General features: G+C 72.8%; 51 protein-coding genes, 1 pseudogene and 1 riboswitch (2 of these 53 only partly in view). Of the genes and pseudogenes, 37 read left to right on the forward strand and 15 right to left on the reverse strand.

The features are described from left to right. Together ACZ3KP_RS24295 and ACZ3KP_RS24300 are read right to left on the reverse strand one after the other, a co-directional pair. A protein-coding gene (locus tag ACZ3KP_RS24295) for a hypothetical protein (protein ID WP_358981714.1) crosses the window boundary here: on the reverse strand, positions 1 to 55 show its start. Its footprint begins 170 nt before the window's first position; the window shows 55 of its 225 coding nt (coding positions 1-55); its start codon is at positions 53 to 55; its stop codon lies off the left edge, out of view. Further along, positions 42 to 1,472, reverse strand: a complete 1,431-nt coding sequence (locus tag ACZ3KP_RS24300; protein ID WP_467501694.1) for a PspC domain-containing protein — start codon at positions 1,470 to 1,472, stop codon at positions 42 to 44. The genes ACZ3KP_RS24295 and ACZ3KP_RS24300 overlap by 14 nt, the downstream gene beginning before the upstream one ends. A 230-nt stretch (positions 1,473 to 1,702) precedes the next feature. Between ACZ3KP_RS24300 and ACZ3KP_RS24305 the strand changes: the two genes are divergently transcribed. From ACZ3KP_RS24305 to ACZ3KP_RS24320, 4 genes are read left to right on the forward strand one after another with little or no spacing between them, the layout of a single operon-like run. Further along, the gene (locus ACZ3KP_RS24305; RefSeq protein ID WP_467501695.1) at positions 1,703 to 2,995 is read left to right on the forward strand and encodes an ATP-binding protein; all 1,293 of its coding nucleotides are present in this window, start codon (positions 1,703 to 1,705) and stop codon (positions 2,993 to 2,995) included. After that, positions 2,992 to 3,705: a LuxR C-terminal-related transcriptional regulator gene (locus ACZ3KP_RS24310; protein WP_467501696.1), complete on the forward strand. Its 714-nt coding sequence runs from the start codon at positions 2,992 to 2,994 to the stop codon at positions 3,703 to 3,705. The genes ACZ3KP_RS24305 and ACZ3KP_RS24310 overlap by 4 nt, the downstream gene beginning before the upstream one ends. 27 nt (positions 3,706 to 3,732) lie before the next feature. Further along, positions 3,733 to 3,906: a Scr1 family TA system antitoxin-like transcriptional regulator gene (locus tag ACZ3KP_RS24315; RefSeq protein WP_467501697.1), complete on the forward strand. Its 174-nt coding sequence runs from the start codon at positions 3,733 to 3,735 to the stop codon at positions 3,904 to 3,906. Next, positions 3,903 to 4,103: a DUF397 domain-containing protein gene (locus ACZ3KP_RS24320; RefSeq protein WP_467501698.1), complete on the forward strand. Its 201-nt coding sequence runs from the start codon at positions 3,903 to 3,905 to the stop codon at positions 4,101 to 4,103. The genes ACZ3KP_RS24315 and ACZ3KP_RS24320 overlap by 4 nt, the downstream gene beginning before the upstream one ends. Before the next feature lie 15 nt (positions 4,104 to 4,118). On the opposite strand, the gene ACZ3KP_RS24325 is transcribed toward ACZ3KP_RS24320, so the two are convergent. Next, positions 4,119 to 5,195, reverse strand: coding sequence for a C40 family peptidase (locus tag ACZ3KP_RS24325; RefSeq protein WP_467501699.1), 1,077 nt, complete (start codon positions 5,193 to 5,195; stop codon positions 4,119 to 4,121). A 424-nt stretch (positions 5,196 to 5,619) separates the two neighbouring features. Here ACZ3KP_RS24325 and ACZ3KP_RS24330 point away from each other — a divergent pair, with 424 nt between their 5' ends. Continuing rightward, positions 5,620 to 5,973, forward strand: coding sequence for a hypothetical protein (locus tag ACZ3KP_RS24330; protein WP_467501700.1), 354 nt, complete (start codon positions 5,620 to 5,622; stop codon positions 5,971 to 5,973). A 16-nt stretch (positions 5,974 to 5,989) separates the two neighbouring features. Here the strand turns inward: ACZ3KP_RS24330 and ACZ3KP_RS24335 are convergent, their stop codons facing one another. Then, positions 5,990 to 6,154 (reverse strand): hypothetical protein, encoded by a 165-nt coding sequence (locus ACZ3KP_RS24335; RefSeq protein WP_467501701.1) that lies wholly within the window; start codon positions 6,152 to 6,154, stop codon positions 5,990 to 5,992. Between the two features lie 93 nt (positions 6,155 to 6,247). Further along, positions 6,248 to 7,420: a C40 family peptidase gene (locus ACZ3KP_RS24340; RefSeq protein WP_467501702.1), complete on the reverse strand. Its 1,173-nt coding sequence runs from the start codon at positions 7,418 to 7,420 to the stop codon at positions 6,248 to 6,250. An 8-nt stretch (positions 7,421 to 7,428) separates the two neighbouring features. Beyond that, positions 7,429 to 7,601, reverse strand: a riboswitch (cyclic di-AMP (ydaO/yuaA leader). Positions 7,602 to 7,866: 265 nt separating this feature from the next. On the opposite strand from ACZ3KP_RS24340, the gene pcrA reads away from it, so the two are divergent. Next, positions 7,867 to 10,353, forward strand: coding sequence for a DNA helicase PcrA (gene pcrA, locus ACZ3KP_RS24345; RefSeq protein ID WP_467501703.1), 2,487 nt, complete (start codon positions 7,867 to 7,869; stop codon positions 10,351 to 10,353). A 74-nt stretch (positions 10,354 to 10,427) separates the two neighbouring features. Here the strand turns inward: pcrA and ACZ3KP_RS24350 are convergent, their stop codons facing one another. Next, positions 10,428 to 11,816 carry a M23 family metallopeptidase gene (locus tag ACZ3KP_RS24350; RefSeq protein ID WP_467501704.1) on the reverse strand — a complete coding sequence of 463 codons (1,389 nt, stop codon included), beginning with the start codon at positions 11,814 to 11,816 and terminating at the stop codon, positions 10,428 to 10,430. Positions 11,817 to 12,002: 186 nt separating this feature from the next. Beyond that, positions 12,003 to 12,929, reverse strand: coding sequence for an esterase/lipase family protein (locus tag ACZ3KP_RS24355; protein ID WP_467501705.1), 927 nt, complete (start codon positions 12,927 to 12,929; stop codon positions 12,003 to 12,005). 246 nt (positions 12,930 to 13,175) lie between these two features. Here ACZ3KP_RS24355 and ACZ3KP_RS24360 point away from each other — a divergent pair, with 246 nt between their 5' ends. Next, positions 13,176 to 13,592, forward strand: a complete 417-nt coding sequence (locus ACZ3KP_RS24360; RefSeq protein ID WP_132893081.1) for a cobalamin B12-binding domain-containing protein — start codon at positions 13,176 to 13,178, stop codon at positions 13,590 to 13,592. 92 nt (positions 13,593 to 13,684) lie between these two features. Here the strand turns inward: ACZ3KP_RS24360 and ACZ3KP_RS24365 are convergent, their stop codons facing one another. Both ACZ3KP_RS24365 and ACZ3KP_RS24370 read right to left on the reverse strand, forming a co-directional pair. Next, complete coding sequence (locus tag ACZ3KP_RS24365) at positions 13,685 to 15,301, reverse strand: DUF5691 domain-containing protein (protein WP_467501706.1); 1,617 nt, start codon at positions 15,299 to 15,301, stop codon at positions 13,685 to 13,687. A gap of 50 nt (positions 15,302 to 15,351) precedes the next feature. Then, positions 15,352 to 16,707 carry an SWIM zinc finger family protein gene (locus ACZ3KP_RS24370; RefSeq protein WP_467501707.1) on the reverse strand — a complete coding sequence of 452 codons (1,356 nt, stop codon included), beginning with the start codon at positions 16,705 to 16,707 and terminating at the stop codon, positions 15,352 to 15,354. A gap of 132 nt (positions 16,708 to 16,839) precedes the next feature. On the opposite strand from ACZ3KP_RS24370, the gene ACZ3KP_RS24375 reads away from it, so the two are divergent. From ACZ3KP_RS24375 to sucD, 7 genes are all read left to right on the forward strand, one after another. Next, complete coding sequence (locus tag ACZ3KP_RS24375) at positions 16,840 to 17,958, forward strand: ATP-binding protein (RefSeq protein ID WP_358981696.1); 1,119 nt, start codon at positions 16,840 to 16,842, stop codon at positions 17,956 to 17,958. After that, positions 17,955 to 20,408, forward strand: coding sequence for a DUF5682 family protein (locus ACZ3KP_RS24380; protein ID WP_467501708.1), 2,454 nt, complete (start codon positions 17,955 to 17,957; stop codon positions 20,406 to 20,408). Before ACZ3KP_RS24375 ends, ACZ3KP_RS24380 begins: the two co-directional genes overlap by 4 nt. After that, positions 20,405 to 21,619 carry a VWA domain-containing protein gene (locus ACZ3KP_RS24385; RefSeq protein WP_467501709.1) on the forward strand — a complete coding sequence of 405 codons (1,215 nt, stop codon included), beginning with the start codon at positions 20,405 to 20,407 and terminating at the stop codon, positions 21,617 to 21,619. Before ACZ3KP_RS24380 ends, ACZ3KP_RS24385 begins: the two co-directional genes overlap by 4 nt. Before the next feature lie 236 nt (positions 21,620 to 21,855). Beyond that, positions 21,856 to 22,716, forward strand: a complete 861-nt coding sequence (locus tag ACZ3KP_RS24390; RefSeq protein WP_467501710.1) for a hypothetical protein — start codon at positions 21,856 to 21,858, stop codon at positions 22,714 to 22,716. A 224-nt stretch (positions 22,717 to 22,940) separates the two neighbouring features. Beyond that, positions 22,941 to 23,528: a hypothetical protein gene (locus ACZ3KP_RS24395; RefSeq protein ID WP_467501711.1), complete on the forward strand. Its 588-nt coding sequence runs from the start codon at positions 22,941 to 22,943 to the stop codon at positions 23,526 to 23,528. A gap of 419 nt (positions 23,529 to 23,947) precedes the next feature. Beyond that, positions 23,948 to 25,129: an ADP-forming succinate--CoA ligase subunit beta gene (sucC, locus tag ACZ3KP_RS24400; RefSeq protein ID WP_358981691.1), complete on the forward strand. Its 1,182-nt coding sequence runs from the start codon at positions 23,948 to 23,950 to the stop codon at positions 25,127 to 25,129. A 27-nt stretch (positions 25,130 to 25,156) separates the two neighbouring features. Further along, positions 25,157 to 26,041, forward strand: a complete 885-nt coding sequence (gene sucD / locus ACZ3KP_RS24405) for a succinate--CoA ligase subunit alpha (protein ID WP_046733150.1) — start codon at positions 25,157 to 25,159, stop codon at positions 26,039 to 26,041. 153 nt (positions 26,042 to 26,194) lie between these two features. On the opposite strand, the gene ACZ3KP_RS24410 is transcribed toward sucD, so the two are convergent. Next, positions 26,195 to 27,040, reverse strand: a complete 846-nt coding sequence (locus ACZ3KP_RS24410; protein WP_467501712.1) for an RNA polymerase sigma factor — start codon at positions 27,038 to 27,040, stop codon at positions 26,195 to 26,197. A gap of 101 nt (positions 27,041 to 27,141) precedes the next feature. Between ACZ3KP_RS24410 and ACZ3KP_RS24415 the strand changes: the two genes are divergently transcribed. Continuing rightward, complete coding sequence (locus ACZ3KP_RS24415) at positions 27,142 to 28,680, forward strand: cell division protein PerM (RefSeq protein ID WP_467501713.1); 1,539 nt, start codon at positions 27,142 to 27,144, stop codon at positions 28,678 to 28,680. A gap of 34 nt (positions 28,681 to 28,714) precedes the next feature. Here ACZ3KP_RS24415 and ACZ3KP_RS24420 read toward each other — a convergent pair whose 3' ends face one another. Next, positions 28,715 to 29,470, reverse strand: a complete 756-nt coding sequence (locus tag ACZ3KP_RS24420) for a hypothetical protein (RefSeq protein ID WP_467501714.1) — start codon at positions 29,468 to 29,470, stop codon at positions 28,715 to 28,717. A 361-nt stretch (positions 29,471 to 29,831) separates the two neighbouring features. On the opposite strand from ACZ3KP_RS24420, the gene purN reads away from it, so the two are divergent. Next, positions 29,832 to 30,461, forward strand: coding sequence for a phosphoribosylglycinamide formyltransferase (purN, locus tag ACZ3KP_RS24425; RefSeq protein WP_358981687.1), 630 nt, complete (start codon positions 29,832 to 29,834; stop codon positions 30,459 to 30,461). Next, on the forward strand, positions 30,458 to 32,041 hold the full coding sequence (purH, locus tag ACZ3KP_RS24430; protein WP_467501715.1) for a bifunctional phosphoribosylaminoimidazolecarboxamide formyltransferase/IMP cyclohydrolase: 1,584 nt from the start codon (positions 30,458 to 30,460) through the stop codon (positions 32,039 to 32,041). The genes purN and purH overlap by 4 nt, the downstream gene beginning before the upstream one ends. A gap of 76 nt (positions 32,042 to 32,117) precedes the next feature. On the opposite strand, the gene ACZ3KP_RS24435 is transcribed toward purH, so the two are convergent. Continuing rightward, on the reverse strand, positions 32,118 to 32,717 hold the full coding sequence (locus ACZ3KP_RS24435; protein WP_358981685.1) for an RDD family protein: 600 nt from the start codon (positions 32,715 to 32,717) through the stop codon (positions 32,118 to 32,120). Between the two features lie 230 nt (positions 32,718 to 32,947). On the opposite strand from ACZ3KP_RS24435, the gene ACZ3KP_RS24440 reads away from it, so the two are divergent. The 7 genes from ACZ3KP_RS24440 (at position 32,948) to ACZ3KP_RS24470 (ending at position 39,420) form a co-directional block, all read left to right on the forward strand. Then, positions 32,948 to 33,802 carry a bifunctional methylenetetrahydrofolate dehydrogenase/methenyltetrahydrofolate cyclohydrolase gene (locus tag ACZ3KP_RS24440; RefSeq protein ID WP_467501716.1) on the forward strand — a complete coding sequence of 285 codons (855 nt, stop codon included), beginning with the start codon at positions 32,948 to 32,950 and terminating at the stop codon, positions 33,800 to 33,802. Next, the gene (locus tag ACZ3KP_RS24445) at positions 33,792 to 34,262 is read left to right on the forward strand and encodes a DUF3017 domain-containing protein (protein WP_467501717.1); all 471 of its coding nucleotides are present in this window, start codon (positions 33,792 to 33,794) and stop codon (positions 34,260 to 34,262) included. The genes ACZ3KP_RS24440 and ACZ3KP_RS24445 overlap by 11 nt, the downstream gene beginning before the upstream one ends. A 185-nt stretch (positions 34,263 to 34,447) precedes the next feature. Next, entirely contained in the window at positions 34,448 to 35,611 is a 1,164-nt protein-coding gene (locus ACZ3KP_RS24450; RefSeq protein WP_467501718.1) for a sensor histidine kinase, read from the forward strand. Next, a complete protein-coding gene (locus ACZ3KP_RS24455; RefSeq protein WP_467501719.1) occupies positions 35,608 to 36,285 on the forward strand; it encodes a response regulator in 678 nt (225 codons plus the stop codon). The genes ACZ3KP_RS24450 and ACZ3KP_RS24455 overlap by 4 nt, the downstream gene beginning before the upstream one ends. A gap of 152 nt (positions 36,286 to 36,437) precedes the next feature. Next, a complete protein-coding gene (locus tag ACZ3KP_RS24460; RefSeq protein WP_467501720.1) occupies positions 36,438 to 36,899 on the forward strand; it encodes a helix-turn-helix domain-containing protein in 462 nt (153 codons plus the stop codon). A gap of 181 nt (positions 36,900 to 37,080) precedes the next feature. Then, a complete protein-coding gene (locus ACZ3KP_RS24465) occupies positions 37,081 to 38,130 on the forward strand; it encodes a helix-turn-helix domain-containing protein (RefSeq protein WP_467501721.1) in 1,050 nt (349 codons plus the stop codon). A 300-nt stretch (positions 38,131 to 38,430) separates the two neighbouring features. Continuing rightward, positions 38,431 to 39,420 carry a malate dehydrogenase gene (locus ACZ3KP_RS24470; RefSeq protein WP_132892922.1) on the forward strand — a complete coding sequence of 330 codons (990 nt, stop codon included), beginning with the start codon at positions 38,431 to 38,433 and terminating at the stop codon, positions 39,418 to 39,420. 102 nt (positions 39,421 to 39,522) lie between these two features. On the opposite strand, the gene ACZ3KP_RS24475 is transcribed toward ACZ3KP_RS24470, so the two are convergent. Then, positions 39,523 to 40,209 (reverse strand): siderophore-interacting protein, encoded by a 687-nt coding sequence (locus ACZ3KP_RS24475; RefSeq protein WP_467501722.1) that lies wholly within the window; start codon positions 40,207 to 40,209, stop codon positions 39,523 to 39,525. Continuing rightward, positions 40,194 to 40,541: pseudogene (locus ACZ3KP_RS24480) on the reverse strand (MFS transporter); the annotation flags it as partial. The gene ACZ3KP_RS24475 and the pseudogene ACZ3KP_RS24480, both read right to left, overlap by 16 nt. Positions 40,542 to 40,570: 29 nt before the next feature. Here ACZ3KP_RS24480 and ACZ3KP_RS24485 point away from each other — a divergent pair. The 3 genes from ACZ3KP_RS24485 (at position 40,571) to ACZ3KP_RS24495 (ending at position 43,699) form a co-directional block, all read left to right on the forward strand. After that, positions 40,571 to 41,482, forward strand: a complete 912-nt coding sequence (locus ACZ3KP_RS24485; RefSeq protein ID WP_467501748.1) for a LysR family transcriptional regulator — start codon at positions 40,571 to 40,573, stop codon at positions 41,480 to 41,482. Positions 41,483 to 41,592: 110 nt separating this feature from the next. Next, the gene (locus tag ACZ3KP_RS24490; RefSeq protein WP_467501723.1) at positions 41,593 to 43,359 is read left to right on the forward strand and encodes a hypothetical protein; all 1,767 of its coding nucleotides are present in this window, start codon (positions 41,593 to 41,595) and stop codon (positions 43,357 to 43,359) included. Further along, positions 43,349 to 43,699, forward strand: a complete 351-nt coding sequence (locus ACZ3KP_RS24495; protein ID WP_467501724.1) for a hypothetical protein — start codon at positions 43,349 to 43,351, stop codon at positions 43,697 to 43,699. Before ACZ3KP_RS24490 ends, ACZ3KP_RS24495 begins: the two co-directional genes overlap by 11 nt. Before the next feature lie 30 nt (positions 43,700 to 43,729). Here the strand turns inward: ACZ3KP_RS24495 and ACZ3KP_RS24500 are convergent, their stop codons facing one another. Further along, entirely contained in the window at positions 43,730 to 43,882 is a 153-nt protein-coding gene (locus tag ACZ3KP_RS24500) for a hypothetical protein (RefSeq protein ID WP_467501725.1), read from the reverse strand. Between the two features lie 394 nt (positions 43,883 to 44,276). Between ACZ3KP_RS24500 and ACZ3KP_RS24505 the strand changes: the two genes are divergently transcribed. The 10 genes from ACZ3KP_RS24505 to ACZ3KP_RS24550 all read left to right on the forward strand — a co-directional run. Further along, a complete protein-coding gene (locus ACZ3KP_RS24505) occupies positions 44,277 to 44,948 on the forward strand; it encodes a hypothetical protein (protein ID WP_467501726.1) in 672 nt (223 codons plus the stop codon). Between the two features lie 160 nt (positions 44,949 to 45,108). Beyond that, positions 45,109 to 45,270, forward strand: a complete 162-nt coding sequence (locus ACZ3KP_RS24510) for a hypothetical protein (RefSeq protein ID WP_165939531.1) — start codon at positions 45,109 to 45,111, stop codon at positions 45,268 to 45,270. Positions 45,271 to 45,293: 23 nt separating this feature from the next. Beyond that, positions 45,294 to 46,013, forward strand: coding sequence for a DUF2637 domain-containing protein (locus ACZ3KP_RS24515; protein ID WP_467501727.1), 720 nt, complete (start codon positions 45,294 to 45,296; stop codon positions 46,011 to 46,013). Between the two features lie 176 nt (positions 46,014 to 46,189). Then, complete coding sequence (locus ACZ3KP_RS24520) at positions 46,190 to 47,701, forward strand: aldehyde dehydrogenase family protein (protein ID WP_467501728.1); 1,512 nt, start codon at positions 46,190 to 46,192, stop codon at positions 47,699 to 47,701. A gap of 68 nt (positions 47,702 to 47,769) precedes the next feature. Beyond that, entirely contained in the window at positions 47,770 to 49,299 is a 1,530-nt protein-coding gene (locus ACZ3KP_RS24525; protein WP_467501729.1) for a GMC family oxidoreductase, read from the forward strand. Next, positions 49,299 to 50,519 (forward strand): quaternary amine ABC transporter ATP-binding protein, encoded by a 1,221-nt coding sequence (locus tag ACZ3KP_RS24530; protein ID WP_467501730.1) that lies wholly within the window; start codon positions 49,299 to 49,301, stop codon positions 50,517 to 50,519. Before ACZ3KP_RS24525 ends, ACZ3KP_RS24530 begins: the two co-directional genes overlap by 1 nt. Continuing rightward, positions 50,519 to 52,453 carry an ABC transporter permease gene (locus ACZ3KP_RS24535; protein ID WP_467501731.1) on the forward strand — a complete coding sequence of 645 codons (1,935 nt, stop codon included), beginning with the start codon at positions 50,519 to 50,521 and terminating at the stop codon, positions 52,451 to 52,453. Before ACZ3KP_RS24530 ends, ACZ3KP_RS24535 begins: the two co-directional genes overlap by 1 nt. A gap of 2 nt (positions 52,454 to 52,455) precedes the next feature. Further along, complete coding sequence (locus ACZ3KP_RS24540; RefSeq protein WP_467501732.1) at positions 52,456 to 53,406, forward strand: ABC transporter substrate-binding protein; 951 nt, start codon at positions 52,456 to 52,458, stop codon at positions 53,404 to 53,406. 104 nt (positions 53,407 to 53,510) lie between these two features. Next, positions 53,511 to 54,377: a tyrosinase family protein gene (locus ACZ3KP_RS24545; RefSeq protein ID WP_467501733.1), complete on the forward strand. Its 867-nt coding sequence runs from the start codon at positions 53,511 to 53,513 to the stop codon at positions 54,375 to 54,377. A 122-nt stretch (positions 54,378 to 54,499) separates the two neighbouring features. Then, positions 54,500 to 55,854: the 5' portion of a condensation domain-containing protein gene (locus ACZ3KP_RS24550; RefSeq protein WP_467501734.1), read on the forward strand. Its footprint extends 58 nt past the window's final position; 1,355 of the gene's 1,413 nt are visible here — the first part of the coding sequence; its start codon is at positions 54,500 to 54,502; its stop codon lies beyond the right edge, outside the window.

A 55,854-nucleotide genomic window follows, 5' to 3' on the forward strand; every position in this document is an offset into this window, starting at 1 on the left:
CCGTCAGGAAGACACCGACGATCAGCCGTCCCGGCTGGAACTCATGCCGCAGCACGGGTCACCTCCACCTGTCCGGCGCCGACCTGGAGGTCCAGGTCCAGCGTGCCCGCCTGCTTCGCACCGCTCACCGGCGCCAGCGTCACGTCCTTGTGCCTGCCCGGCTCCACGTCCACGTCCTTCTTGTCGTCACCGGGCAACTGGATGTCACCCACCCCCACGTCGATGCTCATCCGCACCGTCACGTCCGCCGGCACGACGATCCTCAGCCGGCCCGCGCCCACCTCGGCCGACGTCGACACCGTCTGCCCGTCGGCCACGCGTATGTGCCGTAGGTCCAGGGTGCCGACGCCGGTCCCCAGGTCGTACGCCGGGGCCACCTGTGCCGCCGTGGCCGGTGCCCAGGAGACGCGTGTCCAGTGCGTGCTGATGTCGGACGGCATGGCCGTCGCCCCCGCGAGCAGCACCGCCGTGAGGAGCGCCAGGAACAGCGAGCCCGCTCCCGTGCGCCCCAGGAAGGAACTGAGGGCCGTGCCCAGCCCGAAGACGATCAGCGCACCGGCCAGACCTGTCTGGAGGCTGGTGCCCAACGGGTGCGTGCCCCACGTCAGGCTCGTGCCCAGGACACCCGCCAGCAGCGCGAGCAGGAAGATCCAGCCGCCGATCCAGTGCGGTCCGCGTGGCCCGCGCGGACCGGGTGGCGTGCCGCGCCGCGCGGAGACGTCCTGGCCGTGGACCCAGGGGGTGCCGAGCCGGAAGTCGAACCCCGGGGCGTCGGGGCCGCGGACGTCGGCCGGCCCCCACAGGTAGCCGGTACCCCCGACATGGGTGCCGTCCTTGACGATCGGGTCGCGCCACCATGAGGGAAAGGAGACCGGGACCGGCGGTGCCTGGGCCTCGGGCGGGGCGTCGGCGACCGCCTGGGCGGCCAGCGGATCGGGGTCGGGGGCGCCCCGGCGCCGTGACCAGTACCCGGCGCCCGCGAGGAGCACGGACAGGACGACCGCGAACGCCAGCACCCCGCCGTTCCTGATCATCGTCAGCAGCACTCCGCAGCCGACCAGGGCGAACAGCACGGCCGCCAGGGCCTGCCCGTCGACCCGGCCGGTCAGCAGCTTGCGGACCTCGTTCTCCTCGTCGTCCTCGTAGGGCACGAAGAGCCAGGCGAAGCCGTAGAAGAGGAGGCCGATGCCGCCGGTCGCCGCCAGCACCGCCAGGGTGATGCGGAAGATCACCGGGTCCAGGTCGGTGTGGCGCCCGAGCCCCGCGCACACGCCCGCGATCATTTTGTGCCCGCGGTCCCGCCGGAACCGGGGGAGCGCCTCGCCGGTGGTCCGCGCCGACGCGCCGGCGTCGGCTCCCGGCGCCGTGGCGTCCGTCGCGGCGGGCGCGGCATCCGGCGGTCCGGAGCCCGGGGCGGGCCGCGGGCCGGGGCCGGGTCCCGGACCCGTCGCGGCGTGCTCGTGATCAGTCATGAGTCCATGGTGACGGCCGTGCCGCCCCGGCGGCAGTCGGGATGACCCTGGCCCAACCCTGAAATCCGCCCCGAGACCGGACCGGGAAACGTTCGAATGGTCCCGGAGCCGGGGAAAGCGGGCGTCACCGGGGGGATCCGAAGATCAGCCGCGGGGAAATCCGAAGATCAGGGGAGTCTCGGGGGCCGACCCTGATGCTCCGCACCTGCGGGCGTGTGAACATCGATGGCATGCCGGAAGCCGCAGCAGTGCCCCTCGACGACCCGCGGCCGCCGCGCAAGCTCTACCGCAGCAGCGACGGCCGCTGGCTCGGCGGAGTGGCGCGGGGCCTCGCCGGGCATCTCGGCCTGCCCGTCGTGTGGGTCCGGCTCGTCTTCGTCGGCCTGTTCATGGCCAACGGCCTCGGCGCGCTGCTGTACGCGGCGTTCTGGTTCTTCGTGCCGCTCGGCGTGGGCGGGGTCGGCGGACAGAAGCCGCCCTCCCTGGTGGCCACCGAGACCTCGGCGGACGGCCGCCGCCGCCTCGTCGCCCGCAGACCGGACCGGGGCCAGATCGTCGCCCTGCTCCTCATGGTCGTCGTGTCCCTGGTGTTCGTGGGCAGCGTCAACCTGACCAACGGCGCCAAGGCCTATCTCCTGCCCGCGGTCCTGGTCGCCGCCGGTGTCGCCCTCGTCTGGCGCCAGGCGGACAACGCCCGCCGGGCCCGCTGGGTCGAGGTCGGCAGCCGGCGGCGGACACTGAGCCTGCTGCGGGCGGGCTTCGGAGTCCTGCTCGTCACCGCGGGCGTCACGGGCGTCTTCCTCCTGCAGGGCTCCGCCGCGCACATCGGCGCGGTGCTCCAGGCCGCGCTCGCCGTGGTCGTCGGCATCACCCTGCTCGCCGGACCGTATCTGGTGCGGATGACCCAGGACCTCTCCGAGGAGCGGCTGATGCGCATCCGCGCCCAGGAGCGGGCCGAGGTCGCCGCCCACGTCCACGACTCCGTGCTGCACACGCTCACCCTGATCCAGCGCAACGCGGAGAACGCGGGCGAGGTGCGCCGTCTCGCCCGCGCCCAGGAGCGCGACCTGCGCACCTGGCTCTACAAACCGGAGGGCACCGGCAAGGACGAGGCCGACGAACCCACCCATCTCGCCGACGCGGTCCGTCGCAGCGCCGCCGAGGTCGAGGACAAGCACGGCGTCCCCATCGAGGTCGTGGTGGTCGGGGACTGCCCGCTCGACGAACGGACCGGCGCGCAGATGCAGGCCGCGCGCGAGGCGATGGTCAACGCCGCCAAGTACGGTGGCGAGGGCGGTGCCGTCCAGGTCTACGCCGAAGTCGAGGGGAGAACCGTGTTCGTGTCCGTCCGTGACCGCGGACCCGGGTTCGATCCCGACGCGATACCCGCCGACCGCATGGGTGTCAGAGAATCGATCATCGGCCGGATGGAGCGCCACGGGGGCACGGCACGTCTGCGGTCCGTACCGGGCGGCGGCACGGAGGTCGAGCTGGAGATGGAGAGGGTGGAGAACACGTCATGAGCGACGCGACCGAGGCGAAGGGTCCGGCGGAGGGCGCGGAGAAGGCCGGCCGCCGGGTGCGGGTGGTCCTCGTCGACGACCACCGGATGTTCCGTACGGGTGTCCAGGCCGAGATCGGCCAGACCGAGCAGACCGGCGTCCAGGTGGTCGGCGAGGCCGCCGACGTCGACCAGGCGGTCACCGTGATCACCGCCACCCGGCCCGAGGTGGTCCTCCTCGACGTGCACCTGCCGGGCGGCGGCGGGGTCGAAGTGCTGCGCCGGTGCGCCCCGTTGATGGCGGACGCCGAGCAGCCGGTGCGTTTCCTCGCGCTGTCCGTGTCGGACGCGGCCGAGGATGTGATCGGCGTGATCCGCGGCGGCGCCCGAGGCTATGTCACCAAGACGATCACCGGCACCGACCTGGTCGACTCGATCTTCCGCGTCCAGGAGGGCGACGCGGTCTTCTCCCCACGGCTCGCCGGGTTCGTCCTGGACGCCTTCGCCTCCACCGACGCCCCGCCGGTCGACGAGGACCTCGACCGCCTCACCCAGCGCGAGCGCGAGGTGCTGCGCCTCATCGCCCGCGGCTACGCCTACAAGGAGATCGCCAAGCAGCTGTTCATCTCCGTCAAGACGGTCGAGTCCCATGTCTCGGCGGTGCTGCGGAAGCTGCAACTGTCGAACCGGCACGAGCTGACCCGCTGGGCGACGGCACGCCGCCTGGTGTGACCGTCCGGTAGGCGTGCGGAAGAAGCCATGCAGGCTCAGCTGCGGCATCTGCTGGCGGTCGGCAGCCTTCGCAACGTGTCGGTTCAGATCCTGCCGTTCGGACGCTGCGGCGGAGTTGCTCTCAACGGCACGATCCGCATGCACTCTCTCAGCGTCGAGGAGTCTGCCGAGTTCATCAGAAGGGTGGCGGAGAAGCAGTGAGCGACCGCCTCATACAGTTCAAGTCGAGCTACAGCGACAGTCAGGGCGGCAACTGCCTCGAAGGGGGCCTCACCTGGCGCGAGCGGTCCCACACCGTCCACGTCCGGGACTCGAAGCTCGGCCCCCGAAGCCCCCGTTTCGCCGTCGCCGGGGGCTCCTGGGCCGCCTTTCTCGCCTACGCCCGTAGGGACGCCTGAGCTTCGAGGGGTCGCTCACGCCACCCGCGTCGCCCCCGCGAACGGCATCTCGTCGACGGGGGCGACGCGTACCGGGGCCGACGGGTTGGGGGCGTGGATCATCTGGCCGTTGCCGATGTAGATGCCCACGTGACTGATGCCCGAGTAGAAGAACACCAGGTCGCCCGGCTGGAGTTCGGAGCGTGAGACGCGGCGGCCGGCGTTGATCTGGGCGTAGGTGGTGCGCGGGATGGAGACCCCGGCGGAGCGGTAGGCGGCCTGGGCCAGGCCCGAGCAGTCGAAGGCGTCGGGGCCCGTCGCGCCCCACACGTAGGGACTGCCGAGCTTCGAGTAGGCGTAGGCCACGGCGGCCGCGGCGCGGGAGTCGGGGGCGGCGACACCGCCCTGGGTCAGGGGGTCGCGACCGTCGGAGGCCGAGCGGGATGCGCGGCCGGTGCCGTCGGCGCCGGTGCCGGCACCGGCCGCCGTGACCGCCGCCCGCTGTTCGGGCGACAGGCCGGACAGCAGCCGCCGGGCCTCGCCGAGTTCGGCGTCGACCGTGGCCTTCTGGCGCTTCAGCTCGGCCTGCCGGGACCGCAGTCCCGTCAGTACGACGCGCGCCGCACCGCGCAGCTGCTCGATCTCGCGCAGCTGCCCGCGCACCCGCGCCACCGCGGCGGCCTGCCGGTCACCGGCCCGTTCGGCGAACGCGGCGTCGTCCAGGTACCGGTCGGGATCGCTTGACAGCACCAGCTGCCAGGCCGGATCGATACCGCCGTCGCGGTACTGCGCCGCCGCCGTCGCACCGAGCGCGTCCCGGGCGGAGTTGAGCTGCTCCTGCCGGCGGGCGGTCTGGTCCTGCAGCGACTTCAGCCGTCGCTGGGCCGCGTCGGCCTGGTCCTTCGCGCCGTCGTACTTCTGGGTGGCCGCCTCGGCCTCCTGGTACAGCTGGTCCACCTTGGCCTTGACCTGCGCGGGTGTCAGGCGCGGTTCGGCGTGTCCGGTCCCGTCGAAGGCCGTCGCGGTGGCCGCGCCCGCGAGGGCGAGGGTGACGGCCGCGCGGGCCGTATGACCGCTGAGGGGACTCTGCCGGGGCTTGCGGTGCGCTGCCACCTGGGCTGTTCACGTCCTTTCGTACGGCCGCGGGGGAGCGGGTGCGCGTCCGGCGGCGGGCCGCACAGGGGAGCGGGCCGCCGCCGGACACTTTCGGCGGTGGTGCCCGACGGCCGCCCCTGGTCCGGGCGGCGGTGGGGAGTCGGTCACCTGGGGGAGGACGCTAGGCCCGGGTGTGTCGGCCTGGTAACGCGATGCACGGAATTGGCGTGACCGGATCGTTACCCGACGGTATGTGGCCGGAGTTCCGATCCGGAGCCGTCGGCTTCGCGGGGCGGGATGACCGAAGCGGCGGTTCCGGGGCGGGCGGGGGCCCCGGGCTGCTATGGGGTGCATATATGCGTTGCCGCGGGGAGGCGGGCCGGCGGTAACGAGGCCGGGCCGGGGTCGGCGCAGCCCGGGGCCCTGATTAGGCTCCGGAGCCATGGACGTACTCATCCATCTCTTCGTCGGCCTGCACATCATCGGCATCGCCGCGCTGCTCGGCGGCTTCCTCACCCAGATGAAGGCGATGGGCCTGGGCACGGCCCGGTTCGTCCCCGGGATGCTGCACGGCGCGTTCACCATGCTCGCGACCGGCGTGGTCCTGGTCGGTCTCAACGAGGCCGACGGCCACCACGTCAACACCGTCAAGATCGGCGTGAAGCTCGCCCTGCTGATCGTGATCCTCGGGCTGGTCTACGTGCAGCGCGACGAGGAGAAGGTGGCGAAGAACGCCTTCGGGCTGGTGGGTGTGCTGACCATGGCGAACATCTTCATCGCCGTGCTGTGGACGTGACCGCCCCGGAGCTCTCTCAGGACGCCGTCCCGAGGGCGGCACGGGCCGTCACCGCCGCCCCGGCGGTCACTGCGAGCCAGGCCGCCACCGCGATCCACACCAGCGCCCGCCCCGGCCAGGTCAGCCACGGGACACCGAAGGCGGTCGCGGCCGACAGCACGGCCGCCGCCGTCATCCCCATCGGGAACACCGTCGCCCAGCGTCGTTCGTCGTCACCGTGCCGGGGCCGGGCTACCAGGTGCGTGAGCCACGCGGAGGTGCGTGGGCGGGTTCCTCAGGCCGGTCGCACCACGCTGTGGATGATCGACTCGCCTCCGTAGTAGATCGACTCCTCCCGGACGTACGCGCCGGGCTTGGGGGCGTGGATCATCATCCCGTTGCCGATGTAGACCCCGACGTGGCTGATGTCGTCGTAGAAGAAGACCAGGTCACCGGGCTGGGCGTCGGTGAGGGAGACGGTGGTGCCGGCGTTCACCTGGTCGTAGGTGGTGCGCGGCAGGGAGACGCCGGCGGCCTTCCAGGCGGCCTGGGAGAGGCCGGAGCAGTCGTAGGACCCGGGGCCGGTCGCGCCCCAGACGTACGGCTTGCCGATCTGCGCGCGGGCGAAGGCGATCGCCTTGGCGGCCTTCGTGGCATAGGCGGAGTCCGAGGAGGGCGAGGACGCGGACGAAGAGGAGGACGCGGACGAAGAGGACGAGGAGCTGCCCGCCGATGACGACGCGGCCTCCTGCCGGGCGGCGGCCGCCTGCTGCTTCGCGAGTTCCGCCGCCTTGCGCGCCGCCTCCTCCTGCCTCCGCTTCTCGATCTGCGCGAGGCGTGCCTTCTCCTCGGCCGTCAGCTTCGACAGCAGCTGCCGGGCGGCGGCCAGTTTCGACTGGACGGTGGCCTTGGCCGTCCTGAGGCCGTCCTGGGTCTCGGTGAGCGCCTCCAGGCTCCTCGCGGCCTCCTGCCGCTTCCTCATGGTCGCGGACTGCTGGGTGACGTAGTCGTCGACCGCGTCCTTCTGGCGCGAGGTCAGCCGGTTCATCAGCTGCGACTGGTCGAAGTAGTCCTGCGGGTCGTTCGCGAGCAGGAAGGTCGCGGTCTGGGGGACCTCTGTCCCGGTCCGGTACTGCGCCGCGGCGAACGACCCCAGTTCCTCACGGGCCCTGTTCAGCCGGTCCGTGCGCCGCGCCACGTCATCGAGCATGGTGTCGACGCGCTTGCGCTGCTTGCCGGTCCGCTCCTTGGCCGCGTCGTACTTCTCGGTCGCCGACTCCGCCTGCCGGTAGAGGTCGTCGACCTTCTTCTCCACCTCCTCCAGGCTCGGCCTGCCGTCCTCGGAGGGCGCCGCGTTCGCCGTCTGGGAGAGCAGGGCCACGGAGGTGAGGGCGGCGGTGGCCAGGGCGGGGGTGCGTATGCCCGCTGTGCGCGTTGCGGAGGGGCGGGACCTGCGGTGCGACGCCAAGGGAGGCGACTCCTTCCAGTTGTCCGCCTACCGAGTTAGCTGTCGGGTTCGGGCGGGTGGTTCGGAAGGGTTGCCCTACGGTCCTCCCCCGGAGAGGAGGTGGGACCGATTCACCCCAAGGTCGGTGTGGGTCCCCGGCTCCGGATGCGTGGCGGCACCCCGGACTCGGCGGAGGCCGCGCGGCCCGGCGACGTTCGCCGGTGGGGGTCGTGCGGCCTGCCCGGCACGGTAGCCAACTCGTGTGCTCCGTGTGAAGGTTGATGTGCGATATGCCCGATACATTTTCGTGACCTGAGTGTTGAGTCCCCCGGCTGCGGGCGGTTCGCGGAGATGTGTCCCGACCTGTCGGAATCACTGACGGTAAGGGCCCGAGTCCTTCCGGTGGTCGGCGCGAGTTTCCGGGGCGGGGACCGGTTGTCGGTGGGGCGCCCTAGACTCGTAGAGCGATGAGCAGCCTCTTTGACGACAGCTTCCTGGCGAGCCTCCAGCCCCCGCGCGGCCACGAGGAGGAACCCCCGCCGCCGCCCGAGGACGAGCCGGGACCCGAGCCGGTTCCGGACGACCTGTTCGGCGGGCGGTTCGACACGCCCCCGGACCGGGACGCCTACTACCGCGACGGCGCCGCCCGCCCCGCCCTGGACGCGGCCGCCCTCCTGGAGGGGCTGAACGAGAACCAGCGCGCGGCCGTCGTGCACGCCGGTTCCCCGCTGCTCATCGTCGCCGGCGCCGGTTCCGGCAAGACGCGCGTGCTCACCCACCGCATCGCCCACCTGCTCGGCGAGCGCCACGTCCACCCGGGCCAGATCCTCGCGATCACCTTCACCAACAAGGCCGCGGGCGAGATGAAGGAGCGCGTCGAGCAGCTCGTCGGCCCGCGCGCGAACGCGATGTGGGTGATGACCTTCCACAGCGCCTGCGTGCGGATCCTGCGCCGGGAGAGCAAGAAGCTCGGCTTCACCTCCTCCTTCTCGATCTACGACGCGGCCGACTCCAAGCGCCTGATGGCCCTGGTCTGCCGTGACCTGGACCTCGACCCCAAGCGCTACCCGCCGAAGTCCTTCAGCGCCCAGATCAGCAACCTGAAGAACGAGCTGGTCGACGAGGAGGACTTCGCCGCCCGCGCGAGCGACGGCTTCGAGAAGACCCTCGCCCAGGCCTACGCCCTGTACCAGTCGCGGCTGCGCGAGGCGAACGCCCTCGACTTCGACGACCTGATCATGACGACGGTCAACCTGCTGCGCGCCTTCCCGGACGTCGCCGAGCACTACCGCCGCCGCTTCCGGCACGTCCTGGTCGACGAGTACCAGGACACCAACCACGCCCAGTACGCCCTGGTGCGCGAGCTGGTCGGCACGGGTGCGCATGCCGAGGACGTACCGCCCGCCGAGCACGACCTGCCGCCCGCCGAACTGTGCGTGGTGGGTGACGCCGACCAGTCGATCTACGCCTTCCGGGGCGCGACGATCCGCAACATCCTCCAGTTCGAGGAGGACTACCCGAACGCGACGACGATCCTTCTGGAGCAGAACTACCGCTCCACGCAGACGATCCTCTCCGCCGCCAACGCGGTCATCGAGCGCAACGAGTCCCGCCGCCCGAAGAACCTGTGGACCAACGCGGGCGCGGGCGCGCAGATCACCGGCTACGTCGCCGACACCGAGCACGACGAGGCCCAGTTCGTCGCCGACGAGATAGACCGGCTGACGGACGCGGGCGAGGCGAAGGCGGGCGATGTCGCGGTCTTCTACCGCACCAACGCCCAGTCCCGTGTCTTCGAGGAGATCTTCATCCGCGTCGGCCTGCCCTACAAGGTCGTCGGCGGTGTCCGCTTCTACGAGCGCAAGGAGGTCCGAGACGTCCTCGCCTACCTGCGGGTGCTGGCCAACCCGGAGGACTCCGTCCCGCTGCGCCGGATCCTCAACGTCCCCAAGCGCGGGATCGGCGACCGCGCGGAGGCGATGATCGACGCCCTCGCCCAGCGCGAGAAGATCAGCTTCCCGCAGGCGCTCAGGCGTGTCGACGAGGCGTACGGCATGGCCGCGCGGTCGACGAACGCGGTCAAGCGGTTCAACACGCTGATGGAGGAACTCCGTACGGTCGTGGAGTCCGGCGCCGGACCGGCCACGGTCCTGGAGGCGATCTACGAACGCACCGGCTACCTGGCCGAGTTGCAGAACTCGACGGACCCGCAGGACGAGACCCGTATCGAGAACCTCCAGGAACTCGCCTCCGTGGCTCTGGAGTTCGAGCAGGAATCCGAGGAGGGCGAGACGACCGGCGGGCTCGCCGACTTCCTGGAGCGGGTCGCCCTGGTCGCCGACTCCGACCAGATCCCGGACGACGACGAGAACGGCGACGGCGTCATCACCCTGATGACCCTGCACACCGCCAAGGGCCTGGAGTTCCCGGTGGTGTTCCTCACCGGCATGGAGGACGGCGTCTTCCCGCACATGCGGGCCCTCGGGCAGACCAAGGAACTGGAGGAGGAGCGGCGTCTCGCGTACGTCGGCATCACGCGCGCGCGGGAGCGGCTGTACCTCACCCGGTCGTCGATGCGCAGCGCCTGGGGTCAGCCGTCGTACAACCCGCCCTCCCGCTTCCTGGAGGAGATCCCGGGCGCCTACCTGGAGTGGAAGCGGACCGGGGCGATGGCGCCGGTGTCCTCCGGACCGGCGTCGGGCGTGGCCGCCTCGCTCTCCTCGACCCGCTCGCGCTCCTCGGCGTCGGGCGCCTCGGGCTTCGCCACCCGGCGGACCTCGGAGAAGCCGGTGGTCTCGCTGGCCGTCGGCGACCGGGTCACCCACGACCAGTTCGGGCTCGGCACCGTCGTCGCGGTGAAGGGCACCGGCGGGAACGCGGAGGCGACGATCGACTTCGGCGACGACAAGCCGAAGCGCCTGCTGCTGCGGTACGCGCCGGTGGAGAAGCTGTAGACGCCCGGGAGTTGTAGACGCCGAGAAGCCGTAGACGCCTGAGCCCCCGCCATGGGCGGGGGCTCAGCGGGCGATCAGGTGGGATCCAGTCCGTGGCTGCGCAGCCACGGCAGCGGGTCTATGGCGGCGCCGCCCGCAGGCCGGACCTCGAAGTGCAGGTGCGGGCCGGTCGAGTTCCCGGAGTTCCCGGAGTACGCGATCGGATCGCCGGCCTTCACCGTCGTACCGGAGGCGACGCGGTACGAGGAGAGGTGGCAGTACCAGGTCTCCGTGCCGTCCTTCGCCGTCACGATCATCATGTTGCCGTAGGCGCTGTTCCACTTGGTGGAGACGACGCCGTCGGTCGCGGCCATCACCGTCGTGCCGTACGAGACGGGGAAGTCGATGCCCGTGTGGACGGACATCCAGTTGACGCCGGCCTGGCCGAAGTAGGCGCTGAGCCCCCGCTGCGTGACCGGGAGCACGTACTTGGGGCGCAGCCGCTCCTTGCGGGCCGCCTCCGCCGCCGCCTTTTTCTTCTCGGCCTCCTGCTGGGCCTTGAGGTCGATGCGCTCCTGGGTCCGGCTGGCCCGGTCGGCGAAGTCGTCGGCGCCTGCCGAGAGGGTCCTGAGCTGGGCGTCCAGTGTGCTGTTGGCGGCGGACGGTTTCACCGTCTGCGCGTCGGAGGCCGAGGCCGTGGTGTCCTTGCCGTCGTCGGTCAGACCCCCGACCGAGGCGACCGCGATCCCGGCGACCCCCATCACGCAGGCCGAGGGCACGGCGACGGTCAGCAGCGCGGACCGCTTGGGGGGCGGACGACGACGGGAACGCGCCCCCGCTCGGGAGCCGGCGCGTGTCGCGGACGCCGCGACCGCCGGGGTGACCTCTTCCTGGTCCTCCAGCAGTGGCGTTACTGCAGGTAGCTCACCGGTGGCCGACAACTCCCCCTCGGCGGCGGGGACCTCGTCGTACGCCGGCTCGGCGGCCTGCGCCGGGGTGCCGTCGGAGTTCCACTGCGTGGCGTCGTACGCGCCGGTGTCGAAGGTCTGGGTGCTCCACTCCCACTGCTGGGTGGCGCCGGCCACGCCCGACTGGTCGGGCTGGAGCCACGCGTTCGCGTCCCAGTGACCGCTGGTGTCGGTGACCGTCTCCTGCGCGCCCTGTGCCGGGACGGTCCAGGCGGTGCTGTCGTAGGCACCGGAGTCGTAGGCGGCGTGGTGCTGGGCCGCGTACGCGTCGTAGTGGGGTGTCCGGTCGTCGGCCGTGTGCCATTGCGTGGTGTCGTACGCGCCGGTGCCCTGGCCCTGGTCGGGCAGGTCGCCGAAGAGCGGGTCGCTGTGGAACGCGGTGGCGGTGTGGTCGCCGTACGTGGTGAAGTCCCCGTACTGGGCTTCCTCGGTGCCGTACGACGCGTAGTGCGCCGGGCCGGCGTCGGAAGCCGGAGCCGGGGTGGTCATGGTCCCCGACGGGTGACGGTCGTTCACCAACTTCTCTTTCGCCTCGACAACAGGGGCTGGCAGAGCAGTGCGGCGACTGTACCCGGCGGTATACGGGCGCGACAATCTTCAACAGGTTTCGTGGTTGCGGGAAAGGGGCATTCGGCCCTGTTTCGGGGGACGGCGGGCGCGGGTTTGGCCTTGTGTTCGAGGAGTGTTCGAGGCTGGGGCCGGTCACGCCACCGTCAGACCACCGGCCGTCCGCTCCTCCGAGTGCGCCTCGTCGAGGGCTTCCCTTATACCGACGGCGACCGCCGGGTGGACGGGCAGGGCGAGGTGGCCGATCCCGGTCACGCGCACGTTCGTCGCGACGAGGTCCGGATGCTCGATACGGGCCGTCTCCACCGGGTCCATCAGCGAGTCGAGGTCGCTCCAGAAGCTCACGAACCGGGTGCGGCAGCCGGGCGCCGGGCGGGTCAGCTCCTCGATCACCTCGGAACCGGGGCGCATCTGGCGCACGATCGGGTGCGCGTCGGCGAGCGGTGCCACCCGGGTGCCGGAGTGCGGGGTGCCCAGCGTCACCAGGGTGCCCACGCGCAGATCGCCGCCGAGGCACTGGACGTAGTAGCGCGCGATCAGCCCGCCGAGGCTGTGCCCGACGATGTCGACCCGGGGGCTGCCCGTGCGCTCGCAGATCTCCTCTATGTGCCTGCCGAGCAGTTCCGCCGCGGCGCGGATGTCACAGGTCAGCGGTGAGTAGTTGAGCGACTCGACGCGCTGGCCGCCGTGCCGGGCGAGGGTGCGGCGCAACAGGACGAAGACCGAGCGGTTGTCGATGAAGCCGTGCAGCAGCACGACCGGCCGGCCCGTGCGGACCGGCAGCCGGGCCGTGCCGTCGCGCTCCGCGGGCGGAGCGGCAGGAGTGGCGCGAGTGGCGCGGGTGGCGCGGGTGCCGGGAACCGCGGGACTGGGCGGAGTGACGGGAGCGGGCGGGCGGCGCTCCGGGGTGAGGCCGGTGGGATAGAGCAGCAGGTGCCCGGCGAGGATCGCCGCCTCCAGGGCGGTCGACTTCAGCAGGGCCACCGACAGTCCGGCGAGTCCCCCCGGCAGGAGGCGGCGGCAGAGCGGGAGAAAGGGCTCGAAGACCCCGGTGACCTTCATCGGCCGACCTCCTGTCGGCACGCGGGAAGCGGCTCCGTCCCCCGTATGCCCTCGCGGGAGGCCGGGCGGAGGTCACCCGGGTACGACGGCAGCCCGCGTCGCGTGCCCCTGTCGCCCCCGCGGACCACGCTGCGGCTCCCTGACGTGTCCCACTGTGTGTGATTTCCCCCTCGGTAACCTCCGCGAAACAGCCGGTTGCGGGATGCTGGAGATAACGTTCGTTCACTTCTGGTCATGGAGGCAGTGATGGGTGTGGCAGCCGGTCCGATCCGCGTGGTGGTGGCCAAACCGGGGCTCGACGGTCACGACCGCGGCGCGAAGGTGATCGCGCGGGCGCTGCGCGACGCCGGTATGGAGGTCATCTACACCGGGCTCCACCAGACGCCCGAGCAGATCGTCGACACGGCCATCCAGGAGGACGCCGACGCCATCGGCCTCTCCATCCTCTCCGGCGCCCACAACACCCTGTTCGCCGCGGTCCTCGACCTGCTCCGGCAGCGCGACGCCGAGGACATCCTGGTGTTCGGCGGCGGGATCATCCCCGAGGACGACATCGCCCCCCTCAAGGAGAAGGGTGTCGCCGCGATCTTCACGCCGGGCGCGACCACGGCGTCCATCGTGGAGTGGGTCCGGGCCAACGTCCGGCAGCCGACGGAGGCGTAGTTCCACGTCCGCGGTGGGCCGGCTTTCAGATGGCTGGGGTGCGTGGTCGAGTGCGGCGCCGTCGTGGCTCGTCGCGCAGTTCCCCGCGACCCTCAGGGGGCGCTGGTTCTTGCGTTCGTCGATGAGGCGCCGTCCAGTTCCGCCAGCATCGTCGCCCGCAGTCTCAGTGTCGTCACCAGGCGCTGGAACGCCTCCGCCCAGTACCCGCCGGCCCCCGGTGCCGCGTCCTCCCGTTCGTCCGGTATCGCCAGCAGCGCGTCAAGGCGGCCGGCTTCCGAGGGGTCCAGGCAACGTTCGGCCAGCCCCATCACCCCGCTGAAGCTCCACGGATAACTCCCCGCGTCCCGTGCGATGTTGAGGGCGTCCACCACGGCCCGCCCGAGCGGCGCCGACCACGGCAGGGCACACATGCCGAGCAACTGGAACGCCTCCGACAGACCATGGGCGGCGATGAAGCCGGCCACCCAGTCGGCCCGCTCCGCCGCTGTCAGCGTGCCCAGTAGCTTGGCCCGCTCGGCCAGGGACACCGCCCCCGGGCCGCCCGCCTCCGGCGCGGCCGGCGCCCCGAGCAGCGCACGCGCCCACGCGCCGTCCCGCTGCCGTACCGCGGCCCGGCACCAGGCCGCGTGCAACTCGCCCTGCCAGCCGTCCGCCACCGGCAGCGCCACGATCTCCTGGGGCGTACGCCCACCGAGCCGCGCCGCCCAGCTGGCGAGCGGGGCCGCCTCCACCAACTGGCCCAGCCACCAGGACCGTTCCCCACGCCCGGTCGGCGGCCTGGCCACCACCCCGTCGCGCTCCATCCCCGGATCGCACTCCGGCGGCGCCTCCACCGCGAGCACCGGCCCGTCTCCGGTGTGATCGACGGCCACGCACGCCGCGGCCCGCACCGCCATCCGTCCGGCCAGCGCCGAGCCGGGCAGCGCGGACAGCAACTCCGCCGCCGTCGCCCGCACGTTACGGCTGCGGTCCGACAGCGCCTGCTCCAGGAACGGCTCGTCCCCGGCGGCCAGTCCCGTGCGCAGCGAGTCGAGGAACATCAGCCGGTCCTCGGCCCGCTCCGTCGCCCAGGTCCCGGCCAGCAGCTCGCGCGCTCCCTCGGGATCGCGGGCGCGCAGCGTCGAGAGCAGTGCGACCCGCTCGGCGAACAGCCCCTCCTGCCACAACCGCCGTACCGCGGCGGCGTCCTCGGGGTCGGGCAGAGCCGCGCCACCGCCCGGCGCCGCGCGCAGGGCGAACCGCCAGTCCTGGTTGAGCCGGGCCAGCCACAGGGCGCGCGGCCCGGCGAAGGCCAGCGCGGCGGGCCGCAGGTCGGTACGGCCCCGGGCCGCGTCCAGCAGCGCGGGCAGGGTCCCCGGAGGTGCCGCGAACCCGCGCGCGTGGGCCGCCGCCAGCCACTGCGGCAGCAGCTCCATCAGGTCGGGCGAGGTGCCCCGTCGTCCACCCGTCCCGGTGCCGGGACGGTCGGAGAGCAGCATCGTCAGTCTGCGTGCCGCGGCGGCCGGGAGCGCGGGGCGCGGGTCCTCCGGGGCCGGCTCCAGGCGCTGCGCGGCCGGCGCCGGGCGCAGCCCGGCCCGTCGTCGTACGGTCGCGACGGCGGCCTCGTCCAGCAGGGCCACCGGGGCCTCCCGGCCGGGTCCGCCGGTGACGGCCGGTCGCCGGTCCGTGCCCAACAGGGCCGTGGTGACGAGATCTTCCCAAGAGGTCACGGGGTCCCCCTTCTGCGAGTCGGGCCGGTTGTCGCCGCAATGCGGTCGGGTCAGCACAGCGGCACCGCCTCGCCCGCTCCCTGCGGCCAGGCCGTCAGGGGTGTGAAGCCGCGGTGGCCGCACTCGCCGAAGACGGTGACCGGGGCGCCGCCCGAGAGCGCGACCAGGCGCCACAGACCCGGCCGGGAACGGGCGGCGGGGGTCAGCGGCAGCGCCGACTCGTGTTCGGCGTCGGCCAGTTGCCAGGAGTCCCCGTCCGGGACGGGGACGACCCGGTCCAGCGTCACCGGCACCGACTCCAGCCAGGGGTCCTCGCGCAGCGTCTCCCCGTACCGGGCCGCCGCCTGTGCCGTGGTCACGCCCGGTGGCCGTATCGGCAGGGGCGCGGGCGCGGCGAACCGCTCGCCCAGCGCCGCCCGGTGCTGAGCCGCTCCCGGGTAGGCGGTCAGCTCCGCCTCCAGGGCGAGGCCGACCGGCAGCGCCAGTTCGGGAGCACGGCCCGCAGCGCCGTAGGAGAGGAGCAGCGCCGTACGGCCCGAGTCCGCGCCGTGCAGCCAGATCCGGCGGGTCGTCAGCTTCGCGTCCACCGTGTCGTACTGGGCGAGGACCAGCCAGCGGTCACGCACCGGCGGGCCGTCGGCGGCCGTGGGCAGGCCGACCCGGGAGCGGACCGTGGCCGCGAGTTCCTCCGGCAGCCGCTCGCGGCGCAGCCAGCCCTGGTCGAGGAGGTGGAGCAGCGCGCACTCCTCCAGCAGCCGCACGGGCCAGCCGGGGCCGGAGGCCGGTATCGAGCCCAACTCGCGTACCCTGGAAGCCAGTCCGGGGGCCTGGGCGTCGACCATGCGGGCCGCCGTCTCCTCCCACAGCCCGTACCCGGCCTGCTCGGCCGCGGCCAGGCCGCCGCGCAGCAGGTCGGACAGGCGCTGCTCCAGCTCCGTCGCACCCGCCGTGACCCGCTCGGCCCGCTTCTCCGCCCGCCGCCGGGCCGCCTCGGGGTCCCCGGCGGCCGCGGAACTCCCGCCGCCCGCCGGGCGTTTGTCCTCCGCACGCTGTCGTCTGCCCGCGAGCCACTGCTCGGCCCACTCCGGTGGCCGCGCCACCGTGGGCACCGTGTCGTCCCCGCCCGCCCACAGCAGGAGCAGTCCGAGGGCGTGCTTGCAGGGGAACTTCCGGCTCGGGCAACTGCACTTGTACGCGGCCCCCGCCGGGTCCGCCAGATCGACGATCGTCTGGTACGGCTTGCTGCCGCTGCCCTTGCACAGTCCCCATACCGTCCCCTCCTCGCTGCTTCCCGCCCCGGACCACGGCCCGGCCGCCCCGAGCTTGCTTCCGGCCTTGCGTGACGCGGTGTCAGGCGCCAGGGCCAGCACCTGGTCCGCACTCCAGCGCACCCCCTGCTGAGTCATGCCATCGAAGGTAGATCCCGCCACTGACAATCGCCCCGATGAGAGTGTTTGTGCAGGTCAGAGCGATTGTCAGTGGCGTGGTGCACGGTGGACGCCAGATCCGAACCGGCAGAGCTGGAGGGGGCCTCAGCCATGACTGTGTCCGTGGAACCGACCGATCCGACGACCGTCGAGAGTGCGCTGCGACCGCACGCCGAGCAGGCCTTCGCCGCCGAACTGGCGGCGCTGGCCGCGCAGGACGACCGGCCGCGCCCGGCCCGCTGGAAGCTGTCGCCGTGGGCGGTGGCCACCTATCTCCTCGGCGGCACGCTGCCGGACGGCACGGTGATCACGCCGAAGTACGTCGGCCCGCGCCGCATCGTCGAGGTCGCCGTGACCACCCTCGCCACCGACCGCGCCCTGCTGCTGCTCGGCGTGCCCGGCACCGCCAAGACCTGGGTGTCCGAGCACCTGGCCGCCGCCGTCAGCGGCGACTCGACCCTGCTCGTGCAGGGCACGGCGGGCACCCCCGAGGAGGCGATCCGCTACGGCTGGAACTACGCGCGGCTGCTGGCCCACGGCCCGAGCCGGGACGCCCTGGTGCCCAGCCCGGTCATGCGGGCCATGGCGGAGGGCATGACGGCGAGAGTGGAGGAGCTGACCCGGATCCCGGCCGACGTCCAGGACACGCTGATCACGATCCTGTCCGAGAAGACCCTGCCCATCCCGGAGCTGGGCCAGGAGGTGCAGGCGGTCCGCGGCTTCAACCTGATCGCCACCGCCAACGACCGCGACCGGGGTGTCAACGACCTCTCCAGCGCCCTGCGCCGCCGCTTCAACACGGTGGTGCTGCCGCTGCCGGACAGCCCGGAGGCCGAGGTCGACATCGTCGCGCGCCGCGTCGACCAGATCGGCCGCTCCCTCGACCTGCCGACCGCGCCGGACGGCATCGAGGAGATCCGCCGCGTCGTCACCGTCTTCCGCGAGCTGCGCGACGGCATCACCGCCGACGGCCGCACCAAGCTGAAGTCGCCGAGCGGCACGCTGTCCACCGCCGAGGCGATCTCCGTCGTCACCAACGGCCTCGCGCTCGCCGCCCACTTCGGGGACGGTGTGCTGCGGGCGGGTGACGTCGCCGCCGGCATCCTCGGCGCGGTCGTCCGCGACCCGGCGGCCGACCGGCTCGTCTGGCAGGAGTACCTGGAGACGGTCGTCCGTGAGCGCGACGGCTGGAAGGACTTCTACCGCGCCTGCCGGGAGGTGAGCGCGTGAGCGACACCGCGCGGCGCCCCGGTCCGCTGCTCCTGGGGGTGCGGCACCACGGGCCCGGCTCCGCGCGGGCGGTGCGGGCCGCGCTGACGGCCGCCCGGCCGAAGGCGGTGCTGATCGAGGGGCCGCCCGAGGCGGACGCGCTGATCCCGCTGGCCGCCGACCCGCGGATGCGGCCACCGGTCGCGCTCCTCGCGCACGCCGTGGACGAGCCCGGCCGCTCGGCGTTCTGGCCGTTCGCCGACTTCAGCCCCGAGTGGGTGGCCGTCCGCTGGGCCCTGGACCACGAGGTGCCGGCCCGTTTCATCGACCTGCCGGCCACGCACACGCTGGCGTTGCGGAAGGCCGCGGAGGAGGCGGCCGCGTCCCCCGGCGCCGAGGGCGGGGAACCGGCCGGCGACGAGCCCGGTTCCGGAGCGTGCGACGCCGGACCGCGGGTGCGCGTCGACCCCCTCGGCGCCCTCGCCGAGGCCGCCGGTCACGACGACCCCGAGCGCTGGTGGGAGGACGTCGTCGAGCACCGGGGCAGGGCCGGGGAACGGGACGTGTTCGCGCCGTTCGCCGCGGTGGAGGAGGCGATGACGGCGCTGCGGGAGACGTACGGGGGCGAGGGGCGGGACCGCGACCTCCAGCGGGAGGCCCACATGCGGATCCGACTGCGCGCGGCCCAGCGCGAGTTCGGTGACGAGGTCGCCGTGGTGTGCGGGGCCTGGCACGTGCCGGCGCTGCGCGCGAGGAGCTCCGGCGCCGCCGACCGGGAACTGCTCAGGGGGCTGCCCAGGATCAGGACGGACATGACCTGGGTGCCGTGGACCAACCGCCGGCTGGCCCGGGCGAGCGGATACGGCGCGGGCATCGACTCGCCGGGCTGGTACGGGCACCTGTTCCGCGCCCCCGACCGGCCCGTCGAGCGCTGGCTCACCACGGTGGCCGGACTGCTGCGTGAGGAGGACCGGATCGTCTCCTCGGCCCATGTCATCGAGGCGGTGCGGCTGGCCGAGACCCTGGCGGTGCTGCGCGGGCGCCCGCTGCCCGGCCTGGGCGAGACGACCGACGCGGTGCGGGCGGTGCTGTGCGAGGGCTCGGACGTCCCGCTGGCGCTGGTGCACGACCGGCTGGTGGTGGGGGACGTGCTGGGGGAGGTGCCGGAGGCGGCGCCCGCGGTGCCGTTGCAGCGGGACCTGGCCCGGGAGCAGCGCCGGCTCAGGCTCAAGCCGGAGGCGCTGGAGCGGGAACTCGATCTCGACCTGCGCAAGGAGACCGACGCCGGGCGCAGCCGGCTGCTGCACCGGCTGCGGCTGCTCGGCGTCGGATGGGGGGAGCAGGTGCGGTCCCGGGGGAGTACGGGCACGTTCCGGGAGACCTGGCGGCTGTGCTGGGAGCCGGAGCTGTCGGTGCGGGTGGCCGAGGCCGGCGTGTGGGGGACGACCGTGCACGGCGCGGCGACGGCCAGGGCCGAGGCCGACGCGGTGGGCGCGACCACGCTCGCCGAGGTCACCGCGCTCGCCGAGCACTGCCTGCTGGCCGGGCTGCCGGAGGCGCTGCCGGTGGTGATGCGGACGCTCGCCGACCGGGCCGCCCTGGACACGGACGTCGGCCGACTGGCTCAGGCCCTGCCCGCCCTGGTCCGCTCCCTGCGCTACGGCGACGTCCGGGGCACCGACGTCGGAGCCCTCGCCGAGGTCGCCGAGGGCCTCGCGGAACGGGTCTTCGTCGGGCTCCCGCCGGCCTGCGCCGCCCTCGACGCCGACGCGGCCGAGGAGATGCGGGGGCATGTGGACGCGGTGCACACGGCGGTGGGGCTGCTCGGCGAGACGGGGACAGGGACGGGTACGGGGGCGGGCGCTGGGGCGGGGGCGGCAACCGGGGCGCCGGGTGCGACCGAGGCGGGGGCCGATTCCGGGCCTCGTGGCCTTCGCCGGCGGTGGCGGGCCGTGCTGCGGACCCTGTGCGGGCGGGACAGTGTGCCCGGGGTGCTGCGCGGACGGGCGGTGCGGCTCCTGCTGGACGAGGGGGCGCTGGGGCCGGAGGAGGCGGCCCGGCTGATGGGGCTGGTGCTCTCGCCGGGGACGCCTCCTTCGGACGCGGCCGCCTGGATCGAGGGGTTCGTCGGGGGCGGCGGGGGCGGGATGCTGCTCGTGCACGACGAGCGGCTGCTCGGTCTGGTCGACGCCTGGCTGACCGGCGTACCGGCGGAGGCGTTCACGGACGTACTGCCTCTGCTGCGGAGGACGTTCTCGGCGTACGAGCCGGGGGTGCGCAGGACCATCGGCGAACTGGTGCGCAGGGGGCCGGGGGACCGGCTGCGGGGGCCGGGGCGGACCGGCGGGACCCCGGGGTTCGGTGCCGAGCCGGACGCCGGGCGGGCCGACGCCGTACTGCCGGTGCTGCGGCTGCTGCTCGGCCTCGACGACACGACTTCGGACGACGACCTGGTGGGGGCGGGCAGATGACCACGGACGCGACGAACACCGACACCGGACCGGGGATCGGGCCGGGTATCGCGCCGGGTGGCGACGACCCCGCGCGGGAGCGGTTGCGGCGGTGGCGGCTGGTGCTCGGGGGCGAGGCCGCGGACGGCACCGGCTGTGCGTTGTCGGGGCGGGACGCGGCGATGGACGGGACGTTGGCCGCGCTGTACGGGAAGGGGGAGGGACGGCAGTCGGGGCGGGAACGGTCGGCGGGACTGGGGGCGTCGGCACCGTCGGTGGCGCGCTGGCTCGGCGACATCCGGACGTACTTCCCGTCCTCCGTCGTCCAGGTCATGCAGCGCGACGCCATCGACCGGCTGGGGCTGGCTTCGCTGCTCCTGGAGCCGGAGATGCTGGAGGCGGTGGAGGCCGACGTCCACCTGGTCGGCACGCTGCTCTCGCTCAACAAGGCGATGCCGGAGACCACGAAGGAGACGGCACGGGCGGTCGTGCGCAAGGTCGTCCAGGACCTGGAGAAGCGGCTCGCCACCCGCACCCGGGCCACCCTCACCGGCGCCCTCGACCGCAGCGCCCGGATCAACCGGCCCCGCCACCACGACATCGACTGGAACCGCACGATCTCGGCCAATCTCAAGCACTACCTCCCGGAGTACCGGACGGTGGTGCCGGAGCGGCTCATCGGGTACGGGCGGGCGTCGCAGGCGGTGAAGAAGGAAGTCGTGCTCTGCATCGACCAGTCCGGATCGATGGCGGCTTCGGTGGTGTACGCGTCGGTGTTCGGGGCGGTGCTGGCGTCCATGCGGTCGATCGACACCCGGCTCGTCGTCTTCGACACCGCGGTGGTCGACCTCACCGACCAGCTGGACGACCCGGTGGACGTGCTGTTCGGCACCCAACTCGGCGGCGGCACCGACATCAACCGGGCGCTGGCCTACTGCCAGTCGGTGATCACCCGGCCCGCGGAGACCGTCGTCGTGCTCATCAGCGACCTCTACGAGGGCGGCATACGCGACGAGATGCTCAAGCGGGTGGCGGCGATGAAGGCGTCGGGGGTGCAGTTCGTGGCGCTGCTCGCGCTGTCCGACGAGGGGGCACCGGCGTACGACAGGGAGCACGCGGCGGCACTCGCGGCGCTGGGGGCACCGGCGTTCGCGTGCACGCCCGACCTCTTCCCCGAGGTGATGGCGGCAGCGATCGAGAAGCGGCCCCTACCGGTTCCGGACACCGTGTGAGGCCGGATCCCGCGGGGGACTTGTCGACTCGGTGACAGCAGTCTCCCGGCATCAAACGGGACATGAGTACCCATCGGTAACAGGGGGCTTGCGCGACCGCGGGAGTCCCGTGCAAGGATCGATGTCTCCACCGGTCTTTCACCGGTCTTCACGCCTTGCGTGACCTCTGCTCTGTTCCGCCGCACGGGAGGGTCCTCCCCGTCTTGACCTCGCCAGCAGTTCTGTCCGGTGCCGCCGTGCGTGTGCTGCGCACGGTGACGGGACGGCGTGCGCTGCATCTGGCGCTGCTGGTCGGCGGACTGCTCGCGCTCGGCTTCCTCTGCGGGGGACGGGCGCAGGCGGCCGAGGAGGCGCCGTCGGCGACGTCGGTGGTGACGCAGAAGGCGCCGCTGGCCGAGCTCCTGACGCCGCACCGGGCGACCCCGCCACCACGGAAACCCGTCACCGGGAGCGTGCCGGTGGTGTCGGTGGTGCCCGTGGTGGACGGTGTGGGTGAGGCCGTGCGGACGGTGACCGGTTCGGTTGCCTCGACACTGACCCAGACGCTCGGTGACACCCTGCAGCAGGTGTCCGAGCTGCCCACGCGGCTGCCGACGTTCCCTGTCACGCCGCCTGTCACGCTGCCCGCCACGCCGGTGGTGCAGGTGCCGGAACCGCCCGTCGTCTCCGGGGCACCGGGGCCGTCGCTCCCGGCACCGGTCACCTCGGTGCCTCATCCTGTCGAGCCGCGGCAGCCGGTCACGCACGTCGCCGGGCGCGAGAGGTCCCGGCCGGCGACGGTGGCGGCGGTGGCCGGTGCGGTGTCGTACGGGCCGCGGTACGGCGTCGTGCCCGCCGTCCCGGAGCAGGTCACGCACCACGCCGGTCATCGTGCCGCCCCGGCCGGCGGGGCCCCGGAACGGCCCGCGCCCACCGGGGATCCGGACGGTGCGCTGGGCAAGTCGGCGGCGGACGGCACCGCCTCCCGGCACGGTGACATGTACGCCGTGACCTTCGCCGACCGGGCGCCGCTGCGGCTCGTGCCCGGTGCCGTCGTGCGCGTCGACGCGGCCGGGACCCCGGAGCGGTACCGGGACATCCCCGTCTTCCCCGGCTAGGACCGGCGACCCCCTTCCCCGCACAGACCTGGCGCGCGGGGGCGGAACAGGTCTGCCCGTCCGTCCGGACCCCGAGGACTCCCGAGGGCCCCCCTGTCTCTCGGTCCCCTCCATCTCCTCCGGACGGCCTTGTCCCCAGCCGCGCTTCCGGATGCACCGGAAGCCCTCCCGGCTCCCGCGCACGCCTGCCGAGCGCGGCGGAGCCCTGAAGGACTGACGCACGTATGAACAAGAACATCGACCGTCCCGTGGTGATGGCCGCCAATGTCTTCGGCGTGAGGAGCACCGTGCAGGCCGTCCCCTGGTCGGCCCCGCGCGCCACCGGGACCGCGGTCACCGGCACGGACCCGGTCCGGCGCGCCGTCGCCGCCAGGATCAGGGGCGCCGAGGCCATCAACGGAGCCCGAGCCGCCCGCGCGGCAAAGGCCGCGGCTGCGGCTGTGGCCGCAGCGGCAGCCGCGCCCCAGGCACCCAGGCACCCGCACCCCACGCCCACCGCCGCCCCCGCATCCACCCCCGCCACAGCGCAGCGCAGCGCCCCTGCCCCGACCCCGGCGCAGCCCGCGGTCCCCGCCATGGCGCAGCCCCCGGCCCCTGCCGCCTTCGCCCCCCTCGCCTCCGAGGGCGAGCAGGCGGTGGGCGATGTCCGGCCGGTGGTCGGGCACGTGGCCACGTACGCCGAGGATCTGGCCGGGCCGGTCCTCGGCGGTGGCGACGTGCAGCCTGCCGTGGCGGCCACCGGGCCGCTCGCGTTCCCGGCCGCACCGGAGTACGTCCACGGGCCGCAGCAGGCCCGGACCTGCTCCCTCTGATCTCCGTGGGGTGCCCGGCCCGGACGGCCGAACGCCGTCGGTCCGTCCGGGCCGGGGCGCCCCTCGGGACGGGCGGGCCGGTCCCTTTGGGCGGGGACCGGCCGCCCACCCCCTGAGGAAGGGGGCTGAGGCCTCACCGGGCCAACCCCAGCCCGGTGAGGCCTCGCACATCACCGCCGAGGCGGCACGCCGTGCCAGGAAAACCTGGGATACCCGGCATCATGTGACAGGTATCACCGCTCAGGTGTGACCCTCGATTTAGGGACCCCCTGCAAGCGGCGATAACCTGCGAGACGGACATGCCGCGCGCTCGGACACCGTGTGCGCTTCCCCTGTGACCCATGCGGACGTCACGTTGCCCTTCGCGGCACGCCCACGCATCCAACGAACCGCGAGATCACTGATAGGGACGGAAGCGCGTGGACCTGTTCGAGTACCAGGCGAGGGACCTCTTCGCCAAGCACGATGTACCGGTGCTGGCCGGTGAAGTCATCGACACGCCTGAGGCGGCGCGCGCGATCACCGAGCGGCTGGGCGGCAAGTCCGTCGTCAAGGCGCAGGTGAAGGTCGGTGGCCGCGGCAAGGCCGGTGGCGTCAAGCTGGCTGCCTCCGCGGACGAGGCCGTCGCCCGGGCGACGGACATCCTCGGCATGGACATCAAGGGCCACACGGTCCACAAGGTGATGATCGCCGAGACGGCCCCGGAGATCCTCGAGGAGTACTACGTCTCCTTCCTCCTCGACCGTGCCAACCGCACCTTCCTCTCCATCGCCTCCGTCGAGGGCGGCATGGAGATCGAGGAGGTGGCGGCCACCCGCCCCGAGGCCGTCGCCAAGACGCCGATCGACGCGATCGACGGTGTGGACCTGGCCAAGGCCAAGGAGATCGTCGCCGCGGCGAAGTTCCCCGCCGAGGTCGCCGACAAGGTCGCCGACGTCCTGGTCAAGCTGTGGGACACCTTCATCAAGGAGGACGCCCTCCTCGTCGAGGTCAACCCGCTCGCGAAGGTCGCCTCCGGTGACGTCATCGCCCTCGACGGCAAGGTGTCGCTGGACGACAACGCCGAGTTCCGCCACGCGGACTGGGAGGAGCTCCACGACAAGGCCGCGGCCAACCCGCTGGAGGCCGCCGCCAAGGAGAAGAACCTCAACTACGTCAAGCTCGACGGCGAGGTCGGCATCATCGGCAACGGCGCGGGTCTCGTCATGAGCACCCTGGACGTCGTCGCGTACGCCGGTGAGAACCACGGTGGCGTCAAGCCCGCCAACTTCCTCGACATCGGCGGTGGCGCGTCCGCCCAGGTCATGGCGAACGGCCTGGAGATCATCCTGGGTGACCCCGACGTCAAGTCGGTCTTCGTCAACGTCTTCGGCGGCATCACCGCGTGCGACGAGGTCGCCAACGGCATCGTGCAGGCCCTGAAGCTCCTGGAGGACCGGGGCGAGGACGTCTCCAAGCCGCTCGTCGTCCGTCTCGACGGCAACAACGCCGAGCTGGGCCGCAAGATCCTCACCGACGCCAACCACCCGCTGGTGCAGCGCGTCGACACCATGGACGGCGCGGCCGACAAGGCCGCCGAGCTGGCCCACGCCGCCAAGTAAGCACTCAGGACGAGGACACAACACACCATGGCTATCTGGCTCAACAAGGACAGCAAGGTCATCGTCCAGGGCATGACCGGCGCCACTGGCATGAAGCACACCAAGCTCATGCTCGGTGACGGCACCAACGTCGTGGGCGGCGTCAACCCGCGCAAGGCCGGTCAGAAGGTCGACTTCGACGGCACCGAGGTACCGGTCTTCGGCACCGTCAAGGAGGCCATCGAGGCCACCGGCGCCAACGTCTCCGTCATCTTCGTGCCGGAGAAGTTCACCAAGGACGCGGTCGTCGAGGCCATCGACGCCGAGATCCCGCTGGCCGTCGTGATCACCGAGGGCATCGCCGTGCACGACTCGGCGTCGTTCTGGGCGTACGCCGGCAAGAAGGGCAACAAGACCCGGATCATCGGCCCGAACTGCCCCGGCATCATCACCGTCGGCCAGTCCAACGTCGGCATCATCCCGGGCGACATCACCAAGCCGGGCCGTATCGGCCTGGTCTCGAAGTCCGGCACGCTGACGTACCAGATGATGTACGAGCTGCGGGACATCGGCTTCTCGACCGCCGTCGGCATCGGTGGCGACCCGATCATCGGCACCACGCACATCGACGCGCTCGCCGCGTTCGAGGCCGACCCCGACACCGACCTGATCGTCATGATCGGTGAGATCGGCGGCGACGCCGAGGAGCGGGCCGCGGACTTCATCGCGAAGAACGTGACCAAGCCGGTCGTCGGTTACGTCGCGGGCTTCACCGCCCCCGAGGGCAAGACCATGGGCCACGCCGGTGCCATCGTCTCCGGTTCGTCGGGCACCGCCCAGGCGAAGAAGGAGGCCCTGGAGGCCGCGGGCGTCAAGGTCGGCAAGACCCCGACGGAGACGGCGAAGCTGGCGCGCGAGATCCTCGCCGGCTGAACAACTCCGTGACTGTACGCCGGTAGGCCCGTTCCCCGGGGTGGGGGCGGGCCTACCGGCGTTTGCGCCGGCCACGCTGAGTGGGCGCCGCCCGCGCCCACCCGTGCCGCCCCAGCGGCACGACTGCCCGCGGCTGGGCAGCGCCCGACCGCACTACCTCGGCACCGGCACCAATCTCTCCGGCCCCTTCTCGACCGTCCTCCGCAGCTTCTGCCGCAACGCCAGCTCCCCCTCCGACAGCGGCCCCAGCCCCACCTCCGGCGGCACCCCGCTGATCGCCTGGGCCGGGCCGATCGGTGCCTCGTAGTGGGTGGGCGCCGTCCGCAGCGTCAGCGTCGTCGCCGCGATGATCGTCGCCGTGAAGGCGAGCGCGGAGCGGGTCCAGAAGCGGGTCCGGCGTTCGGCGCAGGTCCGCACGGTGGGCGGCTGGGCCGCCCGCAGCCGCTCGGTCGAGGCCAGTTCGGCGAGCCGGCGGTGCAGCGCGCCGGGGTCGGTGAGTTCCGGCACCCGGTCGGCGACCAGCCGCCGCGCCCGGGTCAGCCGGCCGGCGGCCGCCGGTGTGCTCGCCTCCGTCTCCGCCGCCGTCTCCGGCAGGTCGAGGCCGATGCCGTCGTACAGCAGGAGCGTCCGGCGGTACGTCGGCGGCAGCTTCAGCAACGCGTCCAGCAGGGCGCGGTCGGCCGCGTCGGCCGGCGGCGACTCGGGGTGGCGGTGGCGCAGCCGGAAGCGGTGCCAGGGGGAGAGCGCGCACTCGTGCGCCACCGCCCGCACCCAGCCGGCCGGGTCCCGGTCACTGGCCACCTCCGGCCAGTTCTGCCATGCCACTTGGAAGGCTCGTTCGACCGCCTCCTGTGCCAGCTCCCGGCGCCCGGTGAGCAGGTAGGTCTGCCGTACCAGGGCCGGGGCGCAGAACGCGTAGAGCGCGTCGAAGGCCTGAGCGGGCGTCAGGGCCGGGGAGGAGGCGGCCTCGTCGGTGGGGGCAGGACTCCGCGTCACCATGCTTATCTTCCTATCTATCCATGAAAAAACAGATAAACGTATATTGAGCGACACTACGGTGGTTCGCCTGTTACGCCGGAAAAGCGCGTGTCGTTGGGAGCATGGCGAGCGTGATTCGGATGACCGCCCGCCGACCGTCGTTGTCCCTGTTGCTCAGGCCGGTCCGCGACCGGGTGCGCGACCGTTCCCCCGGCTTCGCGGCGAGCCTGGCGGCCGGTGCGCTCGCGGCCGGGCTCGGGCTCGGCGCGTTCGCGGTACTGGCGATCGCGCTGTGGGTCAGCTCGCCGTATCCCGACAGCGGTCCGGGCGGTGCGCTGCACGTCGCGGCGGCCCTGTGGCTGCTCGCCCACGGCGTCGACCTGGTCCGCACCGGCACTCTCTCCGGCGCCCCGGCCCCGGTCGGCGTCACACCGTTGCTGCTGGTGGCGGTGCCGGTGCTGCTCGTGTACCGCGGGGCGCGGGACGCCGTGGACGCGGCGGACCCGCCGGACGGCGACGACGCCGACGCGCCCCCGCCGGTCCCCGCCCCCACCGCGTGGGCCGGCGTCGTCACCGGCTACCTCGGCGTGGCCGGGGGCGCCGCGCTCTACGCGTCCGGCGGGGAACTGCGGCCCGCGTGGAGCTGGGTGACGGCGTGTCTGCCGCTGCTCGTCGCGGGTGCGGCGGGCGGCGGGGTGTGGACGGCGTACGGCCGTCCGCGCGGGCCACTGCTGGCCCTGGCCGCGCTGCTGCCGGGCCCGGTACGACGGCTTCTGCGCGGGCGGGACACCAGGGCGCGGTGGGGCACGGCGGTGCGCGCGTCCCTCGCCGGGACCGCCGTGTTCTTCGGCGGCGGGACCCTGCTGCTCGCGGTGTCGCTGGTGGGGCACGGGGACGCGGCGCGGATCTCGTTCCTGCAGTTGACGGAGGGGTGGACGGGCCGGTTCGCGGTGCTGTTGCTCTGCGTCTGCCTCGTCCCCAACGCGGCGGTGTGGTCGGCGTCGTACGCCGTCGGTCCCGGCTTCGCGCTCGGCGCCGGACATGTGGTGAACCCGCTGGCGTCGCATCCGGCGCCGCTTCTGCCGCCCTTCCCGCTGCTGGCGGCGGTGCCGGACGCCGGGCCGGGCACGCCCGCCGACTGGCCGGCCGTGGCGGTGCCGGTGGCAGCCGGGGTGACGCTGGCGTGGTTCGTGGTGGGCAGGGCGGTCCGGCGCGGGTGGACGGGCGGGCGCACGGCCGGGGTGGTGGCGCTGGCGGCGGTGCTGTGCGGGCTGCTGCAGGCGGTGCTCGCCGAACTGGCCGGCGGTCCGCTGGGCGTCGCGGCGCTCGCCCGCTTCGGTCCCCTGTGGTGGCAGACGGGCGCGGCGACCGGAGCCTGGCTCCTCGCGGTGGGCATCCCCACGGCGTCGGCACTCAGGGCATGGCGCGTCCGAACCCGGCGCCCCCCGAAGCCGGACCCCGACCGGCCGACACCGACACCGACGCCGGCCCCGACATCGACCCCGGCCCCGAGGCAGGCGTCGATCCCGCCGCCGGACCCGGAAGACGCCTACGACCTCCTCCCCGCCGACCCCGTCGACGACCCCCTCCCCCTGCCCGCGCCCCTCCCCGCCGCCGAAGCGCCCCTCACGCCCACCGACCCGCCCGACCCGTCCGTCTGAGGCGCAGGGCACCAGCTCGCCCGGCCCGGCGGGGTCAGCTGTTCGCGCTGCCCATGAAGGGGCGGAGGTGCTCGGGGAGCAGGTGGTCGCAGGACTGTCTGGCCTCGTTGGTCAGGGCGTCCGTCACGCAGGTGTAGTAGTCGCGGTAGACCATCTGGACGGTGAAGTTCGCCGCCACCAGGGCGAGCGCCAGGGACGCCGTGACCAGACCGCTGATCGCCGCCGTCGTCTGGGGGCGGCCGGCGGCGGTCTCGTCGGCGCCGCGCGGCTTCGCGCGCAGCGCGCTGACGCCCCAGTAGACCGCGGGCGCCCCCAACAGCAGGGCCACGTACGGCCAGCCGAAGAGCACGAAGAAGAAGGCCCACATGCCGCACAGCAGGGCGTAGCGGGCGCGCCGCTGGACCGGGTCCGTGGGGTCCCAGCGCATGCCGGGGCCGCCGGGCCCGCCGTCCTGACCGCCCCCGCCGGGCCCGCCGCCCTCGGGGCGGCGCTCGCCGAAGCCGCCGGACTGCCGTCCGGGCTGGCGGTCGCTCCACTGGCTGCCCCAGGGCGACCCCTGACCGCTCTCACCGTCACCGTCGCCGGCGGGGCGGCGCGGCCGCCACGGCGAGTCCGGGGTGCCCTCCGGGGGCGGGGCGAACGGGTTGTCGTCCTGCTGATCGCCCTTCGGCCGGTCCGAGGGCGCGTCCGGCGGCGAGGCCGGCCGCTCCCGCAACAGCACGGCGGAACGCGTCCCGTCCTGTACCGACTGCGGGGGGAGCATGCGAAGTCCCTGGCTGCGGTCCGGCATCAACTGAGCGTCTTCCCCTAGATCGACTACGACTGGTGAGTACAGCTGGTGAGTACGGCTGGTGAGCGCGACGGACGAACAAGACTGCTCGGTACGGCTGAGCAGTGCGGCGGATGAACGGCCGGTCACCTGATGAACGCGTCGTGACCCGGACGCGTTCCCGCCGCGCCACCCCCGCAGACGCTACCTTCCGGCCACGCCCCCGTCCCGTGGGGGCCGCCCGGTGTGCCGGTATCGTTGCTGACGGCCGGCTGCTTCGTAGACTTCCCCGTATCCCGGGGCGCGAAGCACTCGTACGAATGTACAAACCCGTTGCGAGGCCGGCCGCCGTACCGACGCTCCCCCGAGAAAGGGCCCCGCCGTGGCCGCCAAGCCCGTGGCCAAGCGCCTCGTCGTGCTGGTCTCCGGATCCGGCACCAACCTCCAGGCGCTGCTCGACGCGATCGCCGAGACCGGCGTCGAGGCCTACGGCGCCCAGGTCGTCGCCGTGGGCGCCGACCGCGACGGCATCGAGGGACTGGCGCGTGCCGAGCGCGCCGGCATCCCGACCTTCGTGACCAGGGTGAAGGACTTCGCGACCCGGGACGAGTGGGACCGGGCGCTGGCCGAGGCCGTCGCCGCCCACGAGCCTGACCTCGTCGTCTCCGCCGGGTTCATGAAGATCCTCGGCAAGGAGTTCCTGGCGCGGTTCGGAGGGCGGACCGTCAATACCCACCCCGCGCTGCTGCCCAGCTTCCCGGGGACCCACGGCGTACGCGACGCGCTCGCGTACGGCGCCAAGGTCACCGGCTGCACCGTCCACTTCGTCGACGACGGCGTCGACACCGGGCCGATCATCGCTCAGGGCGTGGTGGAGGTCCGGGACGAGGACGACGAGAGCGCTCTGCACGAGCGCATCAAGGACGTCGAGCGAAGGCTGCTCGTCGAGGTCGTGGGGCGGATCGCCCGCAACGGCCACCGCATTGAGGGACGAAAGGTAGTTATCCAGTGACCGCCGAGAGCACCGTCACGGCCGAGAGCGGCAGGCGGGCCATCCGTCGCGCGCTCGTCAGCGTCTATGACAAGACCGGACTCGAAGAGCTCGCCCGTGGACTGCACGAGGCCGGTGTCGCGCTCGTCTCCACCGGCTCCACCGCCTCCCGTATCGCCGCCGCCGGCGTCCCCGTCACCAAGGTCGAGGAGCTCACCGGCTTCCCGGAGTGCCTGGACGGCCGGGTCAAGACCCTGCACCCGAGGGTGCACGCCGGCATCCTCGCCGACCTGCGTCTGGACAGCCACCGCGAGCAGCTCGAGGAGCTCGGCGTCGAGCCCTTCGACCTCGTCGTCGTCAACCTCTACCCGTTCCGCGAGACCGTCGCCTCCGGCGCCACCCCGGACGAGTGCGTCGAGCAGATCGACATCGGCGGCCCCTCGATGGTCCGCGCCGCCGCCAAGAACCACCCCTCGGTCGCCGTCGTCACCAGCCCGCAGCGGTACGCCGACGTCCTCGCCGCCGTCGCCGAGGGCGGCTTCGACCTCGCCACCCGCAAGCGGCTCGCCGCCGAGGCGTTCCAGCACACCGCGTCGTACGACGTGGCGGTCGCCTCCTGGTTCGCCTCGGAGTACGCGCCGGTCGACGAGTCGCGGTTCCCGGACTTCCTCGGCGCCACCTGGGAGCGCGAGAACACCCTGCGCTACGGCGAGAACCCGCACCAGCCCGCCGCGCTCTACGTCGACCCGAGCGGCGGCGGCCTCGCCAGGGCCGAGCAGCTGCACGGCAAGGAGATGTCGTACAACAACTACACGGACACGGACGCCGCGCGCCGTGCCGCGTACGACCACGAAGAGCCGTGCGTCGCGATCATCAAGCACGCCAACCCCTGTGGCATCGCGGTGGGTTCGGACGTCGCCGAGGCGCACCGCAAGGCGCACGCCTGCGACCCGCTGTCCGCGTTCGGCGGGGTCATCGCCGTCAACCGGCCGGTGAGCCGGGAGATGGCCGAGCAGGTGGCCGAGATCTTCACCGAGGTCATCGTCGCGCCCGACTACGAGGACGGCGCCCTCGAAGCGCTCGCCAAGAAGAAGAACATCCGGGTCCTGAAGGCGCCGGGCGCCCCCGCGAACCCCGTCGAGGTCAAGCCCGTCGACGGCGGTGTGCTGCTCCAGGTCACCGACCGCCTCCAGGCCGACGGTGACGACCCGGCCCACTGGACCCTCGCGACCGGCGAGGCGCTCGCCCCCGAGGAGCTGGCCGAGCTCGCCTTCGCCTGGCGGGCCTGCCGGGCCGTGAAGTCCAACGCCATCCTGCTCGCCAAGGACGGCGCCTCGGTGGGCGTCGGCATGGGCCAGGTCAACCGCGTCGACTCGGCGAAGCTCGCCGTCGAGCGGGCGGGGGAGGAGCGGGCGCGCGGCTCCTACGCCGCCTCCGACGCGTTCTTCCCGTTCCCCGACGGCCTGGAGATCCTCACCGCGGCCGGCGTCAAGGCCGTGGTGCAGCCCGGCGGTTCGGTCCGTGACGAACTGGTCGTCGAGGCCGCGAAGAAGGCGGGCGTCACCATGTACTTCACGGGGACGCGGCACTTCTTCCACTGAGCCGAGGCGGCGCGGCCACACACACGAGGGCCGTGTCTCCCCTGGGAGACACGGCCCTCGACGTGCGTACGACCGCTCAGTTGCTGCGGATCACGATCGTGCCGCAGACCTTGTCGGCGAACGTCTGGCGCTTGGAGTCCCACGCCGGCCACAGCCAGCCCAGGTAGCAGGCGAGGCTGTCCAGGACGTGCGCGATACGGCGCACGAAGGCCATGCCGACGCCGATCGGCTGCCCGGTGGCCTCCTTGACCAGGCGGATGCCCAGCGCCTTCTTGCCGATCGTCTGGCCGGTACGGCCCTCCTGGATCAGCTGCCAGATCGCGAGGCCCAGGAACGCGAGACCGCCGATGATGCCCAGCACCGCCGCCTTGCTGCTGAAGAGCACCAGGATGTACGGAACCAGGAAGACCAGGCCGTCGACGATCGTGCCGCCGAAGCGCTGGCCCCAGTTCGCGTACGGCGGCGTCGCGCCGTACCCCTGCTGCGGGTAGCCGTAGCCGCCCTGCTGCGGGTAGCCGGGCTGCTGCTGCGGGTAGCCGTAGCCCTGCTGCGGCGGCACGCCCTGCGGGGCCTGCTGGTAGCCGGGCTGACCCTGCTGCGGGTAGCCGTAGCCGGGCTGACCCTGCTGCGGGTTCTGCGGCTGACCGTAGGGGTTGTTGGGCGAGCCGAAACTCATGGCGGTCTTCCTCCGTTGGACCTGCGGGGACGACGCGGACAGGGACGGAGGTACGTCACGAAATGAGCGGTTTGCCCCCCAACCGGACCGCGATACTGCGCCGCTCATCGTCAAGTACCGCGGAGTGGTTGTCCAGTCCGATTAGCGATGTGTTGTGCAAGTGCAACATCATCGATCATGAACGCACACCCGACTGGAACCGGGAGACCGGCATCCGCGAGGATGGACCCATGACCGCCCAGATTCTCGATGGCAAGGCCACCGCAGCCGCGATCAAGTCCGATCTGACCGCCCGCGTGGCGGCCCTGAAGGAGAAGGGCGTCACGCCCGGCCTCGGCACGATCCTGGTCGGGGACGACCCCGGCAGCCAGAAGTACGTCGCCGGCAAGCACCGCGACTGCGCGCAGGTCGGCCTCGCCTCCATCCAGCGTGAACTCCCGGCCACCGCGACCCAGGAGGAGATCGAGGCGGTCGTCCGCGAACTCAACGACGACCCCGCCTGCACCGGCTACATCGTCCAGCTGCCGCTGCCCAAGGGCATCGACGAGAACCGCATCCTGGAGCTAATGGACCCGGACAAGGACGCGGACGGCCTGCACCCGATGAACCTCGGCCGGCTGGTGCTCGGCGAGCCCGCCCCGCTGCCCTGCACCCCGAACGGCGTGCTCACCCTGCTGCGCCGCCACGGCGTCGAGATCAAGGGCGCCGAGGTCGTGGTCGTCGGCCGCGGCGTGACCATCGGGCGCCCGATGCCGCTGCTGCTCACCCGGCGCAGCGAGAACGCGACGGTCACGCAGTGCCACACCGGTACGCGCGACCTCTCGTCGCACCTCAGGCGCGCGGACATCATCGTCGCCGCGGCCGGCTCCCCGCACCTGATCCGTCCCGAGGACGTCAAGCCGGGCGCCGCCGTCCTCGACGTCGGTGTCTCCCGCAACGCGGAGGGCAAGATCGTCGGCGACGTCCACCCCGGGGTCGCCGAGGTCGCCGGGTGGCTCTCCCCGAACCCCGGCGGTGTCGGGCCGATGACCCGGGCGCAGCTGCTGGTGAACGTGGTCGAGGCGGCGGAGCGCAGTGTCGGCTGAGCAGGCGCACGACGACGAACTGACCGTCCACGACGCCATCAGCGCCCCGGACGCGCAGGGGCGGCCCCGGCGGACCACGCGCCGCTTCCCGCTGTTCACCCGGGACACGGCACGCCCCGAAGGGGGCGGCCGGGCCGCGTCGGGTGATCTGCCGGCGCCGGCCCGGCAGTGGCCGATCCTGATCGTGCTGGCGACCGTCGCGGTCGGGTTGCTGCTGACCTCGCTGGACCAGTTCCGGGTGGGCGCGCTGCTGATCGGGGCGGCGCTGCTGGCCGGAGGCGTGATGCGGTGGATGCTGCCGAGCGTCGGGATGCTGGCCGTCCGGTCGCGGTTCACCGACATCGTGACGTACGGCGTGCTGGGGCTGGTGATCGTGCTGCTGGCGCTGATGGCGCAGCCGAAGCCGTGGCTGGTGATCCCCTACCTGAAGGACACCCTGCACTTCACGATGCGGAGCTAGGGGTCCTCAGGACCCAGGGCGTGGCCCGCACCTCCCCCGGTGGGTGCGGGCCTGCTTCCCCCCGGGTTCGAAGGTAGAGATCCGGCGGGCTCGGCGAATCCCACCCCCGATTGAACCGTCTACAACTTCCGCGGTACGTCCGCCGACTGACTCGGTCGCTTCGGGCCCCGCGTTACGCTGCGGCGATGCGACCGCGCACCCCGCCCCCGCTCGCCGTCGACACGCTGATCGCGTGCATGACGGTCGTGACGGCCGTGTTGCTGGGGCGGGAGTCGCCCGCCCAGGGCTGGCCGCCGCTGGACGCGCGCGCCTACGCGCTCGTCGGTCTCGCGCATCTGCCCACCGCGCTGCGGGGGCGGTGGCCGCTCCAGGTGTTCGCCGTCGTGCAGTGCGCCTCGATCGTCTACATCAGCTTCGGCTACTGGCCCGTGGTGTGCAGCTTCGGCTCCATGCTGGCGCTGTACACGGTCGCGTCCGTGCGGCCGGTCCGGATCGCCGTCGGCTGTGCCCTGTCCATGGCGGGGACGTGGCTGTACGGCGGACTCGTCACCGCACACTCCTCGATGCCCTCCGTCGCCATGCAGGCGCTGCTGTACTGCACGGTGCTGCTCTGGTTCGGGCACCTCGCCCAGCGCTCCGGTGAACTCACCCGGCGGCTGCGGGCCGAGCAGGCCGAGCGGGCGCGGCGCGCGGTGGCGGAGGAACGCGGGCGGATAGCACGGGAGTTGCACGACGTCGTCGCCCACCACATGTCGGTGATCTCGGTGCAGGCCGGACTGGCGAGGTTCGTCTTCGAGTCGGACCCCGGCAAGGCACGGGGCGCCCTCGGCACCATCGCGGACACCAGCGGCGAGGCCCTGGAGGAGCTGCGGCGCATGCTCCAGGTGCTGCGCGAACAGGACCCGGAGGCCGCCGAGCGGGCTCCGATGCCGACCCTGGAGCGGTTGGCCGAACTCGTCGAACGGGTGCGCAGCGGCGGACTGTCCGTCGCGTACACCGTCGAGGGCGAGCCCCGCCCGTTGCCGCCCGGTGTCGAGCTGTGCGCCTACCGCGTCGTCCAGGAGGCGCTCACCAACGTCCTCAAACACGCCGGTCACGCGCACGCGCGCGTACTGCTGCGGTACGACCCGCACGAGCTGACCGTGTCCGTCCTCGACGACGGGGAGGGGGTGAATCCGGACAGAGTGCGAACGGGCGCAGGCCACGGCTTGATTGGCATGCGCGAGCGGGCCAAGCTCTACGGCGGGACGATCGGTGTCGGCCCGCGCTCCGAGGGTGGCTTCGCGGTCGAGCTGACCCTGCCGACCTCGGCCGCACTCGCACGGCGGGGGGACGACCGTACCGGATGACCAGAGTGCTCGTGGTCGACGACCAGTTCCTCATCCGCGCGGGTCTGGTGGGGCTGCTGGAGGCCGCTGACGGGTTCGAGGTGGCCGGCGAGGCCGGGGACGGCGCGGAGGCGGTGCGGCTGGCCGCCGAGACCCGGCCCGACGTGGTCCTGATGGACATCCGGATGCCGGGCCTGAACGGCATCGAGGCCACCGAGCGCATCCTCGCCGAGGCGACGGGACCGGCACCGCGGGTCCTCGTGCTCACCACCTTCGACCTCGACGAGTACGTGTACGGCGCCCTGCGCGCCGGCGCCTCGGGGTTCCTCCTCAAGGACTCCGGCCCGGAACGGCTGCTGGCCGCCGTCACCGCGGTGGACGGTGGTGACGCCCTGTTCGCGCCCAGCGTCACCCGGCGTCTGGTCGAGGCGTTCGCCCGGCAGCGCGGCCCCGACTCCGGTGCCGGCCCGCCGCCCGACCTCCAGGTGCTGACCTCGCGCGAGGTCGAGGTCCTCAAACTCACCGCCCGCGGCCTGTCCAACCTGGAGATCGCCGACCGGCTCTACATCAGCGAGGCGACCGTGAAGACCCACCTCAACCGCACCATGACCAAGCTCGACCTGTGCAGCCGGGCGCAGGCGGTGGTGGTGGCGTACGAGACGGGACTGGTGACACCGGGCCGCCACGGTGGCTGAGACCGCGCGGCGGCCCGTCCCACGGGCCGCCCGCACGGCACGGTCTGCGGGAACCGTCGGGGCGCCCGGCGTCGTCACCCGCTCTGGACGGGTGATGGACGGGTGACGAACTCGCGACGGACTGGCGGCGGGGAAAGCCGTGGAGGTGCGTGATGGGCGGCTGGCAGCCGCTGCCCCAGGGGCTCCCGCCGGAGGTGCGGCACTTCGTGGAGCACCTGCGGCTCCTCAAGGACGACACCGGACTCAGCCTGGTCGCGCTGGGCGCCCGGACCGCGTACAGCAAGTCCTCCTGGCAGCGGTACCTCAACGCCGTGCAGCCGCCGCCGCGGCAGGCCGTGGTCGCGCTGTGCCGGGTCGCGGGCCTGGCCGGCGCGGACGCCGAACGGCACGCCGTGCGCTGGGAACTTGCCGTCCAGGCCTGGCCGCGCCCGGCGACCACGCCGGACCGCCCGCCGGGCACCGAGGAGTACGAGGACGACCCGACGCTCCCCTGGTGGGACCGCCCGGAGCCGGCACCCGCCGCGCACCCGCACGTGCGACTGCTGCTCCTCGCGATCCTGCTGCTGCTCGTGCTGCTCCTCGTGGCGGTCGCCGCGGTCGTGGCTCTCGGGTGAACCGAGGCTGCTGTGACCTGGGAGGTCACGACCGGATGACCGCTGTGTCGATGTGTTGACAAATCGGCGGACAGGCCGCCGTGTCACCGCGAGACCGGGCTAACGTGTCCAAGCGGGGGCGGCGGGCCGGGGGCCCGTCGGACCCGAGCGGGTCGGCGTGCGACGGTGCAGAGGGGGAGCAATGCCTCGGTGGAAGGCCCTGCCGGATGAACTCGATCCGCAGGTCAAGGAGTTCACCACCCAACTGCGGCGGCTCGTGGACCGCGGCGGGCTGAGCGTCGCGGCACTGTCCGACCGCACGGGCTACAGCAGGACGTCCTGGGAGCGGTACCTGGGCGGACGGCTGCTGGCACCCAAGGGTGCGGTCGTCGCGCTCGCCGAGGTCACCGGTACCGACCCCGTCCACCTGACCACCATGTGGGAGCTGGCCGAGCGGGCCTGGAGCCGTTCGGAGATGCGCCACGACATGACCATGGAGGCGATCCGGATCTCCCAGGCGCGGGCCGCGCTCGGCGAGTTCGGGGCGCCGCCGGCCCCGTCCGGCCCCGCCGCCGGGGGCAGGGCGCCGCGGCGCGTGGGCGGGGCCGTCGCGTTGTCGGGGATCGCCGGACCCGCGGGGGTCTCGCCCACCATCCCGCCCCAGCCGACGGCCCCCGACGCCGACCGCCGCGACCGGGAGGGGGCGGGCGCCCGGGGACCGGCCGCGTCCCGGGGACCGGTGCCGCCGGGAGACGACAGGCGCCGGCGGCTCACCATGTTCCTCGCCGGGGTCGTCGGGGCGGCCGTGGTCGTCGCCGGCGTCCTCTTCCTCACCGGCAACGCCGACGGCGGGAGGAAGAACCAGGGCGCGGGCACCTCCGCCGCCCCGTCGGCGACCGCGGGCACCCGCCTGCCGGCCGGGGTGAAGTGCGCGGGCGCCGGCTGCACCGGCAAGGACGCGGAGGCCACGGGGTGCAGCGGCGACCTCGCGACCACCGTGCGGACCCTCGCCGTCGGCGCGACCACCCTGGAGGTCCGGTACAGCAGGACCTGCGGTGCCGCCTGGGGCCGGATCACCGGCGCCGCCCGGGGCGACTCGGTCCGGGTCACCGCCGGCACGGTCACGGAGCGCGGCGACATCACGGCCACCGGCGACACCATCGCGTACACGCCGATGGTGGCGGTGCGGGACGCGACGGCGGCGAAGGCCTGCGCCACGCTGGCGTCGGGACGGACGGCGTGCACCTCGTAGAAAACCGCGGCGTCCGGGAATGCCGCGCCGGATCCCGGGCACGCGAACGGTAACCCCCACGGGAGTCCGGTCACCGGCACCCCCGAGCAGGCGGCCGACCTGTCCCACCCTCTCCCGGACGGGCGGCCGCCTCTTCTTCTGTGGGGTGAGCCACACCCACCCCTCCACCTCCGGTATCCGCGATGCGCGATAGCCTGACCGGTGGATCTCTTGATACCAAGAGATCGATCATTTGTACGTCCGCACCCCAGGGCACCCAGGGCAAGGACGCCCACCGCCAGCTGTCATACGGAGAACGCCATGACCCGCACTCCCGTGAACGTCACCGTCACCGGCGCGGCCGGCCAGATCGGCTACGCCCTGCTCTTCCGCATCGCCTCCGGCCAGCTGCTCGGCGCGGACGTGCCGGTCCGGCTCCGCCTCCTGGAGATCACCCCGGCGCTCAAGGCCGCCGAGGGCACTGCGATGGAGCTCGACGACTGCGCCTTCCCGCTGCTTCAGGGCATCGACATCTCCGACGACCCGAACGTCGCGTTCGACGGCGCCAACGTCGCGCTCCTGGTCGGCGCCCGCCCTCGCACCAAGGGCATGGAGCGCGGCGACCTCCTGGAGGCCAACGGCGGCATCTTCAAGCCCCAGGGCAAGGCCATCAACGACCACGCCGCGGACGACATCAAGGTCCTGGTCGTCGGCAACCCGGCCAACACCAACGCGCTGATCGCCCAGGCCGCCGCCCCGGACGTACCGGCCGAGCGCTTCACCGCGATGACCCGCCTCGACCACAACCGCGCGCTGACCCAGCTCGCGAAGAAGACGGGCTCGACGGTCGCCGACATCAAGCGGCTGACGATCTGGGGCAACCACTCCGCCACCCAGTACCCCGACATCTTCCACGCCACGGTCGCCGGCAAGAACGCCGCCGAGGTCGTGAACGACGAGAAGTGGCTGGCCGAGGAGTTCATCCCGACCGTCGCCAAGCGCGGCGCGGCCATCATCGAGGCCCGCGGCGCGTCCTCGGCGGCCTCCGCCGCCAACGCCGCGATCGACCACGTCCACACCTGGGTCAACGGCACCGCCGACGGCGACTGGACCTCCATGGGCATCCCGTCCGACGGCTCCTACGGCGTCCCGGAGGGCCTGATCTCCTCCTTCCCGGTCACCACCAAGGACGGCCGGTACGAGATCGTCCAGGGCCTGGAGATCAGCGACTTCTCCCGCGCCCGCATCGACGCGTCGGTGCAGGAGCTGACGGAGGAGCGCGAGGCGGTCCGCGCCCTCGGCCTCATCTGAGCCCTCCCGCACCCCACGGGCCCCGTTCCGGTCTCGTCCGGAACGGGGCCCGTTCCTGTTCCGCCCCGCTCACCGAGTGCAGCCCGCAGCGAGCCGCGGGTGTCACTCCATCCCCTTCTTCCCCGGTGTCCAGAACGGCTTGGTGAGCACCGCCCGCCGGTCCCAGCCGGCTTCCTGGACCAGCACCCTGCGCACCGCCTGGACGTCCCGCGCCTCCCCGGCGACGTAGGCCACCCCGCCCGGTTCGGGAGCGAGCCTGCGGACCGCCTCCGGAAGTGAGGTGCCGCCCCGGAGCGTCCAGTCGAGCCGGTCCGCGTGGGGGAGCGGCAGCCGGTCCGCAGCCGTCCGGGTCTCCACGCAGCCGGAGACCTCGGCCTGCGGGGGCAGTGCCGCGAGCATCGCACCGAAGGCGACCGAGGCCGTCTCGTCGCCGACGAAGACATGGTGGGCGGCGTCCGGGCGCAGGGTGAACGTGCCCTCGGGCCCGCGCAGCCTGACCTGTTCCCCCGGTTCGACGGTGCGTCCCCAGAGGGCCCCCGGGCCGCCCTCGGGGTGGTCCAGCACGCACAACTCGACGACGCCTGAGGGGTCGTAGCGCCAGACGGAGTACGTCCGCAGGGTCAGACCGGCGACCAGGACCCGGACCTGCTGCCCCGGGCGGACGTCGAGCCCGGCGAGCCGGTCGCCGTCGATGCGCAGGCGGCGCATCGAGGCGGTGATCCGCTCGGTCTCGGTGACGGTGCCGCGCAGGGTCAGCAGATCGAGGACGGGGTTCAGCAGGGCGGGCATGGCGGCTCCTCAACGGGCCTTGTGGTGACAGGAGTTGCTCTGACGTCGGACGAACGCGACAGTACGCGTGTGCGCCCGGACGCGATACTGCGCGTCCGTGTCCGGCCGTCGTATCCGGCCACCACGAGCGCCGTCGCCGCCAGCACCAGCAGCGCGACCGTGCGCAGCGCCGGCCCCATGCCCGTGGCCAGGTCGGTGTGGGCGGACAGGACGGTGCCGGTGACCGCGACCCCGAGGGCCGCGCCGGTCTCGCGGGCCGTGGTGCCGAGACCGGAGCCCAGGCCCGCCTGGTGCGGCGGGAGCGAGGTGACGACCCCGAGGGTCAGGGCCGGACGGCACCCCGGGACCCGGTGGCCTCGACCTGAACCTGCTGGCCGCCCTGGACGTGCTCCTGGAGGAGCAGAGCGTGCGGGGCGCCGCCCGACGGCTGCACCTGTCCGAACCGGCCATGAGCCGCACCCTCGGCCGGATCCGCAGGGCGCTCGGCGACCCGGTGCTGGTGCGCGCCGGGCGCGGCATGGTGCCCACCCCGCACGCGCTGGCCGTGCGGGCCGAGGTGAGCGTGGTGGTGGAGCGGGCGCGGGCGCTGTTCGCGCCGGGCCGGGACACCGATCTCCGGACCGTCTCCCGGACCCTCACGATCATCGGGCACGACGCGATCGCCGGCAGCCTCGGTCCGGCCCTGTTCGCGCGCGCCGCCGTCGAGGCGCCCGGCATCCGCATCCGCTTCCTCGCCGAGAGCCACGTCGACGCGCCCGTCCTGCGGCACGGCACCGCCGACCTGGAGGTCGGGGTGGTCGACACCACCCTGCCCGAGGTGCGCGTGGAGCACCTGTACGAGGACCGCATGCTCGGCGTCGTACGGGCCGGGCACCCGCTGCTGGACGGCGAGCCGACGCCCGAGCGGTTCGCGACCGCGGCCGGTCACCTGAACGTGTCGCGGCGCGGCCGGCTGCACGGCCCGGTGGACGCGGCCCTCGCCGAACTCGGCCTGCGGCGACGGGTGGTGGGCACCGTCGGCACCTTCCCCGCCTCCCTCTTCGTGGTCCGCGACTCCGACCTGATCGGCCTGATCAGCTCCTGGAGCGTGCCGTTGGCCGCCGCGCTCGGCCTGGTCACCTTCGAGGTGCCGCTCCCGCTGCCGCCGATCGCCGTGGCGCTGGCCTGGCACCCCCGCCACGACGCCGACCCGGCCCACGCCTGGCTGCGCTGCCGCGCACGGGAACTGCTGACCGCCGCACGCGCCCGGGAGGAACCGCCGGCCGACTGCTGACCAGCGGTGTCTTCGGTGAAATCCGTATCGCCGGTCACGGCCGCCCCTCTATGCTGATGGTCTGTCAACACGATGTATGACACCGCATTTCACACGCATCGGGGGATCGCGTGAGCACCGCTTACGTGCCGCAACAGCCACATCCGGGAGCGCCCGCCGGGGCGCCGCCCGTCCTGCCGCCCACCCCGCCGTACGCCAGCGAGGCGACCCGGCTGCTGTGCGCGGGCACCTATCTGGACGCCGGTTACCGGGACCGGGTCATCGAGGAACTCCACCTCAACGAACAGCGGATCGCGGCTCCTTCGCTCGGTTTCGACGCGGCCCGCGTCCTCGCCCACGCGCTGCGCGCCCGCCGCCAGGAACTGGCCTGGGCCGCCGCGATCCTCGGACTGTGGGCGGTCGGGATGCCGCTCAGCGGCTGGCTGCTCGGGTTCTTCCTGCTGCCCGGCATCGCCCTCGCCGTCGCCCCCTGGATCGACGGGCTCACCGTGGTGCCCTCGCCGTACCGGCTGATCGCGGCCTTCCTGGTGCGCTGGTGGGGCCGGGTGTTCTTCGCCGTCGCCCTAATCCTGACCCTCGTCGTCGCGTTCGGGGGCGGCTCGGACGGCGGCTCGTCGCCCTACGACTCGTACAACTCGTACGACTCCTACGACGGGTACTCCGGCTCTTCCGGCTCCCCCGGCTTTGGTGACCTGCTCGTCCCGGGCCTCAGCGGTATCGGTGGGCTGGCGCAGCCCTGGCACGCCTGGCTCGCCCTCGTCGTACTCGCCGGCATCGCGCTGTGCGAGCACGCCCAGCGCACCAGGTTCACCCGGGTACTGGCCGCCGAACTGTCCCCGGAGCGCTTCCCGGACGCGGCGAACGACCCGGCCGAGAAGGCGGAGAACCCGCGCTTCCAGCGGCTCAAGCAGCGCATCCGGCTCGAACAGGACGCGCCCCTGATCATCTACAACGAGGCCGACCCGTTCTGCGGGGCCGGTGCCGCCTACAGCAGCTGGGTGCTGGCCGTCGAACTGAAGCGGGACGAGCTGAGCAAGGAGCGGCAGCCACTCGGCAACCGCGCGATCCTGGAGCGGGTCCGCCCGCTGCTCGAACAGCTGCGCGTCCCGGCCGAGTACGCCGGACACGGCGCCCGCGACCGGCTGCGCCAGCTGGAGATCGACGAGTGCGTGTTCCTGCCCGTCGAGGGGCTGCGCAGCCGGGACCAGGCGCCGTACACCGCGCAGGCCTTCGAGGAGCACCGGGCGCGGGCCGTCGAGGAGGGCGCCGAGAAGCGCCGGCACTTCCTGCGCATCCGTGTCGGCGGCTGGGAGGAGGAGGTGGTCGTCACGGTGTTCGTGCGCGTCCACACCCAGGGCCGGATGCTCGTGCTGGAGGTCGCCCCGCACGTACTGACGCCGGTCCGCGCGGAGTTCAAGAACGCCGACCGTACGGCCCACCGGTTCCGGAACAACAACTGGCTCGGCAAGTCCGCCGCCGCGGCCGTGCGGGTCCCCGGCTCCGTCGGCCGTTCCCTGGCCCAGCTCGGCCGGGGCGCGCGGTACGTCTGGCGGCTGCTGACCGGCGGCCACGCGGGCGCGCTGCCCGAGGGGCCCGCGCTGTCCGTGCGCGAACTGGGCGCGGTGGACGTCGGATCCCACTTCCAGGAGATGGACGTCGTCCGGTACCTGCGCAGCATCCAGGACCGGGTGGCGCACGGGGTGCGGGCCGCGCTCGCCGAAGCCGGTTACGAGACCGGCGAGTTCGTCCAGAAGATCGTCAATGTCAGCAACGACGTGAGCATCGGCCGCGTCGAGAACTCCACGTTCGCGGTGGGCAGCCACGCCACCGCGAGCAGCGTCTCGCAGCAGAAGGGGGCCGACGGCAATGGCCAGTGAAGAGCCGCAGGTCAGCATGGGCAACGTGACCGGCAGCACGTTCGCCATCGGCAGTCACGCGCACGCCGAGAGCCACCATCACGGCTCCGGTGGCGCCCAGACGGACGCGGAACTCCTCGCCGCAGTGCGGGAGTTGCGTGCCGACCTCGCACGGGTGCGGGGCACCGAGCAGACGGCGGCGCTGGGGACGGCGCTCGCCGAGACCGAGGACGAGATCACCAGCACCGGGCAGGCGGGGCCGACCCGCCGGGAGCGCCTGCGTGAACTCCTCTCCGACTCCCAGGCCCTGCTGGGTGTGCTGGCCTCGGCGGGCGCCCTGGCCGGACTGCTGGGTATGTGAGAGCGCGACGATGAGCAACGGGGGAACGGGTCACTGGAACGAGGCCGCACAGCGCTGGGAGGACGCCGACGCCCAGCCCACCGCGACACCGGCCACCCCACCGCCCACGCCACCGCCACCGCCCGCACCGGCAGGGCCCCAGGAGTGGTGGACGGGCCCCACCGACCCCTGGTCGACAACCACCTCCCAGCCTCCGCGACCGGCATCCGCACCGACCCACCCCCAGCCGCCGCTGCCGACGCCGGGGCTGTCCCACCCCGCGGCACCGACAGAACGGATAACCCCGCCGGACGGGACGCCCGCGCAGCCGTCCCCCACCCCGCCTCCGGCGCCCGCCGCCCCACCCGCCTGGCCGCCCGCCGCAGACGCCTCCCAGGAGTTGCCCGCGGCATGGTCGCCTGCTCCTGACACGCCCGCCTGGCCATCCACCACCGTCGTCCCCCCGCAACCGCCCCTCGCTGACCTCACCGCCCAGTCGCCCCTCGCCGGGGCGTACCGTCGGCCGCATGCTGCGCCGATACCTCCGCGGCCGGTGGTCGTGGGATCTCGGGGGGCCGGGCGGCGGATGGTGTGGGCCGTGGTCGTGGGGGCCGCCGCCGTGGGTGTGGCCGTGAGCCTGGTGCTGACGCTGGTGGTCGGCAAGGGGCACCACAAGCCCGCCACGGCCGCCGCCTCCGTCACCCCGAAGAGCTCGGCGCCCGCCACGCCGACCTCCGCAACGCCCACCGAGTCCGCCTCTCCGTCGGCCTCCACGCCCCCCGCGGGCTTCCGGCTGCGCCATGACACCGAGGGGTTCCGGATCGCCACCCCCGAGGGCTGGACGCGCTCCACCGTCGCCTCCTCGTACGGCTTCGCCGTGGTCAGCTACCGCAGCCCCGACCGCGAGCACCGGCTGCAGGTCTACCAGGTCGCCGAAGCCACCCCCGCAGCCTCCTTCGAGCTCTACCTCTCCGACCAGACCCCCAAGCCGCGCGGTTTCAAGAAGCTCGCGCTGACGACCCTCGACGACGGCCGCTTCACCGGCTCCCGTCTGGAGTACCTGGCCGACACGATCAGCGGGGAGCCCGACCTCGGCACCTGGCACGTCGTCGACGAACGGTTCGTCGGGCAGGACGGCAAGGTCTACGCCATCGCCTCGTACGGCCCGGAGGCCGGGGGCGGAGACGACGAACTGGCCTATCTGACGACGGCGGTCGACTGGTTCTGCCCGCCGGACACTGTCTGTGACGCCGGCCCCTCGACCGACTGAGCCGCCATCCGAATTTCACGGAATGCAACCGCCCGCATATTCACAATTTCCCAATTGTGGCGAGCCGGGTATTCAATAGGTTCTCTTCCGGGTGACGCGAATTCCCCCGAACGCCCCAAATCCCGTCCCCTACACCGGTCGTTAGGTGACCGTGACGCGATTGGACTGGCGCATCGCCGAAGATCACCCGACCACCGTACTCCGCTGGCCCGGCAGTATGGATATCACCTCATGCTCGGACCTGCTCGATGATTTCCTGAAGAGAATCAACGCGATGGAAAATGAATATCGGCGGACCATGGCAGATCTGTACGGGGCCTGAACCACGGTGCGGAGGTTTATCAGATGGACGGGATTCAGCACGACACGGGCCTCTACGACAACACGGGTCTCTACGATCACCCCGGCCTGTACGACCACCCCGGTCTCTATGAGCACGCCGGTCTCTACGACCACGCCTGGGTCGCCCCCGAGCCCGATGTCGCCCCGAACGACTGGGACCCGGTCGAGGAACTGGCCCAGATACTGTCCGCACCGGCCGGTGTGAGTGCGGCCACCACCCTGCTGGACGTCCCGGCCCCGCGCAGGCCCGGCCGCCGCCGGCTCCGTCAGGAGTCCCACCTGCTCGACGGCGGCCGCCGCCTGACCCACATCACGCTGCTGATCGTCGCGGTCTCCGCGTGCGCGGTCCTCATGCTGGCGTGGTCGGTCTGCTACTCCTACGGCCAGCTGCGCGGCATCGCCTCGTCGGTGCTGCCCGTGCGGCTCGCGCTGTACTGGCCGCTGACGGTGTACGGCCCCTGGTTCGTGGCGGCGCTGTCCGTGCTGCGGGCCACCGCCCAGCGGCGGAGCGCGCGCCGGTCCTGGTGCGTGGTGCTGGCGGCCTCCCTCATGGCCGTGGCGCTGTGTGTCAGCCACTCCTCGCACGCCCTGTTGTCCTTAGTGATTTTCGGGATCCCGCCGGTCACGGCCCTGGTGTGCTTCTGGGAACTCGTCGGCCAGATCTCGACCAAGACCCGCCCCCGGCACGCCTCCCATGGCGAGCCGCCCGCCGCCAAGGCCTGAAGCCGAGACGATTGGTAAACGTTCCACCCGCTTTGTCCGAGTGTTCCGTGATGCAGCGCACTTTCGGCCACCGATTGCGCATGCAATCCGAGTCCGAGGGCAGGGGGAGACCGTCCCCGAGTGTGACCTCAAGGTCACACAGGGGTACGGACCAGGAACGGAAGGCTATACCGATCATGGCGGACAGAAGCGTACGAGCGACCATCCAGGTCGGAGGCGAGTGGCTGGAAGCCGCCTCCGGCGCGACACGCGAGATCATCGACCCCGCGGACGGCCTGCCCTTCGCCGTGGTCGCCGAGGGTGACGAGAAGGACGCGGAGTCGGCGGTGGCCGCCGCCCGCCACGCCTTCGACACCGGCGACTGGCCCCGCACCCCCGTGGCCGAGCGCGCCGCCCTGCTCCGCCGGGTGGCCGACCTGCTCGTCCGGGACCGCGAGGAACTCGGCCTGCTGGAGAGCCGGGACGCCGGCAAGACCGTCGAAGAGGGCCGCGTCGACATCGACTGCGTCGCCGACGCCTTCCGTTACTTCGCCGACCTGGTGGCGGGGGAAGGCGCGGGCCGGGTGGTGGACGCGGGCTCGCCCGACATCCACAGCGTCGTCGTGCACGAGCCGATCGGCGTCTGCGCCCTGATCACCCCCTGGAACTACCCCCTCCTCCAGGCCAGCTGGAAGATCGCCCCGGCGCTCGCCGCCGGCAACACGTTCGTGATCAAGCCGAGCGAGATCACCCCGCTGACCACCGTCGCCCTGATCGGCCTGCTGGCCGAGGCCGGGCTGCCCGCCGGCGTCGCCAACATCGTCACCGGGCCCGGGCACAGCGTGGGCGCCCGCCTCGCCGAGCACCCCGACGTCGACCTGGTCTCCTTCACCGGCGGTCTGGTCAGCGGGGTCAAGGTCGCCCAGGCCGCCGCGCCGACCGTCAAGAAGGTCGCGCTCGAACTCGGCGGCAAGAACCCCAACGTCGTCTTCGCCGACGCCTGCGCCACCGAGGAGGGCTTCGACACCGCCGCCGACCAGGCCCTCAACGCCGCGTTCATCCACAGCGGCCAGGTCTGCTCGGCCGGCGCCCGGCTGATCGTCGAGGAACCCCTGAGGGAACGATTCGTCGCCGAACTCGCCCGGCGTGCGGCGCGGATCCGCCTCGGCCGGGGCACCGCGGCCGGCGTCGAGTGCGGCCCGCTCGTCTCCGAACAGCAGCGCGCCAAGGTCGAGGCGTACGTGGCGTCGGCGCTGGCGGAGGGCGCGGTGCTGCGTTCCGGCGGCAGGCGCCCCGAGCCGTCCCCGGACCGGCCCGCCACCGGCTACTTCTACGAGCCGACCGTCCTCGACCAGTGCCACCGCGAGATGAAGGTGGTGCGCGAGGAGGTCTTCGGCCCGGTCCTCACCGTCGAGACCTTCCGCACCGAGGACGAGGCGGTCGCCCTCGCCAACGACACCGAGTACGGCCTCGCGGGCGCCGTGTGGACCGCGGACGCCGGACGGGCGCGCCGGGTCGCGGGGCGGCTGCGGCACGGCACCGTCTGGATCAACGACTTCCACCCCTACCTCCCGCAGGCGGAGTGGGGCGGCTTCGGGAAGAGCGGCACCGGCCGCGAGCTGGGCCCCGCCGGCCTCGCCGAGTACCGCGAGACCAAGCACGTCTACCAGAACCTCGCGCCGAAGCCGGTGCGCTGGTTCGCCGGCTGAACCCCCACAGCGTCCCGCCGGCGAACCTGCTCCGCCCCGTTCTCCCACCCCCCAGGAGTAACCACCTCATGGCCGATCACACACAGGAATTCGACTATGTCGTCATAGGCGGCGGAACCGCGGGTTCCGTCATCGCCTCCCGCCTCACCGAGAACCCCGACGTCACCGTCGCCGTGATCGAGGGCGGCCCCAGCGACGTCGGCCGCGACGACGTCCTCACCCTGCGCCGCTGGATGGGCCTGCTCGGCGGCGAGCTCGACTACGACTACCCGACCACCGAGCAGCCGCGCGGCAACTCCCACATCCGGCACAGCCGGGCCCGCGTCCTCGGCGGCTGCTCCTCCCACAACACCCTCATCGCGTTCAAGCCGCTGCCCTCCGACTGGGACGAGTGGGAGGCGGCCGGCGCCAAGGGCTGGGGCGCCGTCCCGATGGAGGCCTACTTCGCCCGCCTCCTCAACAACATCGTCCCGGTCGACGAGCAGGACCGGAACGCCATCGCCCGCGACTTCGTCGACGCGGCCCAGGCCGCCCTGGACGTCCCGCGCGTCGAGGGCTTCAACCGCAAGCCGTTCACCGAGGGCGTCGGCTTCTTCGACCTCGCCTACCACCCCGAGACCAACAAGCGCTCCAGCGCGTCGGTGGCCTACCTGCACCCGGTCATGGACGAGCGCCCCAACCTCCGCATCTTCCTGGAGACCTGGGCCTACCGGCTGGAGCTGGACGGCACCCGCGCCGACGGCGTCCGGGTACGCACCAAGGACGGCGAGGACCTGCTGATACGGGCCCGGAGCGAGGTCGTCCTGTGCGCCGGTGCCGTCGACTCCCCGCGCCTGCTCCTGCACTCGGGCATCGGCCGCCGCGCGGACCTGGAGGCACTGGGCATCCCGGTCGCGCTGGATCTGCCGGGCGTCGGCGAGAACCTCCTCGACCACCCCGAGTCGGTGATCGTCTGGGAGACCCACGGTCCCCTGCCGGAGAACTCCGCGATGGACTCCGACGCGGGCCTGTTCGTCCGCCGCGACCCCGAACACCCGGGTCCGGACCTGATGTTCCACTTCTACCAGATCCCGTTCACCGACAACCCGGAGCGGCTGGGCTACGAACGCCCCGCGCACGGCGTCTCGATGACCCCGAACATCCCCAAGCCGCACAGCCGCGGCCGGCTCTACCTGACCAGCGCCGACCCGTCCGTGAAACCCGCGCTGGACTTCCGCTACTTCACCGACGAGGACGACTACGACGGCCGCACCCTCGTCGACGGCATCCGCATCGCCCGCGAGATCGCGCGCACCGAGCCGCTGGCCGGCTGGCTCAAGCGCGAGGTCTGCCCCGGCCCCGAGATCGTCGGCGACGCCGAACTGAGCGAGTACGCCCGCAAGGTCGCGCACACCGTGTACCACCCGGCGGGCACCTGCCGGATGGGCGCGGTCGACGACGAACTGGCGGTGGTCGACCCCGAGTTGCGTATCCGAGGGCTGGACGGCATCCGGATCGCCGATGCCTCCGTCTTCCCGACCATGCCGGCCGTGAACCCGATGATCGGAGTGCTGATGGTCGGCGAGCGGGCCGTGGACCTGCTGAAAGGCGGTGCGTGATGACCAGTACGACCGACACCCGGACCCAGCCGCCGACCGCGGCCCCCGTCTTCTCCGTCGAGGGACTGTGGAAGGTGTTCGGCCCGAAGGCCGACCGCGTCCCCGGCGACCCCGAACTGACCGGGCTCCCGCCCGCCGAGCTCCGCTCCCGCACCGGCTGCACCGCCGCCGTCCGCGACGTCTCCTTCGACGTGCGCAAGGGCGAGGTCTTCGTGGTCATGGGCCTGTCGGGGTCCGGCAAGTCGACCCTGGTGCGCTGCCTGACCCGGCTCATCGAACCGACCGCCGGCACGATCGCCATCGACGGGGAGGACGTCCGTGCGATGGACCGGGGCCGGCTGCGTGAACTGCGCAGGCACCGCGCCGCGATGGTCTTCCAGCACTTCGGGCTGCTGCCGCACCGGTCCGTCCTCGACAACGTGGCGTACGGCCTGGAGATCCAGGGCGTCGGCAGGGCCGAGCGGCGCGAGCGGGCCGCGGAGGTCGTCGCCAAGGTCGGCCTCGAAGGCATGGAGCAGCGCAGGCCCGGTCAGTTGTCCGGCGGGCAGCGGCAACGCGTCGGGCTGGCACGGGCGCTGGCCGTGGACCCGGAGGTCCTCCTGTTCGACGAGCCGTTCAGCGCGCTCGACCCGCTGATCCGGCGGGACATGCAGGAGGAGGTCGTGCGCCTGCACCGTGAGGAGGGCCGCACGATGGTCTTCATCACGCACGACCTGAACGAGGCGCTGAAGCTCGGCGACCGTATCGCCCTGATGCGTGACGGGCGGGTGGTGCAGCTGGGCACCCCCGAGGAGATCGTCGGCTCCCCGGCCGACGACTACGTCCGCGAGTTCGTCCGGGACGTGCCGCGCGAGCAGGTGATGACGGTGCGCCGTGCCATGCGGGCCGCCGAGGCGGGGGAAGCCGAGGGCGGGCCGGTGGTCGGTCCCGGCGCGACCGTGGCCGAGGCGATCGAGGTGGTCGCGGGGGCCGGTGCCCCGGCACGGGTCGTGGACGGGGAGCGGTGCGTCGGGGTCGTGGACGCCGACGCGTTGCTCGGGGTCGTGGCGAAGAACGACACGGGCGGTGCTTCGGCCGCGGCCGAGCGGGAGCCGGTCGCGCAGTTCCCCGCGCCCCAGGGCGAGGACCCGCAGCGCCCGCCGGAAAGCACTCCGGCCCCCGCCACCCCGGTCCCGGTCCCCCCGGCCCCCGCCGTGCGCACCACTCCGGAGGGTGTCTGATGGCAACGATCAGTGTCCCGAGCCCCCGTCGCCTGTCCCTCCCCGCCAGCCTGGCCGTACGCAAGCTGCTCGCCCTGGCCGTGATCGCGGCGGTCCTGGTGCCGGTCGCCGACTCCCACTGGGGCAGCGCGGCCTGGCCGCACCACCTCACCGTCGATCTCTCCAAGCCGCTGGCCGCCGCCAGCAACTGGGTCGTCGACAACCGTGACACCCACCCCCTCTTCCTCTACTTCTTCGGCTACATCAGCAACGCCGTCGTCCTCACCGTCCGCGCCGTCTACCTCACCCTCCTGGCCGCAGGCTGGCCCGGCGTCACCGTGCTCGCCGCCGCGGTCGCGTACCGGGTGGCCGGAACCAGGCTCGCCGCCGGCACGGCCGTCGCCTTCCTCGCCTGCGGTGCCCTCGGCATGTGGGTCCCGACGATGCAGACCCTCGCGCTGATGGTCGTGGCCGTGCTGGCGTCCGTCGCCGTCGGCCTCGCCCTCGGACTCGGCGCCGGTCTCTCCGACCGGCTGCACCGTGCCCTGCGCCCCGTCCTCGACACCATGCAGGTGCTGCCCGCCTTCGCGTACCTGCTGCCCGTCGTCCTGGTCTTCGGCATCGGCGTTCCCGCCGCCGTCCTCGCCACCGTCGTCTACGCGGCCCCGCCGATGGCCCGGCTCACCGCCCTCGGCCTGCGCGGCGCCGACCCCGAGGTCCTGGAGGCCGTGGAGTCGCTGGGCGCCACCCGCCGCCAGCGGCTGCTGACCGCCCGTATCCCGCTGGCCCGCAAGGACCTGCTCCTCGGCCTCAACCAGACCATCATGATGGCGCTGTCGATGGCCGTCATCGCCTCCGTCATCGGCGCCGGCGGCCTCGGTGACCGCGTCTACCAGGCGCTCGCCTCCGTCGACGTGGGCGCGGCTCTCGCGGCCGGCATCCCGATCGTGCTGCTGGCGGTCGTGCTGGACCGCATCACCGCGGCGGCGGGAGAGCGCGGGGACACCCGCGAGCCGGCCACCGGTCTCCTGTACGCGCTCGGCGCCACCGTCGCGGTGGCGGTCGCGGCGCGGCTGCTCGGCCTGCTGGACTGGCCCGCGTCCTGGACCCTGAACTTCGCCGAGCCGGTCAACCGGGCCGTGGACTGGATGACCGCGCACCTGTACTCGGGCGTCCCGGTCGTCGGCGGCACCGCCGACTGGGCCGGGCACTTCACCACCTGGGTGCTCGACCCGCTCCGGGACGGCCTCCAGTGGCTGCCCTGGTGGGCGGTGCTGCTGGTGGTCGCCGCCCTGGCGTGGCTGATCGGCACCTGGCGCACCGCGCTCACCGCCGTCCTCGCGATGGCCGCGATCGGTGTGCTGGGCGTGTGGGAGCCCTCGCTGGACACCCTCTCGCAGGTCCTCGCGGCCGTCGCCGTCACCCTCGTGCTGGGCTTCGCGACCGGTGTCGCCGCCGCCCGCAGCGACCGGGTCGAGCGCGCCCTGCGTCCCGTCCTGGACGTCTTCCAGACCATGCCGCAGTTCGTGTACCTGATCCCGGTGGTCGCGCTGTTCGGGGTCGGCCGCGCCCCGGCCGTCGCCGCCGCCGTCGTCTACGCCCTGCCGGCCGTCGTACGGATCACCGCGCAGGGCCTGCGCCAGGTGGACCCGGCCGCCCTGGAGTCCGCGCGCTCGCTCGGCGCCACCGGCCGCCAGCAGCTGACACAGGTCCAGCTGCCGCTGGCCCGCCCCGCGTTGCTGCTCGCCGTCAACCAGGGCGTGGTGCTCGTCCTCGCCGTCGTCATCATCGGCGGGCTGGTCGGCGGTGGCGCGCTGGGCTACGACGTGGCCTTCGGCCTCGCCCAGGGCGACCTGGCGACGGGGCTGGTGGCGGGCGCCGCCATCGTCTGCCTCGGCCTGATGCTCGACCGGGTCACCCAGCCCACACAGCGCCGTACGCGGAAGGGAGCGTGACCATGCGCCGCACCACCGTCGTCACCGCCGCCTCGATCCTGGTCCTCGCGACCGGCTGCGGTGCCGCCGACATGACGAAGCAGGCCTCGCCGTTCGCCAACGCCCAGGGGTCGAAGACGGTCACCCTCTCCGTGCAGTCCTGGGTGGGCGCGCAGGCCAACGTCGCCGTCGCCCAGTACCTGCTGGAGCACAAGCTCGGGTACCGGGTCGAGACCGTGCAGGTGGACGAGGTCCCGGCGTGGGACGCGCTCAGCCAGGGACGCGTCGAGGCGATCCTGGAGGACTGGGGCCACCCCGACCAGGAGAAGCGCTACGTCGACGACAAGAAGACCATCGCCAGGGCCGGCGGCCTCGGGGTCACCGGGCACATCGGCTGGTTCGTGCCGACCTATCTCGTCAAGCAGCATCCGGACATCACGAACTGGAAGAACCTGAACAAGTACGCCTCGCTGTTCCGCACCGCGGAGAGCGGCGGCAAGGGGCAACTGCTCGACGGCTCACCGTCGTACGTCACCAACGACAAGGCGCTGGTGAGCAACCTGAAGCTGGACTACCAGGTCGTCTTCGCCGGTTCCGAGGCCGCCCAGATCACCCAGATCAAGCAGTTCGCCAAGGAGAAGAAGCCCTTCCTGACCTACTGGTACGCGCCCCAGTGGCTGTTCAAGAAGGTGCCGATGACCGAGGTGAAGCTGCCCCCCTACAAGGAGGGCTGTGACGCCGACGCGGCCAAGGTCGCCTGCGCCTATCCGCACACCCCGCTGCAGAAGTACCTCAACGCGGACTTCGCCCGCGGCGGCGGCCGGGCGGCGGCCTTCCTGAAGAAGTTCCACTGGACGACCGAGGACCAGGACGAGGTCTCCCTGATGATCGCCGAGCAGAAGCTGAGCCCCGAGGAGGCCGCCAGGAAGTGGGTGGACGCCCACCCCGACGTGTGGAAACGCTGGCTGTCCTGAGCCCGCCGCCGGGCGCGCGCCGCGTCACCGGTCCGGCCGTAGCGCGGTGACCCGAAGGTGTGTCCGGCGGTTACCCCTCCGGCCGATGCCCGAGGGAGGCGTACGTGGTCCACACGCGCAAGAACGTCAACCAGCTGTCCCGAGCCGAGCGGCGCCGGTTCGTCGAAGCCCTGCTGGAGGTCAAACGCCGCGGTGAGTACGACGAGTTCGTACGGCTGCACATCGCGCACAACTCCGCCGACCGGGAACACCGGTTGCGCACCGCCCACATGGCGCCGTCCTTCCTGCCCTGGCACCGCAAGCTGCTGCTCGAACTGGAGCGGGCGCTGCGCAGGGTGGACGCGTCGGTGACGGTGCCGTACTGGGACTGGACCCGGGACCGGGCGCCGAACTCCCTGCCGTGGACCGATGATCTGCTCGGCGGCAACGGACGGCGCTCGGACCGGCAGGTGATGACGGGCCCGTTCGCCTACCGGGCGGGCCACTGGAAGATCACCGAGAACGTGACCGACGTGCCGTACCTCACCCGCGACCTCGGCCGTGCCCGCGCCCCGCTCCGGCTGCCGACCGCGCGCGACCTCGAATTCACGCTGGCCGACCCGGTGTACGACAACTGGCCCTGGAACTCGGCGGTCACCCGGGGCTTCCGCAACAAGCTGGAAGGCTGGGGGAGGGGCCGGGGCAGCGTCTCCTGGCAGAACCACAACCGGGTCCACCACTGGGTGGGTGGCGTGATGCTCAGCGCCGCCTCCGTCAACGACCCCGTCTTCTGGCTGCACCACTCCTTCGTCGACCTGCTGTGGACCCGCTGGCAGCAGCGCAACCCCGGCCACGGGTACCTGCCCGAGCGGCCGCCCGGCGCGGGTGACCCCCAGCGCGGCCGGGTGGTGGCCCGGCACGAACGGCTGCCGCCGTGGGACGTCACACCCGCCGAACTCGAGGACGTCAGCGGGATCTACCGGTACGAGTGAGGCGGGCGCTCGTCCGTTCGAGATGTCACACATCTCGCTGAAAAGTCGGCGACACAGCGGCCATCGCGCGCGTACGGCGTCCCCTTGATGAAGCTGGTGTCTTCTGCGAAGGAGACGCCACCGTGCGAATTTCTGACATCCAGCGCTGCGAAATCCGGCCGGGACGGCTCGTCGAGTGGAGGTTCAGCCCGGTGACCATCGCGGCCGCGGCAGCGCTGCCACCGGATCCGAGGCCGCCGGCCTACATCCAGGAGTCGCACATCAGGACGGCCCGGTCGGTGCGGGAGGACGGACTGTTCGTCCCGACCTGGCTCGGTGCGGCGTTCGACCTGCCGGGGCCGGTCGACCTCGACGCGCTGGAACGGGCGTTGCGGGACTGGACGCTGCGGCACGAGACGCTGCGCAGCGGATTCCGGTGGGCCGGTGACGACATGCAGCGGTTCACCCTCGACGAGGACGACGTGTCCCTGCACCGCGAGGTGGTCGGCGACTTCACCGACGCGGGGGCGCTGTCCCGGTACCTGCAGGATCGGTTCGACGCCGCGGCGGACGCGCTCGGCTGGCCGAACCTCATCTACACGGCGGTCGTGCGCGAGGACTCCACCAGCGTGTACATGGCCTTCGACCACACCAACGTGGACGCCTACTCCCTGCACCGGCTCCCGGAGGAGATCCACGGCCTGTACGCGGCGGCCGTCACCGGACATCCGGTCACTGGCCCGGCGGTCGGGAGTTACGTCGACTTCTGCGAGCAGGAGCGGGCGAACGCGGACGGCATCGACGACACCCACGCGATCGTCGCGCGCTGGCGGGAGTTCATCGCCCGGTGCGGTGGCCGGCTCCCGGAGTTCCCCGTCGACCTCGGTCTGCAGCCCGGCGGTGAGCTGCCCACCCAGAAGCTGGTGTGCGAGCCGCTCGTCGACGCGGACGCCGCCGCCGCGTTCGAGGCGTACTGCCGTCCCTACGGCGGGAGTCTGGTCGGCATCCTGGCCGCCACCAGCCTGATCGTGCACGAACTCGGCGGCCGGCCGGTCTACCGCACCGTCGTGCCCTTCCACACCCGGCTGAAGTCCGCGTGGTCGGACTCGGTGGGCTGGTACGTGGGCGGCGCCCCCATCGAGGTGCCCGCGGCGCGCGACCTGGAGGGTGCGCTGGAGACGGTCCGCGCCGAACTGCGGGCCAACCGTTCGCTGGCGCGCATCCCGCTGGCCCGCGTACTGCGGCTGCTCGGCGCGGACTTCCGGCCGACCTCGCCCGACATGTACTCGATCATCTCGTACGTGGACGCCCGGCTCATCCCCGGCGCCGCCGACTGGGCCGAGCAGAAGGCGTACGGGCTGATCCGGGTGTCGTACGGGGACCAGGTGTGCGCCTGGGTCAACCGGCTGCACGAAGGGCTCTGGTTCGCCTGCCGTCACCCGGACACCGACATCGCCTACAAGAACGTGCGCCGGTACGTCGAGAGACTGCGGGACCT

The organism is Streptomyces sp. NPDC020958, assembly GCF_055562175.1.

What these genes read in the sequence shown, in the direction of transcription:
- ACZ3KP_RS24335 (WP_467501701.1), bottom strand. Translation starts at nt 6,154, where the DNA reads ATGGGGATGACGGCGGCGGCCGTGCTGTCGGCCGCGACCGCCTTCGGT.
- ACZ3KP_RS24370 (WP_467501707.1), bottom strand. Translation starts at nt 16,707, where the DNA reads ATGACTCAGCAGGGGGTGCGCTGGAGTGCGGACCAGGTGCTGGCCCTG.
- ACZ3KP_RS24535 (WP_467501731.1), top strand. Translation starts at nt 50,519, where the DNA reads ATGGCAACGATCAGTGTCCCGAGCCCCCGTCGCCTGTCCCTCCCCGCC.
- ACZ3KP_RS24470 (WP_132892922.1), top strand. Translation starts at nt 38,431, where the DNA reads ATGACCCGCACTCCCGTGAACGTCACCGTCACCGGCGCGGCCGGCCAG.
- ACZ3KP_RS24305 (WP_467501695.1), top strand. Translation starts at nt 1,703, where the DNA reads ATGCCGGAAGCCGCAGCAGTGCCCCTCGACGACCCGCGGCCGCCGCGC.
- ACZ3KP_RS24360 (WP_132893081.1), top strand. Translation starts at nt 13,176, where the DNA reads ATGGGTGTGGCAGCCGGTCCGATCCGCGTGGTGGTGGCCAAACCGGGG.
- ACZ3KP_RS24495 (WP_467501724.1), top strand. Translation starts at nt 43,349, where the DNA reads ATGGCCAGTGAAGAGCCGCAGGTCAGCATGGGCAACGTGACCGGCAGC.
- ACZ3KP_RS24540 (WP_467501732.1), top strand. Translation starts at nt 52,456, where the DNA reads ATGCGCCGCACCACCGTCGTCACCGCCGCCTCGATCCTGGTCCTCGCG.
- ACZ3KP_RS24435 (WP_358981685.1), bottom strand. Translation starts at nt 32,717, where the DNA reads ATGAGTTTCGGCTCGCCCAACAACCCCTACGGTCAGCCGCAGAACCCG.
- ACZ3KP_RS24440 (WP_467501716.1), top strand. Translation starts at nt 32,948, where the DNA reads ATGACCGCCCAGATTCTCGATGGCAAGGCCACCGCAGCCGCGATCAAG.
- ACZ3KP_RS24385 (WP_467501709.1), top strand. Translation starts at nt 20,405, where the DNA reads ATGACCACGGACGCGACGAACACCGACACCGGACCGGGGATCGGGCCG.
- sucD (WP_046733150.1), top strand. Translation starts at nt 25,157, where the DNA reads ATGGCTATCTGGCTCAACAAGGACAGCAAGGTCATCGTCCAGGGCATG.
- ACZ3KP_RS24475 (WP_467501722.1), bottom strand. Translation starts at nt 40,209, where the DNA reads ATGCCCGCCCTGCTGAACCCCGTCCTCGATCTGCTGACCCTGCGCGGC.
- ACZ3KP_RS24410 (WP_467501712.1), bottom strand. Translation starts at nt 27,040, where the DNA reads ATGGTGACGCGGAGTCCTGCCCCCACCGACGAGGCCGCCTCCTCCCCG.
- ACZ3KP_RS24515 (WP_467501727.1), top strand. Translation starts at nt 45,294, where the DNA reads ATGGACGGGATTCAGCACGACACGGGCCTCTACGACAACACGGGTCTC.
- pcrA (WP_467501703.1), top strand. Translation starts at nt 7,867, where the DNA reads ATGAGCAGCCTCTTTGACGACAGCTTCCTGGCGAGCCTCCAGCCCCCG.
- ACZ3KP_RS24395 (WP_467501711.1), top strand. Translation starts at nt 22,941, where the DNA reads ATGAACAAGAACATCGACCGTCCCGTGGTGATGGCCGCCAATGTCTTC.
- ACZ3KP_RS24375 (WP_358981696.1), top strand. Translation starts at nt 16,840, where the DNA reads ATGACTGTGTCCGTGGAACCGACCGATCCGACGACCGTCGAGAGTGCG.
- ACZ3KP_RS24315 (WP_467501697.1), top strand. Translation starts at nt 3,733, where the DNA reads ATGCAGGCTCAGCTGCGGCATCTGCTGGCGGTCGGCAGCCTTCGCAAC.
- ACZ3KP_RS24450 (WP_467501718.1), top strand. Translation starts at nt 34,448, where the DNA reads ATGCGACCGCGCACCCCGCCCCCGCTCGCCGTCGACACGCTGATCGCG.
- ACZ3KP_RS24525 (WP_467501729.1), top strand. Translation starts at nt 47,770, where the DNA reads ATGGCCGATCACACACAGGAATTCGACTATGTCGTCATAGGCGGCGGA.
- ACZ3KP_RS24310 (WP_467501696.1), top strand. Translation starts at nt 2,992, where the DNA reads ATGAGCGACGCGACCGAGGCGAAGGGTCCGGCGGAGGGCGCGGAGAAG.
- ACZ3KP_RS24300 (WP_467501694.1), bottom strand. Translation starts at nt 1,472, where the DNA reads ATGACTGATCACGAGCACGCCGCGACGGGTCCGGGACCCGGCCCCGGC.
- ACZ3KP_RS24460 (WP_467501720.1), top strand. Translation starts at nt 36,438, where the DNA reads ATGGGCGGCTGGCAGCCGCTGCCCCAGGGGCTCCCGCCGGAGGTGCGG.
- ACZ3KP_RS24420 (WP_467501714.1), bottom strand. Translation starts at nt 29,470, where the DNA reads ATGCCGGACCGCAGCCAGGGACTTCGCATGCTCCCCCCGCAGTCGGTA.
- ACZ3KP_RS24530 (WP_467501730.1), top strand. Translation starts at nt 49,299, where the DNA reads ATGACCAGTACGACCGACACCCGGACCCAGCCGCCGACCGCGGCCCCC.
- ACZ3KP_RS24330 (WP_467501700.1), top strand. Translation starts at nt 5,620, where the DNA reads ATGGACGTACTCATCCATCTCTTCGTCGGCCTGCACATCATCGGCATC.
- ACZ3KP_RS24355 (WP_467501705.1), bottom strand. Translation starts at nt 12,929, where the DNA reads ATGAAGGTCACCGGGGTCTTCGAGCCCTTTCTCCCGCTCTGCCGCCGC.
- ACZ3KP_RS24415 (WP_467501713.1), top strand. Translation starts at nt 27,142, where the DNA reads ATGGCGAGCGTGATTCGGATGACCGCCCGCCGACCGTCGTTGTCCCTG.
- ACZ3KP_RS24455 (WP_467501719.1), top strand. Translation starts at nt 35,608, where the DNA reads ATGACCAGAGTGCTCGTGGTCGACGACCAGTTCCTCATCCGCGCGGGT.
- ACZ3KP_RS24520 (WP_467501728.1), top strand. Translation starts at nt 46,190, where the DNA reads ATGGCGGACAGAAGCGTACGAGCGACCATCCAGGTCGGAGGCGAGTGG.
- ACZ3KP_RS24465 (WP_467501721.1), top strand. Translation starts at nt 37,081, where the DNA reads ATGCCTCGGTGGAAGGCCCTGCCGGATGAACTCGATCCGCAGGTCAAG.